The 57,209-nt window shown below is 55.4% G+C and carries 54 protein-coding genes and 1 riboswitch (1 of these 55 running past the window's edge); of the genes, 29 read left to right on the top strand and 25 right to left on the bottom strand.

Going from position 1 to position 57,209, the window contains the following annotated elements; genetic code table 11:
• On the top strand, positions 1–778 hold the 3' portion of the coding sequence (locus ACVKSX_RS22570) for a glycine C-acetyltransferase (RefSeq protein ID WP_010672085.1). 419 nt of this gene lie to the left of the window's left edge; 778 of the gene's 1,197 nt are visible here — the last part of the coding sequence; the start codon falls outside the window, past its left edge; it ends in the stop codon at positions 776–778.
• Between the two features lie 10 nt (positions 779–788).
• Positions 789–1,817, top strand: coding sequence for an L-threonine 3-dehydrogenase (gene tdh, locus ACVKSX_RS22565; RefSeq protein WP_010258251.1), 1,029 nt, complete (start codon positions 789–791; stop codon positions 1,815–1,817).
• Positions 1,818–1,845: 28 nt separating this feature from the next.
• Here the strand turns inward: tdh and ACVKSX_RS22560 are convergent, their stop codons facing one another.
• The 4 genes from ACVKSX_RS22560 to envC form a co-directional block, all read right to left on the bottom strand.
• Positions 1,846–2,757 (bottom strand): hypothetical protein, encoded by a 912-nt coding sequence (locus ACVKSX_RS22560; RefSeq protein WP_033759220.1) that lies wholly within the window; start codon positions 2,755–2,757, stop codon positions 1,846–1,848.
• Entirely contained in the window at positions 2,750–3,979 is a 1,230-nt protein-coding gene (locus ACVKSX_RS22555; RefSeq protein ID WP_010672083.1) for a glycosyltransferase, read from the bottom strand. The genes ACVKSX_RS22560 and ACVKSX_RS22555 overlap by 8 nt, the downstream gene beginning before the upstream one ends.
• A 104-nt stretch (positions 3,980–4,083) precedes the next feature.
• Positions 4,084–4,986, bottom strand: a complete 903-nt coding sequence (locus ACVKSX_RS22550) for a divergent polysaccharide deacetylase family protein (protein ID WP_045139508.1) — start codon at positions 4,984–4,986, stop codon at positions 4,084–4,086.
• A gap of 3 nt (positions 4,987–4,989) precedes the next feature.
• Positions 4,990–6,291, bottom strand: coding sequence for a murein hydrolase activator EnvC (gene envC / locus ACVKSX_RS22545; protein ID WP_029519509.1), 1,302 nt, complete (start codon positions 6,289–6,291; stop codon positions 4,990–4,992).
• Between the two features lie 252 nt (positions 6,292–6,543).
• Here envC and ACVKSX_RS22540 point away from each other — a divergent pair, with 252 nt between their 5' ends.
• The 5 genes from ACVKSX_RS22540 (at position 6,544) to cysE (ending at position 9,664) form a co-directional block, all read left to right on the top strand.
• Positions 6,544–6,975: a rhodanese-like domain-containing protein gene (locus ACVKSX_RS22540; RefSeq protein ID WP_010258234.1), complete on the top strand. Its 432-nt coding sequence runs from the start codon at positions 6,544–6,546 to the stop codon at positions 6,973–6,975.
• Positions 6,976–6,994: 19 nt separating this feature from the next.
• Complete coding sequence (grxC, locus tag ACVKSX_RS22535) at positions 6,995–7,249, top strand: glutaredoxin 3 (RefSeq protein WP_010258231.1); 255 nt, start codon at positions 6,995–6,997, stop codon at positions 7,247–7,249.
• A 38-nt stretch (positions 7,250–7,287) separates the two neighbouring features.
• Entirely contained in the window at positions 7,288–7,758 is a 471-nt protein-coding gene (gene secB, locus ACVKSX_RS22530) for a protein-export chaperone SecB (RefSeq protein ID WP_010258229.1), read from the top strand.
• Complete coding sequence (gene gpsA / locus ACVKSX_RS22525) at positions 7,758–8,774, top strand: NAD(P)H-dependent glycerol-3-phosphate dehydrogenase (protein ID WP_187493094.1); 1,017 nt, start codon at positions 7,758–7,760, stop codon at positions 8,772–8,774. Before secB ends, gpsA begins: the two co-directional genes overlap by 1 nt.
• Positions 8,775–8,842: 68 nt before the next feature.
• A complete protein-coding gene (cysE, locus tag ACVKSX_RS22520; RefSeq protein WP_010258225.1) occupies positions 8,843–9,664 on the top strand; it encodes a serine O-acetyltransferase in 822 nt (273 codons plus the stop codon).
• Here the strand turns inward: cysE and trmL are convergent.
• Genes trmL through cpxR form a run of 3 tightly spaced genes read right to left on the bottom strand, consistent with a single transcriptional unit; the run spans position 9,661 to position 12,244 of the window.
• A complete protein-coding gene (gene trmL / locus ACVKSX_RS22515) occupies positions 9,661–10,134 on the bottom strand; it encodes a tRNA (uridine(34)/cytosine(34)/5-carboxymethylaminomethyluridine(34)-2'-O)-methyltransferase TrmL (RefSeq protein WP_010258223.1) in 474 nt (157 codons plus the stop codon). The genes cysE and trmL overlap by 4 nt on opposite strands.
• Positions 10,135–10,169: 35 nt before the next feature.
• On the bottom strand, positions 10,170–11,549 hold the full coding sequence (gene cpxA, locus ACVKSX_RS22510; RefSeq protein ID WP_010258221.1) for an envelope stress sensor histidine kinase CpxA: 1,380 nt from the start codon (positions 11,547–11,549) through the stop codon (positions 10,170–10,172).
• Positions 11,546–12,244, bottom strand: a complete 699-nt coding sequence (gene cpxR / locus ACVKSX_RS22505) for an envelope stress response regulator transcription factor CpxR (protein ID WP_009088062.1) — start codon at positions 12,242–12,244, stop codon at positions 11,546–11,548. The genes cpxA and cpxR overlap by 4 nt, the downstream gene beginning before the upstream one ends.
• Positions 12,245–12,392: 148 nt before the next feature.
• Between cpxR and cpxP the strand changes: the two genes are divergently transcribed.
• The 6 genes from cpxP (at position 12,393) to ACVKSX_RS22475 (ending at position 17,894) form a co-directional block, all read left to right on the top strand.
• Positions 12,393–12,902: a cell-envelope stress modulator CpxP gene (cpxP, locus tag ACVKSX_RS22500; RefSeq protein ID WP_010258214.1), complete on the top strand. Its 510-nt coding sequence runs from the start codon at positions 12,393–12,395 to the stop codon at positions 12,900–12,902.
• A gap of 455 nt (positions 12,903–13,357) precedes the next feature.
• Positions 13,358–13,513 (top strand): con-10 family general stress protein, encoded by a 156-nt coding sequence (locus tag ACVKSX_RS22495; RefSeq protein WP_010258211.1) that lies wholly within the window; start codon positions 13,358–13,360, stop codon positions 13,511–13,513.
• Between the two features lie 239 nt (positions 13,514–13,752).
• A complete protein-coding gene (gene fieF / locus ACVKSX_RS22490) occupies positions 13,753–14,655 on the top strand; it encodes a CDF family cation-efflux transporter FieF (protein ID WP_010672078.1) in 903 nt (300 codons plus the stop codon).
• Positions 14,656–14,862: 207 nt separating this feature from the next.
• Entirely contained in the window at positions 14,863–15,825 is a 963-nt protein-coding gene (gene pfkA / locus ACVKSX_RS22485; RefSeq protein ID WP_003851263.1) for a 6-phosphofructokinase, read from the top strand.
• A gap of 143 nt (positions 15,826–15,968) precedes the next feature.
• The gene (locus tag ACVKSX_RS22480; RefSeq protein WP_010258203.1) at positions 15,969–16,958 is read left to right on the top strand and encodes a sulfate ABC transporter substrate-binding protein; all 990 of its coding nucleotides are present in this window, start codon (positions 15,969–15,971) and stop codon (positions 16,956–16,958) included.
• A gap of 162 nt (positions 16,959–17,120) precedes the next feature.
• Positions 17,121–17,894 carry a CDP-diacylglycerol diphosphatase gene (locus tag ACVKSX_RS22475; protein WP_061901934.1) on the top strand — a complete coding sequence of 258 codons (774 nt, stop codon included), beginning with the start codon at positions 17,121–17,123 and terminating at the stop codon, positions 17,892–17,894.
• 27 nt (positions 17,895–17,921) lie between these two features.
• Here ACVKSX_RS22475 and tpiA read toward each other — a convergent pair whose 3' ends face one another.
• Positions 17,922–18,689, bottom strand: a complete 768-nt coding sequence (gene tpiA, locus ACVKSX_RS22470) for a triose-phosphate isomerase (protein WP_010258199.1) — start codon at positions 18,687–18,689, stop codon at positions 17,922–17,924.
• Between the two features lie 120 nt (positions 18,690–18,809).
• A complete protein-coding gene (locus tag ACVKSX_RS22465; RefSeq protein WP_354439584.1) occupies positions 18,810–19,400 on the bottom strand; it encodes a DUF1454 family protein in 591 nt (196 codons plus the stop codon).
• Positions 19,401–19,498: 98 nt separating this feature from the next.
• On the opposite strand from ACVKSX_RS22465, the gene ACVKSX_RS22460 reads away from it, so the two are divergent.
• A complete protein-coding gene (locus ACVKSX_RS22460) occupies positions 19,499–19,933 on the top strand; it encodes a DUF805 domain-containing protein (RefSeq protein ID WP_010258192.1) in 435 nt (144 codons plus the stop codon).
• On the opposite strand, the gene fpr is transcribed toward ACVKSX_RS22460, so the two are convergent.
• On the bottom strand, positions 19,924–20,670 hold the full coding sequence (gene fpr, locus ACVKSX_RS22455; protein WP_010258190.1) for a ferredoxin--NADP(+) reductase: 747 nt from the start codon (positions 20,668–20,670) through the stop codon (positions 19,924–19,926). The genes ACVKSX_RS22460 and fpr overlap by 10 nt on opposite strands.
• A 273-nt stretch (positions 20,671–20,943) precedes the next feature.
• Between fpr and emrD the strand changes: the two genes are divergently transcribed.
• Positions 20,944–22,137 (top strand): multidrug efflux MFS transporter EmrD, encoded by a 1,194-nt coding sequence (gene emrD / locus ACVKSX_RS22450; protein ID WP_022624918.1) that lies wholly within the window; start codon positions 20,944–20,946, stop codon positions 22,135–22,137.
• Here emrD and glpX read toward each other — a convergent pair.
• The 3 genes from glpX to ACVKSX_RS22435 all read right to left on the bottom strand — a co-directional run bounded on the left by glpX (position 22,127) and on the right by ACVKSX_RS22435 (position 25,630).
• Positions 22,127–23,137: a class II fructose-bisphosphatase gene (gene glpX, locus ACVKSX_RS22445; protein ID WP_022624919.1), complete on the bottom strand. Its 1,011-nt coding sequence runs from the start codon at positions 23,135–23,137 to the stop codon at positions 22,127–22,129. The genes emrD and glpX overlap by 11 nt on opposite strands.
• A 96-nt stretch (positions 23,138–23,233) precedes the next feature.
• A complete protein-coding gene (glpK, locus tag ACVKSX_RS22440; protein ID WP_010672072.1) occupies positions 23,234–24,745 on the bottom strand; it encodes a glycerol kinase GlpK in 1,512 nt (503 codons plus the stop codon).
• Between the two features lie 30 nt (positions 24,746–24,775).
• The gene (locus ACVKSX_RS22435; protein ID WP_010258182.1) at positions 24,776–25,630 is read right to left on the bottom strand and encodes an MIP/aquaporin family protein; all 855 of its coding nucleotides are present in this window, start codon (positions 25,628–25,630) and stop codon (positions 24,776–24,778) included.
• Positions 25,631–26,035: 405 nt separating this feature from the next.
• Here ACVKSX_RS22435 and zapB point away from each other — a divergent pair, with 405 nt between their 5' ends.
• Positions 26,036–26,275 carry a cell division protein ZapB gene (zapB, locus tag ACVKSX_RS22430; protein WP_354439580.1) on the top strand — a complete coding sequence of 80 codons (240 nt, stop codon included), beginning with the start codon at positions 26,036–26,038 and terminating at the stop codon, positions 26,273–26,275.
• A 53-nt stretch (positions 26,276–26,328) separates the two neighbouring features.
• On the opposite strand, the gene rraA is transcribed toward zapB, so the two are convergent.
• The 6 genes from rraA to priA form a co-directional block, all read right to left on the bottom strand.
• Positions 26,329–26,814, bottom strand: coding sequence for a ribonuclease E activity regulator RraA (gene rraA / locus ACVKSX_RS22425; RefSeq protein WP_009088032.1), 486 nt, complete (start codon positions 26,812–26,814; stop codon positions 26,329–26,331).
• Between the two features lie 158 nt (positions 26,815–26,972).
• Positions 26,973–28,310 carry an HslU--HslV peptidase ATPase subunit gene (gene hslU, locus ACVKSX_RS22420; RefSeq protein WP_010258177.1) on the bottom strand — a complete coding sequence of 446 codons (1,338 nt, stop codon included), beginning with the start codon at positions 28,308–28,310 and terminating at the stop codon, positions 26,973–26,975.
• 10 nt (positions 28,311–28,320) lie between these two features.
• Positions 28,321–28,851 (bottom strand): ATP-dependent protease subunit HslV, encoded by a 531-nt coding sequence (gene hslV, locus ACVKSX_RS22415; RefSeq protein WP_010258174.1) that lies wholly within the window; start codon positions 28,849–28,851, stop codon positions 28,321–28,323.
• A gap of 88 nt (positions 28,852–28,939) precedes the next feature.
• The gene (gene ftsN / locus ACVKSX_RS22410; protein ID WP_033759196.1) at positions 28,940–29,938 is read right to left on the bottom strand and encodes a cell division protein FtsN; all 999 of its coding nucleotides are present in this window, start codon (positions 29,936–29,938) and stop codon (positions 28,940–28,942) included.
• 152 nt (positions 29,939–30,090) lie between these two features.
• Positions 30,091–31,128 (bottom strand): DNA-binding transcriptional regulator CytR, encoded by a 1,038-nt coding sequence (gene cytR / locus ACVKSX_RS22405; RefSeq protein WP_010672069.1) that lies wholly within the window; start codon positions 31,126–31,128, stop codon positions 30,091–30,093.
• Between the two features lie 164 nt (positions 31,129–31,292).
• A complete protein-coding gene (priA, locus tag ACVKSX_RS22400) occupies positions 31,293–33,488 on the bottom strand; it encodes a primosomal protein N' (protein ID WP_250328053.1) in 2,196 nt (731 codons plus the stop codon).
• A 225-nt stretch (positions 33,489–33,713) separates the two neighbouring features.
• Here priA and rpmE point away from each other — a divergent pair, with 225 nt between their 5' ends.
• Positions 33,714–33,929, top strand: a complete 216-nt coding sequence (gene rpmE, locus ACVKSX_RS22395) for a 50S ribosomal protein L31 (RefSeq protein WP_003851227.1) — start codon at positions 33,714–33,716, stop codon at positions 33,927–33,929.
• 79 nt (positions 33,930–34,008) lie between these two features.
• Here rpmE and metJ read toward each other — a convergent pair whose 3' ends face one another.
• A complete protein-coding gene (gene metJ / locus ACVKSX_RS22390; RefSeq protein WP_009088019.1) occupies positions 34,009–34,326 on the bottom strand; it encodes a met regulon transcriptional regulator MetJ in 318 nt (105 codons plus the stop codon).
• Positions 34,327–34,599: 273 nt separating this feature from the next.
• On the opposite strand from metJ, the gene metB reads away from it, so the two are divergent.
• The 3 genes from metB to metF all read left to right on the top strand — a co-directional run bounded on the left by metB (position 34,600) and on the right by metF (position 39,300).
• Positions 34,600–35,760 carry a cystathionine gamma-synthase gene (gene metB, locus ACVKSX_RS22385; protein ID WP_022624922.1) on the top strand — a complete coding sequence of 387 codons (1,161 nt, stop codon included), beginning with the start codon at positions 34,600–34,602 and terminating at the stop codon, positions 35,758–35,760.
• A gap of 2 nt (positions 35,761–35,762) precedes the next feature.
• Positions 35,763–38,198 carry a bifunctional aspartate kinase/homoserine dehydrogenase II gene (locus ACVKSX_RS22380; protein WP_354439575.1) on the top strand — a complete coding sequence of 812 codons (2,436 nt, stop codon included), beginning with the start codon at positions 35,763–35,765 and terminating at the stop codon, positions 38,196–38,198.
• Between the two features lie 202 nt (positions 38,199–38,400).
• Positions 38,401–39,300, top strand: coding sequence for a methylenetetrahydrofolate reductase (gene metF / locus ACVKSX_RS22375; protein ID WP_010258148.1), 900 nt, complete (start codon positions 38,401–38,403; stop codon positions 39,298–39,300).
• A 97-nt stretch (positions 39,301–39,397) separates the two neighbouring features.
• Here the strand turns inward: metF and ppc are convergent, their stop codons facing one another.
• A complete protein-coding gene (ppc, locus tag ACVKSX_RS22370) occupies positions 39,398–42,049 on the bottom strand; it encodes a phosphoenolpyruvate carboxylase (protein WP_022624923.1) in 2,652 nt (883 codons plus the stop codon).
• A gap of 353 nt (positions 42,050–42,402) precedes the next feature.
• Complete coding sequence (argE, locus tag ACVKSX_RS22365) at positions 42,403–43,551, bottom strand: acetylornithine deacetylase (RefSeq protein WP_031292638.1); 1,149 nt, start codon at positions 43,549–43,551, stop codon at positions 42,403–42,405.
• Between the two features lie 167 nt (positions 43,552–43,718).
• Between argE and argC the strand changes: the two genes are divergently transcribed.
• The 4 genes from argC to argH all read left to right on the top strand — a co-directional run bounded on the left by argC (position 43,719) and on the right by argH (position 48,220).
• On the top strand, positions 43,719–44,723 hold the full coding sequence (gene argC, locus ACVKSX_RS22360; protein ID WP_163799730.1) for an N-acetyl-gamma-glutamyl-phosphate reductase: 1,005 nt from the start codon (positions 43,719–43,721) through the stop codon (positions 44,721–44,723).
• Between the two features lie 14 nt (positions 44,724–44,737).
• Positions 44,738–45,514 carry an acetylglutamate kinase gene (argB, locus tag ACVKSX_RS22355; RefSeq protein ID WP_010258140.1) on the top strand — a complete coding sequence of 259 codons (777 nt, stop codon included), beginning with the start codon at positions 44,738–44,740 and terminating at the stop codon, positions 45,512–45,514.
• 24 nt (positions 45,515–45,538) lie between these two features.
• On the top strand, positions 45,539–46,756 hold the full coding sequence (locus ACVKSX_RS22350; RefSeq protein WP_022624925.1) for an argininosuccinate synthase: 1,218 nt from the start codon (positions 45,539–45,541) through the stop codon (positions 46,754–46,756).
• A gap of 90 nt (positions 46,757–46,846) precedes the next feature.
• Positions 46,847–48,220, top strand: coding sequence for an argininosuccinate lyase (gene argH / locus ACVKSX_RS22345; protein WP_010672061.1), 1,374 nt, complete (start codon positions 46,847–46,849; stop codon positions 48,218–48,220).
• Between the two features lie 118 nt (positions 48,221–48,338).
• On the opposite strand, the gene ACVKSX_RS22340 is transcribed toward argH, so the two are convergent.
• Entirely contained in the window at positions 48,339–49,073 is a 735-nt protein-coding gene (locus tag ACVKSX_RS22340) for a glutathione peroxidase (protein WP_010258134.1), read from the bottom strand.
• A 124-nt stretch (positions 49,074–49,197) separates the two neighbouring features.
• On the opposite strand from ACVKSX_RS22340, the gene oxyR reads away from it, so the two are divergent.
• Complete coding sequence (gene oxyR, locus ACVKSX_RS22335; protein WP_010258132.1) at positions 49,198–50,115, top strand: DNA-binding transcriptional regulator OxyR; 918 nt, start codon at positions 49,198–49,200, stop codon at positions 50,113–50,115.
• Here the strand turns inward: oxyR and sthA are convergent.
• Positions 50,098–51,498, bottom strand: a complete 1,401-nt coding sequence (sthA, locus tag ACVKSX_RS22330; protein ID WP_010258130.1) for a Si-specific NAD(P)(+) transhydrogenase — start codon at positions 51,496–51,498, stop codon at positions 50,098–50,100. The genes oxyR and sthA overlap by 18 nt on opposite strands.
• A gap of 192 nt (positions 51,499–51,690) precedes the next feature.
• On the opposite strand from sthA, the gene fabR reads away from it, so the two are divergent.
• Together fabR and ACVKSX_RS22320 are read left to right on the top strand one after the other, a co-directional pair.
• Entirely contained in the window at positions 51,691–52,338 is a 648-nt protein-coding gene (gene fabR, locus ACVKSX_RS22325; protein WP_354439572.1) for an HTH-type transcriptional repressor FabR, read from the top strand.
• A gap of 14 nt (positions 52,339–52,352) precedes the next feature.
• Positions 52,353–52,706 (top strand): YijD family membrane protein, encoded by a 354-nt coding sequence (locus tag ACVKSX_RS22320; RefSeq protein ID WP_010258126.1) that lies wholly within the window; start codon positions 52,353–52,355, stop codon positions 52,704–52,706.
• Between the two features lie 38 nt (positions 52,707–52,744).
• Here ACVKSX_RS22320 and trmA read toward each other — a convergent pair whose 3' ends face one another.
• Complete coding sequence (trmA, locus tag ACVKSX_RS22315) at positions 52,745–53,848, bottom strand: tRNA (uridine(54)-C5)-methyltransferase TrmA (protein WP_010258124.1); 1,104 nt, start codon at positions 53,846–53,848, stop codon at positions 52,745–52,747.
• A 110-nt stretch (positions 53,849–53,958) separates the two neighbouring features.
• Positions 53,959–54,141: riboswitch (cobalamin riboswitch) on the top strand.
• Between the two features lie 69 nt (positions 54,142–54,210).
• Here trmA and btuB point away from each other — a divergent pair.
• Both btuB and murI read left to right on the top strand, forming a co-directional pair.
• Entirely contained in the window at positions 54,211–56,088 is a 1,878-nt protein-coding gene (gene btuB / locus ACVKSX_RS22310) for a TonB-dependent vitamin B12 receptor BtuB (protein WP_089415168.1), read from the top strand.
• Positions 56,033–56,884: a glutamate racemase gene (gene murI / locus ACVKSX_RS22305; protein ID WP_187507331.1), complete on the top strand. Its 852-nt coding sequence runs from the start codon at positions 56,033–56,035 to the stop codon at positions 56,882–56,884. Before btuB ends, murI begins: the two co-directional genes overlap by 56 nt.
• Positions 56,885–57,209: the final 325 nt, after the last annotated feature.

The following is a 57,209-nucleotide window of genomic DNA, read 5'->3' as shown; positions in this document are numbered from 1 at the left end:
CGATGGCGTCCGGCTGTGCAAAGCGCAGCGTTACCGCTATGCCAATAACGATATGGCGCAGCTGCGCGCCTGCTTGCAGGAAGCGCGCGATAAAGGCGCGCGTCATATTCTGATCGCCACCGATGGGGTCTTCTCAATGGATGGGGTGATTGCGAATCTGCCCGCTATCTGCGATCTGGCCGACGAGTTCTCTGCGCTGGTGATGGTGGATGATTCCCATGCGGTGGGCTTTGTCGGGAACGCCGGACGCGGAACCCATGAATATTGCGATGTGATGGGCCGGGTCGACATCATTACCGGCACGCTGGGTAAAGCGCTGGGTGGCGCCTCCGGTGGCTACACCGCCGCAAAAGCAGAAGTGGTGGAGTGGCTGCGCCAGCGTTCCCGTCCCTATCTGTTCTCTAACTCGCTGGCCCCGGCCATTGTTGCCGCCTCGCTGCGGGTGCTGGATCTGCTCAGTGAAGGCGACGGGCTGCGTCAGCGTCTGTGGGACAACGCCCGTTACTTCCGGGAGCAGATGACGGCGGCGGGCTTTACGCTGGCGGGAGCCGATCACGCCATTATCCCGGTGATGCTGGGTGAAGCCAGCGTCGCCCAGGAGTTCGCCCGCCTGCTGCAACAGGAAGGCATCTACGTTACAGGCTTCTTCTATCCGGTGGTGCCAAAAGGTCAGGCACGCATTCGCACCCAAATCTCTGCGGCGCATACCCAGCAACAGCTGGAACGTGCGGTGGCGGCCTTTACCCGTATCGGCAAACAACTGGGCGTTATCGCCTGAGGAGTCCGTCATGAAAGCACTCGCCAAACTGAAGAAGGAAACGGGCATCTGGATGGTGACCGATGCGCCAGTTCCGGAGCCGGGCCACAACGATTTGCTGATTAAGATTCGCAAAACCGCTATCTGCGGTACCGATGTCCATATTTACAACTGGGATGACTGGTCGCGCAAAACCATTCCGGTACCGATGATTGTCGGTCATGAATATGTGGGGGAAGTGGTTGCGATAGGACAGGAAGTGAAAGGCTTTACGATTGGCGATCGGGTCTCGGGCGAAGGGCACATCACCTGCGGACATTGCCGTAATTGCCGTGCCGGGCGAACGCATTTATGCCGTAACACAATGGGTGTAGGCGTTAACCGCCAGGGCTGCTTTGCGGAGTATCTGGTTATCCCGGCCTTCAATGCGTTCAAAATTCCCGACAACATTTCCGATGAGCTGGCGGCAATCTTTGATCCGTTCGGCAACGCCGTGCATACCGCGCTATCGTTCGATCTGGTGGGTGAGGATGTGCTGATCTCCGGCGCGGGTCCTATCGGCATCATGGCCGCCGCGGTCTGTCGCCATGTCGGCGCACGTAACGTGGTGATCACAGACATCAATGAGTATCGTCTGTCACTGGCGCGCAAAATGGGCGTCACGCGCGCGGTCAATGTGGCGAATGAGGATCTGCGAGACGTGATGCACTCGCTGGGCATGACGGAGGGATTCGATGTCGGACTGGAGATGTCTGGTGCACCGCCTGCCTTCCGTTCATTGCTGGAGGTAATGAACCACGGAGGGCGGATTGCACTGCTGGGCATCCCGCCGGGTGAAATGGCGATCGACTGGAACCAGGTGATCTTCAAAGGGCTTTTTATCAAGGGCATTTATGGCCGGGAGATGTTTGAAACCTGGTATAAAATGGCGGCGCTGATCCAGTCCGGGCTTGATTTAACGCCGGTTATTACCCATCGCTATGGAATCGACGATTTCCAGCAGGGCTTTGATGAGATGCGTTCAGGACGCTCGGGAAAAGTGATACTGAGCTGGGATTAAAACAACGGCCGCCAGGGCGGCCGCATGATTAGCTTTGTTTTTTCTCTTCATCGGTCAGGTAGCGCACTTTGCGCGTGTAGTCCTGACCTTTAAAGTTCAGCGGCTGTTGCGGATCGGCGAGGTATTTTTGCCATTCCGACAGCGGAAAGCCGCCATGTGCACCTACCACTTCAGGCGGGATCACCGCCGACTGACCGCCAATTTTCTTTGAGACCGGCCAGTTAGCCCATTCGCCCAGATTGACGGTTTTAATATCCAGCATGTCCAGCAACACCGCGAGCGGCAGCTGGTCAGTAGGCGGCTGGCTGTCGTTCATTAAATTCCAGGTATCATTAAACAGCGTCAGCCACAGCGGCGAAATGCGCTGCCAGACTTCACGGGTGGCAGCCAGGTAAGCCCCATTCACGTGATCCACCAGCCAGGGCCGGATACTGTGCGGGTAGTAGGCGGGGATCGCCTCTTCCGGCGCATCAGCCAGCTTGGCAATCATTTTCCCCTGACGAAAACTGGAATAGAGATGGCCGGGCTTCATCATGATCTCCGGCATCTTAAGCAGATTGAGGTCGGAATCGATCATCAGAATGCCGTCGCCTTTTGCCTGTAAGGGCGCCTGCAATTTAATCAAACGACTGCGATAGATCTGCTTGTAGCGATAGCTCTCTTCCCGATGCGGGACATCCAGCGTCGCCACGCGGGTTTTTACTGGCAGGCTGCCAAAGGCGTGAGCCGGCTGATCGCTGACAATTACGATCTCTTCAGCCTCTGTCGCAAAGCGCGCCGCAAAATCGGCACTGAGCAGGGCTTCTTCAATATAGTCCGCGCCGGTGCAGGGAATCACGACCGAGGTTACCGGTACAGTGCCCTGAACCTCTTTCTGCGAATAAGGCAGGTTATGGCTCGCTCTGATATGGCGATAACGGGGATTTAAAAAATTAAGCATGAGGTTTCTTTTTCACGACGCTTTGCAAAATATTCTCGACGCCGCTGATATAAGTTTCAATAGCGTACTGTTCACGTACGCGTTTCGCTGCCGCATTGATCAGGCGTTGACGTAAATCCGCATCCTGCCACAGTGCGGTCAGATGCTGGGTCAGTTGCACCACGTTGCCATAATCAAATAGCAGCCCGGTTTCGTCATGACTGATCAATTCGGCAGTGCCGACCACGCGGGATCCCACTACGGCGGTATTCACCAGCATCGCCTCCAGCACCACCCTTGGTAAGCCCTCACTGCGTGAGGCAAGAATAAACGCATCAAAGGCAGTGAGGTAATCCAGCGCGTTGTTCTGAAAGCCCGTAAAGACCACATGCTGCTGGATGTTCTCTGCGGTAGCGAGTTGCAGCAGATGCTGAAGTTCCGGACCCGCTCCAACAACCACCATCTTCCAGTCGGCATCGGGATTAGCGCGTTTAAAACGGCCCAGTGCCTGCAGAATATGGTGATTAGATTTACGCAATATCAGCGAGCCGATCGTGCCGAACACAAAGGTCGAAGGGGAGAGTTTAAAGCGCTGGCGTACTTCAAGGCGGTCGGGCAGAGGCTGGTGGATGTCGATAGCATTATTGACGGTAAAACAGCGTTCCGCATCAACACCGTGGCTGCGCAGGGTGTTATTCACGCCCTGCGACACGGCAATGATCGCCTGGCAATCCTGATTAACCATGCTGACCAGCCGCGGTTCCAGAACCGGATCGATACGGCAGTGTTGCACTACCGCAACATCCAGGCTGCGCGCCGCCAGATAACCTTCCACATTGGTGCTGGGCTGGTTATTCATATAGAGCGTGTCAAACTTCCCCAGCTGCAGCAGTGAGTTGATTTTGCTGGCATTGGGCATAATGCGCCAGTGTGTATCAATCTGATCGATGGCGCGCTTCTTGAGCTTTTTATTAAAAAACAGCAGTGCACGCGCGGCTTCTTTAACAAACTTTGCCCAGCGTGGCTGCCTGATTTGCGGAATAAAAAAGACCGGGATAGCCAGCGCATTCAGCGTGGCCTCAATGGTTTCGTCGTTGCCACGGCTGTAGTTGTGATAGAAGCAGCAGGTGATATCAAACTTTTGACGATCAATACGCTTCAACAGCTCCAGCATACTGTTGGTGCCGCCGCCCCACTCTCTGCCGTTATCCAGCAGCAGGATTTTTTGTTTAATAATCGTCATCCCTATCACTGTTCCCGCACAGCACGTTATCGCCCGACCCAGGATTATAGTAATTTCTGCGTATAAATGAACGCTAAGCTGAACACTTAGCATTCATAGCAAATTCAGAACAGATTTTTTAGCGTGTTAAACAGCGGGCTGTTATTCACGCTTTCCGCTATTACCGCTAAGGCTCGGGTGGCAGGAACCGGCGCCAGCGGCTGTTTCGGTTTACACAGGTCTGCAGGCTGGAAGCGCGGTGTCACCGGTTTTGCCGGCGCCACAGGCGGCCGTGAGCCGCTGTGCAGTGATTCGTTCAGCAGCTGACTGGGACGAACCAGCGTAACGTCGGCTGGCAATGTGGGTAACATCTGCTGCAGCACCCGCACTGTGTTAGGGTGGGGATGACCAATGGCAATGGCGTAACCGTCGCGCTGCGCCAGTTTCACCGCCCGACTGAACTGCTGGCGGATGGCATTAATATCCTGGCTGTCATCCAGAAATACCCGGCGTTTTAATACCCTGACCTGGGTGCCCTGTGCGGCAGGAACAGCCTGACTGTTAGCGATGGTCATGCTATCCAGAAAGTAGAGATTGTAGTGGTTCAGCGCCTGCATCACTTTCTGCATGCCGGGCAGGCTGGAGGTCATCCTGCTGCCCATATGGTTGTTCAGACCTACGGCATAAGGCACGTTGTTAACCGCATTGCGCATGATGCGGGTAACTTCTTCGCTGCTCATCTCCGGCGTTAAGGTATCTTTTTCCAGTGGCTGTTTGCTCAGCGGCGCCATGGGCAGATGGATCAACACTTCGTGACCACTCTGGTGCGCTTTGGTGGCCATTTCACGGGCATGTGGCGCGTTGGGCAAAACCGCCACTGAAATGGCCTGCGGCATCTGCAGGACCTTGTTCTCTTCGGCAGGGCGATAGCCTACGTCATCGATGACAATGGCCAGTTTGCCCGCCTGCGCAGCGTAGCTGAACAGCAGGGCGCTCAACAGAACGGGGATTTTTCGAAGTTGCAGCAAAACCTATTTTCCTAACCACGGGAGTGGATTGACGGCCTGTCCCTGACGTCGGATTTCAAAATAGAGCGACGGAGTACCGCGGCCACCACTGGTGCCCACCAGTGCGATAGGCTGTCCTGCCTTCACCTGCGTACCCACGCTCACCAGCGCACTTTGGTTGTAGCCATACAGGCTCATATCGCCTTTACCATGTTCCAGCACGACCACCAGGCCGTAGCCCTGTAACCAGTCGGCCATCAGCACGCGGCCATCGGCGATAGCTTTCACCTCGGTACCTTCGCGCGCATCAATCACCAGTCCTTTCCAGCGCAGTTCACCCTGCAGCTGTTCACCAAAGCGATGTTCAATGCGTCCGCGTACCGGCCACAAGGCCTGCCCGCCGGCGCGACCAAGTCCACCGGTGCGCGCCACCAGTTCGCGTTCGCTCTGGGTCGGCTGATAGCTGGAGCCTTTGGCTTTCGCCTGCGCCTGACGCTGACGCACTTTTTCCGCCTCACGCGCTTCACGGGCGGCGCGCTCGCGCGCCTCGCGTTCCGCACGGGCGATCTTATCCTGCAGACGGCTTTCGTTCTGACGCATCTCGACCAGATCGGCCTGATCTTTTTCCAGCGCGCTTTCCAGTGTCGTCAGGGTTTTTTTCCGCGCTTCGCTCGCCTGTTGCAGCTTCTGCTGCTGGCCCTGCTGCTGCGCTAATAAGCCTTTCTGCTGCTGTTGCTTCTGCTCCAGCGTGGCGCGTTGCTGAGCTAAGTCCTGACGCGTCTGTTGCAGCGATTCGATACTTTTCTGGCGCGCCGCATTCAGATAGCCGAAATAGGCCAGAATACGCTCGCTGCGCTGACTCTCTTCACCGCCCATCAACAGCTGTACACCGTTGTGCTTACCCTGACGAAACGCCGCATCAAGCTGCTCTGAAAGCAGGTTTTCCTGTTGGGTTTGCTGTTTTTCAAGGCGGGCGATGGAGGTGGCAAGCTGTTTGATTTCATCATTCAGGGCGTTGAGGCTATTGCGGGTGTCACGCAACTGACGGCTCGCCTGAGCGATGATTTTTTCCTGGCTCTGCAACTGATCCAGTAATTTGCTGCGCTGCAACTTTTGCGCTTTAACGCTTTTCTCTTTTTCAGCGATGTTTTGCTGAATAGATTGCAGCTGAGATTTGCTGTCTTCTGCACTAACGGCGGCGGCAGGCAATAACAGTGCCCCCGCACAAAGCAGGCTAAGGGAGAGGCTGGACAAGTGTGTGAACAACGGCAGGTTATCGCCGTTGGGACGGGTCCTTGTGTGCGAAACGGTTGTTTTTCCCTTCATAGGCCAATGATTATTCCACGATGAACCGCCGCTTACCAGTGCTCCCCACTGGCATTTGCTTTTCCAGTTATGTCCACTTTCACAATGACATGGATTAAGCCTTACGCCATTTTTGCTATTCAGCCACTTTTTTTGGAAAATGAAGCACAAATCGATACTCTGGCCGCATAGCATCTGTACATGCGAAGTGGCGCAGGTATACTCAGAACCCTTGTTTTAGCTTATTAGCCCGGTCTGGAGTCGTTACCCCTCATGCAAGAAATTATGCAGTTTGCAAGCAATCACCCCATCCTGAGTCTGGCATGGGTCGTTTTACTCGTTCTGGTGATTGTGACTACCGTTAAAGGAATGTTCTCTAAGGTAAAAACGATCAGTCGCGGTGAAGCAACCCGCCTGATTAATAAAGAGGACGCGGTAGTTGTAGACGTGCGTTCGCGCGACGATTTCCGCAGAGGCCATATTTCAGGTGCGCTGAATGTCGCAGCCGCTGAGATTAAAAAAGGCAACATCGACGAACTGGCAAAGCATAAAGCGCAGCCCATAATTGTGGTGTGTGCAACCGGACAAAGCGCGGGTGATTCTGCTGCGCATCTCAGCGCGGCCGGCTTTGAGCGGGTTTCAGTGCTGAAAGATGGTATCAGTGGCTGGAGCGGCGAAAATCTGCCGTTAGTTCGCGGCAAATAATCTTACAGAGGTGCTGATCATGGCAAATGTTGAAGTGTATACCAAGGCGACCTGTCCTTACTGCCATCGGGCGAAGGCGCTGTTAACGCAAAAAGGCGTATCGTTTCAGGAGATCCCCATTGATGGAGACATGGCGAAACGCGAAGAGATGATCAAGCGTAGCGGCCGCACCACCGTGCCTCAGATTTTTATTGATGCGCAGCACATTGGTGGCTGCGACGACTTATTCGCACTCGATAATCGCGAAGGTTTAGATCCCTTACTGCAGGCGTAATTTTACGCCGGACAATCTCATACATAGGATTTGGTCACATGTCAGAACATAACACCAACGAAATGCAATTCCAGATTCAGCGCGTATTCACCAAAGACATCTCTTTTGAAGCGCCAAATGCACCACAGGTTTTCCAGAAAGAGTGGGAACCGGACGTTAAACTGGATCTGGACACTGCATCTTCTCAGCTGGCTGACGAAGTTTACGAAGTGGTACTTCGTGTGACTGTAACCGCCACCGTGGGCGAAGAAACCGCTTTCCTGTGTGAAGTTCAGCAGGCCGGTATTTTCACCATCAGCGGTATCGAAGGAACGCAGATGGCACATTGCCTGGGCGCATACTGCCCGAACATCCTGTTCCCGTACGCACGCGAATGCATTACCAGCCTGGTATCACGTGGTACCTTCCCGCAGCTGAACCTGGCACCGGTTAACTTTGATGCGCTGTTCATGAACTACCTGCAGCAGCAGCAAGGTGAAGAAGGTGCTGAACCACATCAGGATGCCTGATGACAACTCACGCTTCGATTAGCGTCATCGGTGCCGGTTCATACGGCACCGCTTTGGCGATTACGCTGGCCCGCAACGGCCATCCGGTGCTGTTGTGGGGACATAACCCGGCGCATCTGGCGCAGCTTCAGAGTGACCGTTGCAACACCGCTTTCCTGCCTGATGTCCCGTTCCCCGACCATCTTTCTCTTGAACCTGATCTGACTAAAGCTATTGCTGCCAGCCGCGATTTATTGATCGTGGTGCCGAGTCATGTGTTTGGCGAGGTGCTGCAGCAGATCAAGCCTCATCTGCGATCCGACTCGCGTATTGTCTGGGCGACCAAAGGGCTGGAAAAAGAGACCGGACGCCTGCTGCAGGATGTGGCGCGGGAAATTGTCGGCGATGCTATTCCGCTGGCCGTGATCTCCGGACCGACCTTTGCGAAAGAGCTGGCAGCCGGATTACCGACGGCTATCGCGCTGGCCGCAACTGATGCGCAGTTTGCTGAGGATCTGCAGCAGAAGCTGCACTGCGGTAAGAGCTTCCGCGTTTATAACAACCCTGACTTCATCGGCGTACAGCTGGGCGGCGCGGTAAAAAACGTGATTGCTATCGGTGCCGGGATCTCTGACGGGATTGGTTTTGGCGCGAATGCGCGTACCGCACTGATCACCCGTGGTCTGGCTGAAATGAGCCGGCTGGGCGCCGCGCTGGGTGCCGATCCCACCACCTTTATGGGGATGGCGGGTCTGGGCGATCTGGTGCTGACCTGTACCGATAATCAGTCGCGTAACCGTCGTTTTGGCATGATGCTGGGCCAGGGCGAGGATGTAGATAGCGCGCAACGCATTATCGGACAAGTTGTAGAAGGCTACAGAAACACCAAAGAAGTCAAAGCATTGGCTGCCCGTTTTGGTGTGGAAATGCCGATCACCGAGCAGATTTATCAGGTGCTGTATTGCGAAAAACCGGCGAGAGATGCAGCATTGAGTCTGCTGGGACGAACAAGGAAGGACGAAAACAGCACTGGCTAACGCAGGACGCGTAGCATCATCACCTGCAGCGCCCATTCAGGCGCTTTTTTTATCGGGAGAAAACAGCAATGTCGTCTGATGAGTTAGAACTGGTCTGGAATAATATCAAAGCAGAAGCGCGCGCCCTGGCTGATTGTGAGCCGATGCTGGCCAGCTTCTTCCACGCGACATTGCTCAAGCATGAAAATCTCGGTAGTGCACTGAGTTATATGCTGGCCAACAAGCTGGCTAACCCGATTATGCCCGCCATCGCCATTCGTGAAATCGTTGAAGAAGCCTACCGTGAAGATCCGTCGATGATTATGTCAGCGGCGTACGATATTCAGGCGGTGCGCCAGCGTGACCCGGCAGTCGATAAATACTCCACGCCGCTGCTCTACCTCAAAGGTTTTCACGCCTTACAGGCCTACCGCATTGGCCACTGGCTGTGGAATGAAGGCCGGCGCGCGCTGGCGGTTTATCTGCAGAATGAAATCTCCGTCTCCTTTGCCGTCGATATTCATCCCGCCGCCAACATCGGCCACGGCATCATGCTCGACCATGCCACAGGCATTGTGATTGGTGAAACCGCTGTGGTTGAGAATGATGTCTCGATCCTGCAATCGGTTACGCTGGGCGGAACCGGCAAAACCAGCGGTGATCGTCACCCGAAAATCCGTGAAGGGGTGATGATTGGTGCCGGTGCGAAAGTCCTGGGCAATATTGAAGTTGGCAAGGGAGCCAAAATCGGTGCCGGTTCCGTGGTATTACAGCCCGTGCCGCCGCACACCACTGCAGCAGGCGTACCCGCGCGAATCGTTGGTAAGCCAGGCAGTGAAAAGCCGTCGATGGATATGGATCAGCACTTTAATGGCAGCCTGGCGGGTTTTCAGTTTGGCGACGGCATCTAGTCTTTAATCAGCGCGCCCGCATAATCAAGCTGGCGCCACGCTTCATAGACCACCACCGAGACGGCGTTCGACAAATTCATACTGCGGCTTTCCGCTTTCATCGGGATACGGATTTTCTGCTGAGCCGGTAACGCCGCTAAGATCTCAGCCGGAAGTCCACGGCTCTCCGGGCCAAACAGCAGATAATCGCCAGCCTGATACGCTACGGCACTGTGTGCGGGCGTACCTTTGGTCGTCAGCGCAAACAGACGCTCAGGCGACTCTGAGGCGATAAACGCCTGATAGTCGGCGTGGAATTTAATGGCAGTAAATTCGTGGTAATCCAGCCCGGCGCGGCGTAAACGCTTGTCATCCCAGGCAAAACCAAGCGGCTGAATCAGATGAAGCTGAAAGCCAGTATTGGCACACAGGCGGATGATATTGCCGGTATTCGGCGGAATTTCTGGTTCAAACAAGACAATGTTAAGCATAAGGCCCCCGATGACAGGGGCCGAAGCATAACAAATTATTGACGAGCGGAGGAGTAGAGCGGCAACCAGAGGGTCAGACGCAGGCCGCCCAATGGGCTGTCATCCGCTTTAACCCAGCCGCGATGTTGCTGCACTGCCGTTTCAACAATCGCCAGGCCAAGACCGGTGCCGCCTGATTCGCGATCGCGTGCTTCATCGGTACGGTAGAAAGGCCGGAAAATCTGTTCACGATCTTCCGGACTCACGCCTGGACCATCGTCATCAACGTGTACCGTGATGCCGGAAATATCGACGGAGAAGCTGACGCTGATATGGGTGTGGGAATAGCGCAGCGCATTGCGTACGATATTTTCCAGCGCACTCTCCAGCGCATGGGGGTTACCATAAAGCGGCCACGGGCCAGGCGGATAGGGGATATCCATCTTCTTGCCCATCTGCTCCGCTTCGAAACGGGCATCTTCCAGCACCCCATTCCACAACTGATTCGCCTTCATCGCTTCGCTGACCAGCGCATTTTTATGCTGGGTGCGCGACAGCACCAGCAGATCGTTAATCATGCCATCAAGACGCTGTGCTTCCATTTCAATGCGGCCCAGCTCTTTGCCTTCACCCTGGCGTCGACGCAGCAGCGCGGTAGCCAGTTGCAGACGGGTGAGCGGGGTACGAAGCTCATGGCTGATATCTGATAACAGACGTTGCTGACCGGTCATCATCCGCTCCAGCGCACTGACCATCTGGTTAAAGCTGGAACCCGCCGCCAGAAACTCCTGTGGGCCCGATTCCAGTTCCGGATGCTGACGCAGGTTTCCGCTTGCGACTTCGTCGGCAGCATATTTCAGCTTACGTGCCGGACGTGCCAGGCTCCAGGCCAGCCAGAGCAGCAGCGGGGAGCTGATGAGCATGGTGACGATAAGCAGTAACAGGGGACGGTCAAACAGCAGATTCACGAAATCGAGCTGGGAACTGTTGGCGGGACGAATCATGTAAAGCTGGTAGTTATCTTCGCCATCCCGAACGGCGAAAGGCCCTACCAGCTCAACACGACCATATTTCTTCTTCTGCGGATGATCGGCATTGTCAGACTGGCCGATAAAATTGCGGATAACCTGCATTTCGTTATGTTGCGCGCCGATCACCCGACCTTCACTGGTCACTAACAGCAGCCGCTGACCCGGGGGTGCCCACTTCTCCACTGCCCGAAACAGACGACGCCACCACATCAGATCGTTAGGGGGATCCTGTGACAGCTCTGCTTCGACGTGTTGCTCAATCATGATGCCCTGCCGCTGTTCACTCTCCAGCAGCGAGGTCATCTGTCGTGAATCGAGCTTGGGCACCATTAGCACCAGCATCAACACCAGCGCCAGCGTCAACCAGAAGATGGCGAAGATACGGGTGGTCAGACTTCCAATCATGATGCCGAAACCATCAGATAGCCGCGGCCACGTAAAGTTTTGAACCAGGGATGGCCGTCACGGCGTTCAGGCAGCTTGCGACGCAGATTGGAGATATGCATATCAATAGCGCGGTCAAAAGGCGTCAGGCGTTTGCCCAGCACTTCCTGACTCAGGTGCTCACGCGACACCACCTGGCCCAGATGCTGCGCCAGCAGATAGAGCAGGGTGAACTCCGTGCCGGTCAAATCCAGCGTCACATCATCAAAACTGGCCTCCTGACGGCCAGGATTGAGACGCAGGCAGTCCACTTCCAGCGTGGGCGAGCTATTGTCGTGTTGCTGCTGCTGTTCACTCCAGTTTGAGCGCCGCAGAATAGCGCGGATACGCGCCACCAGTTCACGATCGTTAAACGGCTTAGGCAGATAGTCATCTGCGCCCAGTTCGAGGCCCAGTACGCGATCCAGCTCGCTGCCGCGCGCCGTTAGCATGATGACGGGGGTTTGATGTTGCTGACGCAGTTCTTTCAGGGTGTCGATACCGTTTTTCTTCGGCATCATGACATCCAGTAAAAGCAGATCAATTGAGTTATCGAGCAGGTTCAGCGCTTGTTCACCATCGCTGGCTACCACCACTTCAAACCCTTCCATTTCTAACAGTTCTTTTAAAAGCGAAGTTAATTCGCGATCGTCATCTACCAACAGGATTTTATTCATTTTTGTAGCCCTCCGCAGGCAAAATACCGTGTTCCTGGCGCACCTATCCATCGCTTTACGTAGTTTTACACCCCCTGACGGATGTTTGCAGCTGTCGCCGTACACTGGCTCTCGTTGAATCGCAAAACGGAACGAACTGGAGTACACGATGCGCAAATTAACCGCCGTCGTCCTTGCCTCAGCGATGGCTCTGAGTGTCGCCAGCGCAGGTGCTAAAGATGCGACGACGATTGACGAGATGCATCATGGCGGATTGCCGACAGGCAGTATGACGCAAAATCCGCAAAGCCACATGTTCGATGGCATCGAGCTGACTGAAGAGCAACGTCAGCAGATGCGAGACCTGATGCAACAGGCCCGACATGAGCGCCCGGTCGTCCATATTGACGATATCGCAGCACTACATGAGTTAGTGACTGCAGACCAGTTTAACGAAGCGGCCATCCGCGAGAAGGCGGAAGTGATCGCCAGAGTTCAGGTTGAACAGCAGGTCGAGATGGCGCGCGTACAGAATCAAATGTTCCAGCTGCTAACGCCAGCCCAGCAGTCGGCGTTACAGCAGAATTACCAGCGGCGACTTAATGAGCTGCGACAGTTTTCGAATTTGCAGTCAGCGTCATCGCTGCAGGCAGTGAGTAGTACCAGCAGTAACCAGTAACATAGTATCCCTGTTTTCCTTGCCATAGACACATCCCTGTCTTCCCCCGCCATGATGGTGGGGGTTTTTTTTATCTTTTTTTCACTTTTTTTATTTTGACTGGAATCATCACCCCGCAATAAAACCCCTGTTTGATTAGCGCTTGTTGAGCTTTTATGAGTAAGTCTCACCGATTCCTTACTATTCAGGTCATGACTTAAATTTAAGCGTACCGGTAAGGGTTTGACCGCCTGTTAAATATTATAACTCACTGAAAGTGAATGAATTACAGGCAGGTATAGAAAGCTTTAATTATATTTTTCAATGAGATAAATCCCCCGCGTTACGCTTGCCGGTTCAGGCGCACCCTCTACACTTAATCCTGTCACTGCAGGGAAGTTAAGTGTCTTTGCGAAGTCTCAGGGAGCAGCAACCACATTATGTAGTCCTGAATGAATCTATTAACGGAGTAAGTTATGGCAGAGCATCGTGGTGGTTCAGGTAATTTCGCAGATAATCCGCAAAAAGCGTCTGAAGCCGGTAAGAAAGGCGGCCAGAGTAGCGGCGGCGGAAATTTCAAAAACGATCGTGAAAAAGCATCAGAAGCCGGGAAAAAAGGCGGCAAAAAGTAGTCGCCGCCCCTTTCTCAGCCCAGACCTGGGCCTGAATGTGGCCTGGTACTGATGTGTATGACACTTTGCCCCGTCCTCCCACAGAGGCCGGGGCTTGTTTTTTTGTACCTGTCGCGCCTTCCCAAAAAAGCCTGATCCGTTGATCGACCCGCTAAGCAGTGCCCGTCTCACGATGTTAAACTTGAGCCATTCATTCATTTTGGTGCGCATCATCACTGATGCCGCACAGGGAACCTGGCATGCAACCCTCTTATGGCCGACTGGTAAAGCGTGCTGCGCTCGGCGCGACCATTCTTGCGTCTGTGCTGTTGCTCGTGAAAATTTTTGCCTGGTGGTACACCGGTTCGGTGAGTTTACTGGCTTCTCTGGTGGATTCACTGGTGGATATCGCCGCCTCGCTGACCAATCTGCTGGTGGTGCGTTATGCACTGCAGCCTGCTGACGAAGATCATACTTTCGGACACGGCAAAGCGGAGTCGCTGGCAGCGCTGGCGCAAAGTATGTTTATTTCCGGGTCGGCGCTGTTTCTGTTTCTGACCGGCCTGCAGCATCTGGCGACGCCCAATGAGTTGCGGGCGCCCGGCGTCGGTATTGTAGTGACCGTGGTGGCGCTGAGCTCAACGCTGGTGCTGGTGGCCTTTCAGCGCTGGGTGGTTCGTAAAACCCGCAGCCAGGCGATCAGGGCTGACATGCTGCACTATCAGTCCGACGTCATCATGAATGGCGCTATTTTGATTGCGCTGGTGCTGAGCAGCTATGGCTTTGCCCGGGCGGATGCCCTGTTTGCGCTGGGCATTGGTATTTTTATTCTCTACAGCGCACTGCGTATGGGCTACGAGGCGGTTCAGTCATTGCTGGATCGTGCGTTACCGGAAGAGGAACGGCAGCAAATCCTGACGCTTGCGACAAACTGGCCGCAGGTGCAGGGCGTTCACGATCTGCGAACCCGTCAGTCCGGGCCGACCAAATTTATTCAGCTGCATCTGGAACTGGAAGATCAGCTGCCACTGGTGCAGGCGCATCGGGTAGCCGATCAGGTTGAGAAGGCGTTACGCAAAGAATTTCCCGGGTCAGACGTAATTATCCATCAGGATCCCTGTTCTGTGGTACCGTTCGAGAGAGAGGATTCTTTAGGTTTTTAACTTAAATGAATCAAATCGATACGGCAGGGATGACGTAACGCTAACATTGCTGCAAAAAATAGTGAAAAGTTGTCTGACCTGAATCAATTCAGCAGCAAGCCTTTGATATACTATCTGCCATCACGTGTCGCGCGAGTCGTAAAATGAGCTTCAGCAGCGATCGACAGGCAGGATTAACCCTTAGTTTTGAACAATCCAGAGGTTGTCATGATCAAAAAAATTGGTGTATTAACCAGCGGCGGTGACGCCCCAGGCATGAACGCAGCTATTCGTGGCGTGGTGCGTTCCGCGCTGAGTGAAGGACTGGAAGTTTTTGGGATCTATGACGGTTACCTGGGATTGTACGAAGATCGCATGATCAATCTTGATCGCTACAGCGTTTCCGACATGATTAACCGCGGCGGCACTTTCCTGGGCTCAGCACGCTTCCCTGAATTCCGTAATGAAGATGTGCGTCAGGTTGCCATTGAGAACATGAAAAAGCGCGGCATTGATGCGCTGGTTGTTATTGGTGGTGACGGTTCCTACATGGGGGCTAAGCGCCTGACTGAAATGGGCTTCCCGTGCATTGGTCTGCCAGGCACCATCGATAACGACGTTGCCGGAACGGATTACACTATCGGTTATTTCACTGCACTGGAAACCGTGGTTGAAGCGATTGACCGCCTGCGTGATACCTCTTCATCGCATCAGCGTATTTCGATTGTGGAAGTGATGGGTCGCTACTGTGGCGATCTGACACTGGCGGCCGCCATTGCGGGTGGCTGTGAGTTCATCGTACTGCCTGAGTTCCCGTATACTCGTGAAGAGCTGGTAGCGGAAATCAAAGCGGGCATCGCCAAAGGTAAAAAGCACGCTATCGTGGCGATTACCGAGCACATCTGCGATATCGACGATCTGGCGCGTTTCATCGAAACAGAAACCAAGCGTGAAACCCGTTCTACCGTTCTGGGCCACATTCAGCGTGGCGGTGCACCTTGTGCGTATGACCGTATTCTGGCCTCACGCATGGGTGCCTACTCCATTGAACTGCTGATGCAGGGTTACGGCGGCCGTTGCGTCGGTATTCAGAACGAGAAGATGGTGCATCACGACATCGTCGACGCCATTGAAAATATGAAGCGTCCGTTCAAACGCGACTGGCTCGACACCGCGAAAAAACTCTATTAATTCCTCTTCGGGGTGTGCGACCTGGCGCGCCCCGGCACCCCGCCTCTATATTCCCCATGGTTATAACAGCTTATTTTTAATTCTTTTAGCTCTGTATTGGTTTATGTCACGCTTAGCCCATAACGACATTGGGAGAGTGCGTAATGAACAAGTGGAGTATCGGCGTTACCCTGTTGCTGGCCTCAACCAGCGTTCTGGCGAAAGACATTCAGCTGTTAAACGTTTCCTACGATCCAACGCGTGAGCTGTACGAACAGTACAACAAAGCGTTCAGTGCGCACTACAAACAGGAAACCGGCGATAATGTCGTGGTCCGTCAGTCGCATGGCGGTTCCGGTAAGCAGGCGACCTCCGTGATTAACGGCATTCGGGCGGATGTGGTCACACTGGCGTTGCAATCGGATGTTGATGCCATTGCAGAACGCGGTCGTATTGATAAAAACTGGATTCAGCGTCTGCCGGACAACTCTGCGCCCTACACCTCGACCATTGTCTTCCTGGTTCGTAAAGATAATCCTAAAGGCATCCATGACTGGAGCGACCTGACGAAGCCAGGCGTATCTGTTATTACCCCTAACCCGAAAACGTCCGGCGGCGCACGCTGGAACTATCTGGCGGCCTGGGGCTGGGCGCTGGATCATAACAACGGCGATCAGGCTAAAGCGCTGGCTTACGTCAGAGCGCTGTTTAAAAACGTTGAAGTGCAGGATTCCGGCGCACGCGGCGCAACCAACACCTTCGTTGAGCGCGGGATTGGTGATGTGCTGATCGCCTGGGAAAATGAAGCCTATCTGGCGGTTAACAAGCTGGGCAAAGACAAGTTCGAGATTGTCACTCCGAGCGAATCGATTCTGGCGGAACCGACCGTGTCGGTGGTCGATAAAGTGGTAGATGAAAAGGGGACGCGTAAAGTCGCCGACGCTTATCTGAAATACCTCTACTCGCCAGAAGGCCAGACTATCGCTGCACAGAACTACTACCGTCCGCGTGATGCTGAAGTCGCGAAGAAATTCGCCAGCACCTTTGCGCCAGTGAAGCTGTTTACCATTCAGGACAAGTTTGGTGGCTGGACACAGGCTCAGAAAGCCCACTTCGCCGATGGCGGCAGCTATGACCAGGTCATGAAACCGTAATGCGCTGCGGTCAGCGCATCCCTGCGCTGACCGCTTATCCTCCACAACCACGCCTTTTCTCCTTCTCCGCCCAGCCGCTGGGTTATCTGCCAGAATTCCCCGTGACATTTTTTTCTCGCCAGGCGAGGATGCAGGCTGCTAAGCCATTCAGGAAGCGTTGTTATGCCGACACATCGTCGTGCAACCCGCCTGGTTGCGGTTCTGCTGGTACTGGTCATTTCGGGGATGCTGGCTGCCGCACTGCATTTCAAAAAGAACAGTGATGCGTTGTGGCAGATCGTCAGCGAGAAATGTCTGCCTCACCAGCAGAGTGGTGGAGAACCTGCGCCCTGTCAGCGCGTCGATCAGCGGCATCGCTATGCCATGCTGAAAGATATGCACGGGCCGTTGCAGTATCTGCTGATCCCGCTCGACAGGATCACCGGCATCGAAAGCCCGCGGTTACTGCAATCCGCTACGCCCAACTACTTTGCCCTTGCATGGAATGAGCGGACTCTGCTTGCGCAGCGACGCGGCTCACCTATTGACGATCGGGTCCTGTCACTGGCTATCAATTCACAGTATGGCCGCACGCAGAATCAGCTCCATATTCATATCTCCTGCCTGCGACCCGATGTGCGTCAGCAGCTTGATCAGCTGACGCCGCAGCTTAGCGGGCGGTGGCAGAGCATCACGCTGCGTAAGCACCGCTACTGGCTGCGTGCATTGACCCCGGACGAGCTGACCCGGCAGAGTGCGTTTATCCGACTGGCCGATGAGCGGCCACAGGCACGCAGCGAGATGGGGAAATATGGGCTGGCACTGGCTGAATTAAGTGATGGACGACTGGTGCTGATGGCGATAGAGCGAAACTGGCTGCTGCTGAACAGCGGTTCGGCGGAGGAGGTACAGGATCACGCCTGTCAGCTGATAGCGCCCATAAAAAAGGCGGCTTAAGCCGCCTTTAATCGGTACGTTTACTGCTTAGGCGCTTTTTGCAGCCGCTGCAGCTTTAACGATCACAGCGAAAGCGTCCGCTTTCAGTGAGGCACCGCCAACCAGCGCGCCATCGATGTCAGGCTGGGTGAAAAGCTCAGCCGCATTTTTATCGTTAACTGAGCCGCCGTACTGAATGATGACCTGTTCTGCGATAGCCGCATCTTTCTTCGCGATATGGTCACGAATGAATTTGTGAACGGCCTGAGCCTGAGCAGGGGTGGCAGATTTGCCGGTACCGATGGCCCAGACTGGCTCATACGCGATGACCGCATCTTTAAACGCTTCGGCGCCCTGAGTTTCCAGAACGGCATCCAGCTGACGAGCGCAGACTTCTTCGGTTTTACCCGCTTCGTTTTCCGCTTCGGTTTCACCAATGCACAGCACCGGTACCAGGCCCACTGACTTCAGCACCGCGTATTTCTTCGCGATGAATTCGTCGCTCTCTTTGTGGTAAGTGCGGCGCTCTGAGTGACCGATAATGATATATTTCGCGCCGATATCTTTCAGCATCTCTGCGGAAACTTCACCGGTAAACGCACCAGACAGGTTAACGTCTACGTTCTGCGCACCCAGTGCGATGTGGCTACCGGAGATGGCGTGTTTTGCCTGCTCGAGATAGAGAGCTGGCGGTGCAATGGCGACGCCACAACCCTCAACGCCAGACAGTTCCTTGCGCAGACCGGCGATCAGTTCAGCTGTGATCTGCTTGCTGCCATTCAACTTCCAGTTACCCATAACCAGTGGATGTCGCATTCTATCCTCCGCATAAAGCGATACATGAAAAATCGCTGCCAGCTGGCAGCGTTGTCTGCCAGACAGTATAGAGATCAAATGTAGCGATGGCTTTGCTTTTCGTCATTTTCGGCCTCATCATCAGGGGCTGGCGAGCGCCAGTTTGACCGGCTCAATGGCGAAGGTCAGCCCCTTGTCGCCGTTGTCAGCCACCACAAAACGCAACGCGCCCTCGACCTGCGCAAAGTAGGGTAAATCCTTACCTTGCTTCAGCAAACCCTCCAGCTTTTTACGTCCCTCATCGGCGCTCAGTCCCGGTACAAAGAAGCGCAACATGGCGGTCATGTAGGCCAGCGCTTTTTGCTGTGAGGCGTTCTGATCCGGGCCTGGCAACGGTAGCCAGGTAATCTGCAGCGTCTTAATTTTGCCGGTACCGGGCTCCAGCGCGGTAGACGCATAGAGGGTCTCGTTGATTTTGCTGGCGGCGCGCGTCAGGGTGCTTTTGTCGCCCCGATTATCAATGGCGCGATATTCCGGCAGCATCAGCGCCCCGTTGGCCTGATTATACTTTTCGCGGAACTGGCCGATAGTCATATCAAAGGTGGGGGCGCCCGCCAGCAGATAGGGGGCGGTGGGCAACGCCTCGGCCCGATCCTGCGGTGGCGGATCGGCGGCAAAGACCGGAACCGTCAGCGCAAACGATAACAGCAGTGCGCCAGGCAAATTCTTCATTTTGTCGATCCTAACCCGTAAACTCAGGCGCAAATTAAAACGGTTTTTATCCGCGAGGTCAAAACCGCAGCGGTTCTCTTCTCTCTGGATGATAATGCATGACGTTACAACAATGGTGTTTTTCCTGGCGCGGCCGTCTGGGACGACGTGATTTCTGGATCTGGCAGGCGGTCTGGTTGCTGACAACAACCCTGTTATTCGCGTTAGCGGCTAACGACTGGCTTGATACTCAGATGGCGGCCTTTGGCGTGGTCTGCCTGCTGTGGCCCGCCAGCGCGGTTATCGTTAAACGGTTGCACGATCGTAATCGCCGCGGCTACTGGGGATTTCTGGTGATTGTTGCCTGGCTGCTGGTGGCAGGGAACTGGAGCATGCTGGACGGCATACTGCCCTGGCTGTTGGGTCGCGCCATTCCGTTTGTGTTACTGGCTGGCCTGCTGCTCGATCTCGGTCTCTTTCGCGGTACCCCCGGCGCTAACCGGTTTGGTACCGCGACTCAGCCGGTGAGATACCGGCAAACGGCTCACCAGTAATGTTCGCTGGTGATATGGCCCGGCTTACGCTTCAGGTGCTTGCGCATCTCGCGCGTCTCTTTCAGTAATTGCTGGGTGTCACGCACCATCTGCGGGTTGCCGCACAGCATCACATGGCTGCTGTCGGCATCCAGGCTTAACCCGGTGGCGCGCTCCAGCTCACCGTTTTCGATCAACGCCGGGACCCGGCCAGTCAGCGAACCGGCGATCTCTTCGCGACTCACCACCGTCTGGATGTGCAGCTTGCCTTGATAATGTTGTTGCAGCTGCTGCATCAGCGGCAAAAAGCTCAGGTCGGCCGCATAGCGGGCAGCATGGACCAGCACGATGTTTTCAAAGCGATCCAGCCCTTCGCCCTGCTGTAGCATCGACAGGTAGGGGCCAATAGCGGTGCCGGTTGCCAGCATCCATAAGGTTTTGCATTCAGGGACCTCATCCAGCACAAAGAATCCTGCCGCTTCTTTGGTGACCATCACCTGATCGCCAGGCCGAAGTGCCTGCAGATGCGGACTCAGTTTGCCCTCTGGCACGGTGACCAGGTAAAACTCCAGCAGATCATCTTTCGGCGCATTGACGTAAGAGTAAGCGCGCTGTACCCGCTCACCGTCGATTTCCAATGCCAGCTTGGCAAATTGCCCGGCGATAAAGGGATCGATGGGCGCTTTTACCCGGAGACTGAACAGCGCATCCGTCCAGTTTTTCACTTCCTTTACTTCAGCATTGACCCACTCAGCCATAATCACTCCCTGGTTGTTGATTATTCAGGCAGGTCACTATTTTCGCGGCTGCCCGGTGAGATTGCCAGCCTGCGCCGGGGCAAAGGCTCTAATCGACAAACTGTTACTTTGTCTTTACAGGCTGGCCCATAAACTTGACAGGCGCAAGCCGGGACCTTTTCGCTTACCTCTCGCTTTGTCATCTAATCCTGATATTTTGCCCGCCATAACAAGATGACTGGCGGGTGAACCGCTGTTTTAACCTCCTTTCACAGAAAGAAATTTTGCATAATCATGATGACTAAACTCGAAAATCGCCCGCTGCTGGTGATGCTCATTGTGCTGGTGGCAGTAGGGCAGATGGCACAGACTATCTACGTCCCGGCGATGTCGGTGATGGCGGATGCTCTGAATGTGCGGGATGGCGCGCTGCAGCGTGTGATGGCGGCCTATCTGATGACCTATGGCGGATCCCAGCTGATCTATGGCCCGCTGTCAGACAGCATCGGTCGTCGTCCGGTGATTCTGGCGGGCATGATGATCTTTATGATCGGCGCAATCACGGCACTGATGGCGACGTCGCTCGATATGCTGGTGTTCGGCAGCGCTGTTCAGGGACTGGGCACCGGCGTAGCTGGCGTGATGGCCCGCACCATGCCGCGCGATCTCTACGAGGGGCACGCACTGCGGCGCGCTAACAGCCTGCTTAATATGGGCATTCTGGTCAGCCCGCTGCTGGCGCCAGTAATTGGTGCACTGCTGACTCAGCTCTTTGGCTGGCACGCCTGCTTTGCCTTTCTGCTGCTGCTCTGTCTGGCGGTAACCGTCTCAATGGCACGCTGGCTACCGGAGACCCGACCGCAGAGCGCGGAAGTGACACCTTTCTTTAAACGCTACGCCCGCCTGCTCAGCGACGCGAATTTCGTTCGCTACATTGTGCTGCTGATTGGCGCGCTGGCCGGGATTGCGGTATTTGAGTCGAGCTGTGGCGTTCTGCTGGGCGGCGTGCTCGGCCTGCACAGCCTGACCGTCAGCATCCTGTTCATCCTGCCGATTCCGGCAGCGTTTTTTGGTGCCTGGTTTGCCGGTCGCGAGCAGGGTTCATGGCACAGTCTGATGTGGTGGGGCGTAAATAGCTGCCTGCTGGCGGGCATCCTGATGTGGATCCCGGCATGGTTCGGCGTGATGAATATCTGGACGCTGCTGGTCCCGGCTGCGCTGTTCTTCTTTGGGGCTGGCATGCTGTTCCCGCTGGCGACTTCAGGCGCGATGGAGCCTTATGCCTGGCTGGCGGGTAGCGCGGGCGCGCTGATTGGCGGGATGCAGAATCTGGGATCGGGCCTGGTGGCGTGGCTGTCAGCCATGATGCCGCAGCGCGATCAGTTCAGCCTTGGCATGCTGATGTTCTTCACGGCGCTGGTGATGCTGCTCTGCTGGTTGCCGCTCTCACGTCAGCCGGAGCGCGGCAACCAGCCGGTTACAGGATAAAGGGATGGAGCGCCGGATCTTTACGGTCGAGATAGTGAATCGACTGAATACGGCGGATGGTGCGTGATTTACCGCGAATCAGCAGGGTCTCGCTGGTAGCGATATTGCCCTGACGCGTAATGCCTTTCAGTAGTTCGCCACTGGTAATGCCGGTGGCGGCAAACACCACGTTGTCATTGCGTGCCATCTCATTCAGCGTCAGCTTTTTGCCCGCTTCAATCCCCATCTCTGCGCAGCGCTGCAGCTCCTGCTCACCCAGCAGACGGTTTTCAGCGCTGTCGCCTTTCACGTGGTGACGCGCCAGTAACCGGCCCTGCATATCCCCATCCAGCGCGCGGATCACCGCCGCAGAGACCACGCCTTCCGGTGCGCCGCCGATGCCATACATCACATCCACTTCGCTGTCCGGCATGCAGGTCAGAATGGAGGCGGCGACATCGCCATCCGGGAAGGTAAACACCCGCACGCCCAGTTGCTGCAACTGACTGATCACTGCGTCATGACGTGGCTTTGCCAGAATCGATACGGTTAGCTGTGATAGCGGCTTATTCATCGCGATGGCGATGTTACGCAGGTTAGTTTCCAGCGGCAGGTCAAGATCGATCTCTCCACGCGCTGCGGGGCCAACAATCAGTTTTTCCATGTACATGTCGGGTGCGTGCAGAAAGCTGCCCTTATCGCCTACGGCCATCACCGCCAGCGCGTTAGCCTGGCCAAGCGCCGTCATGCGGGTGCCTTCAATCGGATCGACCGCAATGTCGACCGCATCGCCGCGGCCGGTACCGACTTTTTCACCGATATAGAGCATCGGAGCTTCGTCGATTTCGCCTTCACCGATCACAATCTGACCGTCGATTTCAATGGAGTTCAGGACATGACGCATGGCATGGACAGCCGCGCCGTCAGCCGCATTTTTGTCGCCGCGTCCTAACCAGTGATAGCCTGCCAGGGCGGCAGCTTCGGTTACGCGGGAAAATTCAATGGCAAGTTCTCGTTTCATGGCATCTACCTGACAAAAAACAGGCGGGCAGTGTAACACAGCGAGGCAGTGGAGCGGGGAAAAGGCCCGCGACAGCAAGGGTCGCGGGCATTGATATTACTCTTGTTCTTCCCACGCCTGGGCGCGGGCTACGGCTTTTTTCCAGCCAGCATAACGGAAGTTACGCTCGGTGGTTTCCAGGCTTGGACGGAATTCACGCTCAATAACCGCTTTAGAGCGGACTTCATCCAGATCCTGCCAGAAGCCGACGGCCAGACCTGCCAGATAAGCAGAACCCAGCGCGGTGACTTCACGCACTTCCGGACGCTCAACACGAGTGCCGAGGATGTCAGACTGAAACTGCATCAGGAAGTTGTTGGAAACCGCGCCACCATCGACACGCAGCGCCTGCAGGCGGGTGTTGGCATCGTTCTGCATCGCTTCCAGCACGTCGCGCGTCTGATAAGCGATAGACTCCAGCGTCGCACGGATGATGTGGTTAGCATTAGCACCACGGGTCAGGCCGAAGATAGCACCACGGGCATACGGGTCCCAGTAAGGAGCGCCCAGGCCGGTGAAAGCAGGCACCATGTAAACGCCGTTGGTGTCTTTCACTTTCATCGCAAAGTATTCAGAGTCAGCAGCTTCACTGATCAGCTTCATCTCATCGCGCAGCCACTGAATAGAGGCGCCACCGATAAATACAGCCCCTTCCAGTGCATAGTTCACTTCACCGCGCGGGCCACAGGCGATAGTGGTCAGCAGACCGTGCGTTGAGGTTACCGCTTCAGTACCGGTGTTCATCAGCATAAAGCAGCCGGTGCCGTAGGTGTTTTTCGCCATGCCAGGCTGAACACAGAGCTGGCCATACAGCGCAGCCTGCTGGTCACCGGCAATACCAGCGATTGGAATACGTGTACCGCCTTTACCGCCGATGTTGGTCTGACCATAGACTTCAGAAGAGGACTTCACTTCTGGCAGCATTTCACGCGGAATATCCAGGATATCCAGCATACGCTGATCCCACTCCAGCTTATGGATGTTAAACATCATGGTACGGGAGGCGTTGGTATAGTCGGTGATATGCACGCGGCCCTGGGTCATTTTCCAGACCAGCCAGGTATCAACGGTACCAAACAGCAGCTCGCCACGTTTTGCACGCTCACGAGAGCCTTCAACGTGATCCAGGATCCACTTCACTTTGGTTCCGGAGAAGTAAGGGTTAATCACCAGACCGGTGGTGTGCTGGATATACTCTTCCAGACCCTCTTTCTTCAGTTTGTGACAATAGTCGGCGGTGCGGGGATCCTGCCAGACGATGGCGTTGTAGATCGGCTTACCGGTCTCTTTTTCCCAGACGATAGCGGTTTCGCGCTGGTTGGTGATACCGATTGCCGCAATCTCATCAGAGCGGATGTCGGCATGGGCCAGCACTTCAACCAGCGTTGAGCTTTGTGAAGCCCAGATATCCATTGGATCATGTTCAACCCAGCCCGCTTTCGGGTAGATCTGGGTGAATTCGCGCTGTGATACCGCGACGATATTAGAGTCGTGGTCGAGAACGACGGCGCGGGAGCTGGTTGTGCCCTGATCGAGCGCGACAATATATTTTTTATCTGTGGTAGTCATAAATTCTGTCCTGATGATAAAAGGTGAAACTTACGCTTTACGCTGCTGAGCGCGTGCAACCGGTTTGTCTGCTGGAACGCTTGCAGGTTCCTGGGCGGTACCTGGCAGGTAGCGACCAATCAGTGTGCGATAACCTACTGCACCCAGGCAGGCACCGACCAGCGGGCCAAAAATCGGCACGAGGAAGTAAGGGATGTCACGACCACCGGTAAAGGCAACGTTACCCCAGCCTGCCAGCCATGCGAAGATCTTCGGTCCGAAATCACGAGCCGGGTTAAGGGCGAAGCCGGTCAGAGGACCCATGGAGCCACCGATAACCGCAACCAGCAGGCCAATCAGCAGTGGAGCCAGTGGGCCACGTGGAATGCCGTTGCCGTCATCCGTCAGACCCATAATGACCGCCATTAATACTGCAGTGATGACCATCTCAACCAGGAAGGCCTGGCCGACACCGATATGTGGATTAGGGTAGGTTGAGAAGATGCCTGCCAGGTCGAGACTTTCAACCGTGCCGCGCACCATCTGGTGGCTCTGCTCATAATCAAAAAACAGGCTGTAGTAGAGACCGTATACCAGCGCCGCGGCACAAAAGGCACCGGCAATCTGCGATACGATATAAGGCAGAACTTTACGTCCTTCAAAATTAGCAAACAGGCAGAGTGCAACGGTGATTGCCGGGTTCAGGTGCGCGCCCGAAATGCCTGCGGTAAGGTAGGCGGCCATGGAAACGCCAAGACCCCAGATGATGCAGATTTCCCACTGACCGAAGGCGGCACCGGCGAGTTTCAGTGCAGCCACACAGCCTGCGCCAAAGAAAATAATCAAGCCTGTCCCCAGAAATTCGGCAATACACTGACCTTTGAGCGTGTTAGTTGTCTGACTCATAATAGTGGTTCCTGAAGCGAGGTTAAATTTTATCAGTTTTTGTTCTCATTCCATGAGGCACCCAGCTTTAATGTAGGGCTGGTGTGAATTTATCGTTAACGAACATAAACGAGAAATAGCGAAATCGTTTTTTGTGTACTGCGTCATAAAAATGCGCGTTTTCGCGTATTCTGGCTTTCCTTAGCCAATATTCGCGCCTGATGACGGGGATAACGCACCCGTACCAGAAAGCCGTCACAGTAAGCGCAGCGTAAATTCAGGGATTGGCTGAAAAGTGTTACAGACTACGCCCGCAGCGGCCGCGTTGCTGGACTTGCGGGGTGAGGCTACATACAATCGGGACAACGTTGCTGGCTTAAGCTGGCATCATCAACGCCTTGCAGGAATTTAGGAGAGGTCAGAAAGATGTCATTTGAAGTGTTTGAGAAACTGGAAGCGAAAGTACAGCAGGCGATTGATACCATCACCCTGTTGCAGATGGAAATCGAAGAGCTGAAAGAGCAGAACAACTCACTGCGTAACGATGCGCAACAAGTCGTGGGCAACCACGATGCGCTGATGCGTGAAAATCAGCACCTGAAAGAAGAGCAACACGTGTGGCAGGAACGTCTGCGTGCATTGCTGGGAAAAATGGAAGAGGTTTGAAGCCTCAGCTGATGTGAAAAACGGGTGCTCAGGCACCCGTTTTCATGTCTGGCCTATTCGAGGTCCAGCGCATCCTCTGACAGAATGATACCGGTGTTGTCTGCATAGAGATGGTCGCCGGAGAAGAAGGTGACGCCGCCGAAATTAACGCGCACATCGCTTTCGCCAATCCCTTCACCCGCAGCGCCTGCCGGAATCGCGGCAATCGCCTGAATGCCAATCTCCAGCTCTTCCAGCTCATCAACCTGGCGTACCGAACCGTAAATCACCAGACCTTCCCACTCGTTGGTTGCCGCCAGACGTGCCAGCTGCGCATCCACCAGTGCACGGCGCACTGAGCCGCCGCCATCAATCACCAGTACCCGACCCCGGCCATTCTCTTCCAGCAGATCGTAAAGTAAGCCGTTGTCTTCAAAGCATTTCACTGTGGTAATCTGACCACCGAATGAAGTGCGCCCACCAAAATTTGAAAAAAGCGGTTCAACAACATTCACTTCTTCATGGTAGATATCGCAGAGTTCAGATGTATCGTATTTCATAAGGGTTTCGTCTGTTTGCCACAGGAAGGGTAAGTATATCGCTATATGCAGATTGTTGGCAAAATCATCAGTATGAAAAAAGCATCGTTCGATCAAGAACATGCATAAAAAAGCCCAGCCGGGTGGGCTGGGCTTCTGAAAAGCGCTGAATCAGTGGATCAGAGAATGAAGCGGCTAAGGTCTTCGTCAGCCACCAGTTCATCCAGATGTTTACCGACATAGTCAGCATCGATGGTAACGGATTCACCATGACGATCGCTGGCGTCATACGAAATATCTTCCATCAGACGCTCCAGCACAGTATGCAGACGGCGCGCACCGATGTTTTCGGTGGTTTCGTTGACCTGCCATGCGGCTTCAGCGATCCGGCGAATACCCTCTTCGGTGAACTCAATGTTCACGCCCTCGGTATTCATCAGCGCTTTGTACTGCACGGTAATCGAGGCATTCGGCTCGGTCAGGATGCGCTGGAAATCGTTCACGGTCAGCGCCTGCAGCTCAACACGGATGGGCAGACGACCCTGCAGTTCCGGGATCAGATCGGATGGGCTGGCAACCTGGAACGCGCCTGAGGCGATAAACAGAATGTGGTCTGTTTTCACCATACCATGCTTGGTGGAGACGGTGCAGCCTTCCACCAGCGGCAGCAGGTCGCGCTGAACGCCTTCGCGTGAGACATCCGGGCCGCCGGCATTCTGGCCGCCGCGCTTACAGATTTTGTCGATCTCATCGATAAACACGATACCGTGCTGCTCAACGGCATCAATCGCGTCCTGCTTAAGCTCTTCCGGGTTAACCAGTTTGGCCGCTTCTTCTTCGATCAGCAGCTTCATCGCTTCTTTGATCTTCAGCTTGCGGGCTTTCTGCTTCTGGCCGCCGAGATTCTGGAACATTGACTGCAGCTGGCTGGTCATCTCTTCCATGCCTGGAGGGGCCATGATTTCGACGCCAGGGCTGCTGGCGGCCAGGTCGATCTCAATCTCTTTATCGTCCAGCTGGCCTTCGCGCAGCTTCTTGCGGAACGACTGGCGTGCTGCAGAGGGTTCAGCGCTCTGCTCTGACTGGCCCCAGTTGTTTTTTGCTGGTGGAATCAGCACATCAAGAATGCGCTCTTCCGCCATCTCTTCGGCACGATATTTGTTCTTTTCAATCGCCTGACTGCGCACCATCTTAATGGCCGAATCGGTCAGGTCACGAATGATAGAGTCCACTTCCTTACCGACATAACCGACTTCGGTAAATTTGGTCGCCTCTACTTTGATAAACGGCGCATTGGCCAGCTTAGCCAGACGACGCGCGATCTCGGTTTTACCGACACCGGTCGGACCGATCATCAGGATATTTTTAGGGGTCACTTCATGGCGCAGCTCTTCGTCGAGCTGCATGCGGCGCCAGCGGTTACGCAGTGCAATAGCCACGGCGCGCTTAGCGCTCTCCTGGCCGATGATAAAGCGGTTCAGTTCGCTGACGATTTCGCGAGGAGTCATCTCAGACATATTTATACCCTTACGACTTAGACGTTAATTCTTCGAAATTAACGTTGTGGTTAGTGTAGATGCAGATATCACCCGCGATATTCAGCGACTTTTCGACGATGTCGCGCGCGCCCATCTCGGTATTTTCCAGCAGCGCACGTGCCGCGGCCTGGGCGAAAGGCCCACCGGAGCCGATGGCGATCAGATCGTTTTCAGGCTGGATGACGTCACCGTTACCGCTGATGATCAGTGAAGCTGATTCATCTGCGACGGCCAGTAAGGCTTCAAGGCGACGCAGCATACGGTCAGTACGCCAGTCTTTAGCCAGTTCCACCGCAGCTTTCACCAGATGGCCCTGATGCATTTCCAGTTTACGTTCGAAAAGTTCAAACAGGGTGAAGGCGTCTGCGGTGCCGCCAGCAAATCCGGCAATCACTTTATCGTTGTATAAACGACGCACTTTTTTAACGTTGCCTTTCATCACGGTATTGCCGAGCGTAGCCTGGCCATCACCGCCAATCACTACCTGGCCGTTGCGTCGTACACTTACTATTGTTGTCACGGGCAGACCCCTTGTTGCAGTCGGAAAAGGACTCCGCGCACCGGGCGCGGAGTATCATGCAACAGATATGGGGCGGGTTTGACGGGTTTCAACCCCCGACGGAGAGCGGAATACAGCTGGAGTGTCCGGAACTGCGCAGGCGCTTCAGGGTGCTGTCAGCGGAGGCGCGGTCTTTATAAGGACCGATAACCACACGATTCCAGCCGCCACCGGTGGTAATACGGCTTTCAAATCCTTCAAAGGCTAAGCCAGCGCGCACCGATTCAGCCTGGTCAGTGCCTTTAAACGAACCACACTGCACCATCCAGCGCTGCGAAGAGGCTTTCTCCGCCGGTTTCGCCTTCGCGGTCTCCTGCGGTTTTGGCTGCACTTCCGGTTCACGCGTAACAGGTGCAGGCTGCGTCTGGCGCTGTACGTTTTGCTGCTGCTGCTGCTGCTGCTGACGTTGCTGTTGTTGTAATTGCTGCTGTTGCTGGCGCTGTTGTTGTTGCTGCAACTGCTGCTGGCGTTGCTGTTGCTGCTGAGCCTGCAACTGCTGACGTTGCTGCTGAACCTGTTGCTGCTGCTGTTGTTGCTGAACCTGCTGCTGCTGACGTTGCAGTTGTTGCAACTGCTGCTGATGCTGCAGTGTCTGCTGACGTTGCGCCGGCGTCTGTTCGTTCCACGGCACTTCGTTGAGCTGCGTCGGCTGCTGACGCATATCCGCCTGCATCTGCTCCAGCAACTGGCGCTGCTCGTCGGTCAGCTGTGTCTGCGACTTCACTTCGCCACCCGAAGAGGGTTCGATAGGTGTCGGCACAGTGACCTGACGGTTCTCCAGCTCTTTAATATATTTCCAGCGCTCTTCTGGCTTCGGCGGCAGGCCATTGCCGTTGGCTTTATGATCCGTAATGACCGGCACGTCCTCTTTTTTGTGATGCGCCAGGAACCATAAACCACCGGCAAAGGTCACCAACACTGCGACCGCCAGTACAATCATCAATTTAGATGTTCCCGAACCGCCTTTGCTCTTCTTGCCACGGCTGGGGCTTTTTTTGCGACGCGTCCCTGTTGAACGCCCGCGGCCTACGTAATCTTTTTGTGCCACTCTCGTTCTTATACCCTTCAAAAATAGTGCCAGATGGGCGAAATGATGATTTTTACGCGCCCGGCAAGGAGTCCGCCATGTTACTTAAGGGTCGGAACTTTGACCAGCAGTGTTCGCCTTAAGAATCTACTGAAAAAATCAGACAAATACGCTTATTTTTCACGCTTTTTTGCTCGCGCCGTGCTGCCACGAATGGTTAAACCGGCATCCAGCAGCCGCGATCCGCTGATGACCCGTTTGCCATTTAACTCATCCAGTAGCAGAAGCATCGCTTCCCGGCCTATCTGGTAACGTGGCTGCGTGACCGTGGTCAGCGGCGGCTCGCAGTAACGTGATAGCTCAATGTCATCGAATCCGACCACAGAGAGATCCTCCGGTATCCGCAGTCCGCAGCGCCGGGCCTGATTCATCGCCCCAAGTGCCATAATATCGCTGTGGCAGAAGAGCGCGCGCGGCGGTTGCGGCAGGGTCATCAGCTGATTCATGGCGGCAACGCCCGCTTCAAATGTGAAGTCACCGCGCACAATATAGGTGGGATCGACCGTCAGCCCGCTGCGACGCATCGCCTGGACATACCCCTGCAAACGATACTGGCAGAGCGGCATCTCTTCCGGCCCGGCGATACAGGCGATATGTGTGTGACCCAACTGCAGTAAATGATTTACCGCTTCAAATGCGGCGGTCAGGTTATCGATGTGGACAGTGGGCAGTGACATTTCCGGCGCAAACTCATTCGCCATTACCATAGGCGGCAAGTTGCGTTGCTCATCAATGCTGGCATCAAAAGGCAACTTTGAGCCGAGCAGCACCATGCCATCGATCTGTCGCGTCACCATCAGGTTGAGAAAAGTTCTCTCCTGCTGATTCTGATGCGCGCAGTCACCAATCAGCACCAGATAGCCCTCTTCGGCTGCCGTAACTTCAACGCCTCGGATGATTTCACTAAAGAAGGGATCGCAGATGTCAGGGACAATGACCAGGATGGTACGCGTCTCATTACGACGGGCGTTGCGCGTGGGGCCATGTGCCGCGTAGCCGACGGCGGCAACCGCCTGCTCGACTTTCTGGCGGGTGGCCGCAGAAACCTTCTCCGGATTCATCAGCGCACGCGATACGGTGGCGGTTGAGACGCCCGCATGTTCCGCAACATCTTTCATCGTGGCGGCGGGCGGTTGTTGATTCTGCTCCAACACATGCTCCTGACGCGTTATGGCGCGTTCAATTCTGTTTCTGCCTGACCTGAAGGCAAACCGGGCAACATTGTTAACGATTGCCCGGCTGGTTGTTACTTAATTTGCATAAAAATTGTGACTTATGCGACATTTTTCGATCTGGCTCGCAGTGTCAGCTTAAATCAGCTCTCGGTAGGGTCGATATCCAGCGTCCATTTCACTTTGCGCGCCGCGGGCAGTGTTGAAACCAGCGGCAACGAACTGCTCAGCAACTGTTGCAGACGCTGCCGGGAGGGATGCTGCAGCAGCAGTTGCCAGCGCCAGCGTCCACTGCGTTTTGGCTGCAGTGCAGGCAACGGACCCATAAACCACATCGCCTTATCGTTCAGCGGGCTTGCCTCCAGCAAATTACGGAGTTGTTGCAGGAATTCCGCTGCCTGCTGGTTATCCATATCTTCAGCGCGGAACAGCGCATGGCGGCTCCAGGGCGGCAGATGGACTGCCTGTCGCTCCAGCAATGCCTGCTGGGCGAACGCCGAATAGCCCTGGTGCAACAGCGTCTGCAGCAGCGGATGTTCCGGATGGTGAGTCTGCAGCAACACCTCGCCCTGTTTGCCGGCACGGCCAGCACGACCGGCGACCTGGGTGTAGAGCTGAGCAAAGCGTTCCGCCGCACGAAAATCGGCTGAGAACAGCGCACCATCGACATCCAGCAGCGACACCAGCGTAACATCGGGGAAGTGGTGGCCTTTGGCCAGCATCTGGGTGCCGACAAGGATTCGTGCACCGCCGCGATGAACGTCAGCCAGATGCTGCTCCAGCGCACCTTTGCGGCTGGTGGTATCACGATCGATTCGCGACACCGGCACGCCAGGGAAAAGTGTGCCGAGCTGCTGCTCCAGTTGCTCAGTCCCGACGCCTACCGGTAGCAAATGGGTTGAACCACACTGCGGGCATTGATTAGGCAGCGGACGCTGGCTGTCGCAATGGTGGCAGCGTAGCTGGCGATGGTGCTGATGCAGCGTGTAGTAGCGGTCACAGCGGGTACACTCAGCAATCCAGCCGCAATCATGACAGAGCAGGGCGGGCGAAAAGCCGCGGCGGTTAAGAAACAGCAGCACCTGATTATCGGCCTGCAGATGCTGGCGCATTTTACCAATCAGGCCTGGTGCCAGACCGCCGATCAGCTGCACGCCTTTTAAGTCGATAAGCTGTTGCAGTGCCGGTCTGGCATTGCCGGCACGTTTTGTCAGGTCGAGCTGGCGATACTTGCCGCTGCGGACATTGTGCAGCGTCTCCAGAGCGGGCGTCGCCGATCCCATAACAATCGGGATATCCTCTTCATGTGCGCGGAAGACGGCCAGATCGCGCGCCTGATAGCGCCAGCCTTCCTGCTGTTTATAGGAGCTGTCATGCTCTTCATCGATAATAATTACGCCAGGACGGGCCAGCGGCGTAAACAGCGCCGATCGGGTGCCAATCACAATCGCCGTTTCGCCGCGCCGCGCACGTAACCAGACCGCCAGCCGCTCACTGTCATTTAATGCGGAGTGCAGCACATCAATGGGCGCATCAAAACGTTCGCGAAAACGGGCGATAGTTTGCGGGGTCAGGCCAATCTCCGGTACCAGCACCAGCGCCTGTTTACCGCGTGCCAGCACATTTTCCAGCACGCTGAGGTAAACCTCGGTTTTGCCTGAACCCGTGATGCCCGCCAGCAGCCAGGCTGCATAATGTTCATCATCTGCCCGAATCGCACCCACGGCCATCGCCTGATCGGTATTCAGCCGCAGACGTTCGCCTTTTACGGCATAAGTGGTACGCCAGTCGTGCATCTGCGGCTGATGCTCATGCAGTTCGCATAACCCTTTGGCGCGCAGCGCCTGCAGCGTCGCATCCGTGAGGTCATGTTCACTGACCTGATGACGATAGAGCGGTTGCTGCCGCAGTGCAGCCAGCGCCTGCTGCTGTTTCGGTGCCCGCTTTAAACTCTCCGGCGCAGTCGCCCGACCCTGCTCGGTGATTTCCCAGCGCCATAAGGGATTGTCCTGCGCCGCTTTGCCCTGACGCAGCAGTACCGGAATAGCGTGACTCAGTACCTCTCCCTGCGGCGAATGATAATAGCTGGCGGCCCAGTTAAGGATGCGCCACAGCGAGGGCGGATAGAGGGATTCACTATCCAGTACCTCGATCACGCGCTTGAGTTGTGCTTCCGGCAGATCGCTGCTGTCACGAAAGGCGACCACAATCCCGATCATCCTGCGATTGCCAAAGGGCACACTCACGCGACCACCAATGACCGGCTGCGCGCCCTGTGGCGGCAGATAATCAAACAGGCGGGGCAAGGGGACGGGCAGGGCGACCTGGACTACGGGCATAACTCTCTCTTTCCGGCTCAATGATCGGGGAAGCTAGTGTACACGCTGACCCTGATGGCGGGTATCTCAGCAGATATTTGCAGCAATCGAAACTTACCTGTATAATATGCCGCCTTCGGTGAGAAATATCTGGCCGGAGTACACCCTATAATGTTCAATCGCGTGTGGTGCTGTGCAGGTTAAAGCCTGGCACGGAGAGCGACACGGCCTTCAATGAGGTTTCCCATGAAACAAGGTATTCACCCGAAATACGAAGCAGTTACTATCAAATGTACCTGCGGCAACGAGATCCACACCCGTTCAACACTGACTCACGAACTGAACCTGGACGTTTGTGGCAAATGCCACCCGTTCTATACCGGTAAGCAGCGTGAAGTGGCAACTGGTGGCCGTGTTGACCGCTTTAACAAGCGTTTCAGCGTGCCAGGCGCTAAAAAATAAGATTAAAAGGCACCTGAACCTGCGGGTTCGGCGGCAAGAAAAAACCCAGCTTCGGCTGGGTTTTTTTATGGCTGAAAGATCAATACTCCCAGGTATCCGGATCGACACCCATCTGGCGCATGATTGCTTTTGCTTCTTCCGGAATTTCATCACTACGCTCTTTGCGCAGGTCGACGTCATCCGGCAGCGGTTGGCCCGTAAAGGCATGTAAAAAGGCTTCGCAAAGCAGCTCGCTGTTGGTGGCGTGACGCAGGTTGTTCACCTGACGACGGGTACGCTCATCCGTTAAAATCTTCAGCACGCTCAATGGGATAGATACTGTGATCTTCTTGACCTGCTCGCTCTTCTTACCGTGCTCAGCGTACGGGCTGATATATTCGCCGTTCCATTCAGCCATGGGTTACCTTAATTAATAAACGTTAAATGTTAGGAAATCAGCGGATTATGCCTGATTTTTTCCTGCCTGACCCCTGATATGGCGGGTTTTCTTCGCTCACTGCCTCTGTCTCACAGAGGGGAACGCCAGGCGATGACGCATAATTTTAGCGGTTATTGCGGTTTTGCTCAATCTATACGCAAAGACATTTAGATGTCCAGATGTATTGACGTCTAATTAGAGGGTGATATCCTGTGGCCTACATTTTATTCACTCTTCAGGAACAATTCGCTCATGACGCGTAAACCGGCAACCATCGCAGTGCGCAGCGGTTTGAATGATGACGAGCAATATGGCTGCGTTGTCCCGCCAATCCACCTCTCTACGACCTATAACTTCCTGGATTTCAATGAGCCTCGTGCGCATGACTACTCCCGTCGTGGCAACCCCACTCGTGATGTCGTACAGCGTACGCTGGCAGAACTGGAAGGGGGAGCAGGCGCGGTATTAACCAATACCGGGATGTCGGCGATTCACCTGGTCACGACGGTGTTTCTGAAGCCTGGCGATCTGCTGGTCGCGCCACATGACTGTTATGGCGGCAGCTATCGGCTGTTTGACAGCCTGAGCAAGCGCGGCGCCTATCGGGTGAAATTTGTCGATCAGGGTGATCCGGTAGCGCTGCAGGCCGCTCTGGATGAAAACCCAAAACTGGTGCTGATTGAAAGCCCCAGCAATCCGCTGCTGCGCGTGGTAGATATCAGCGCGATTTGCGCCGCTGCGCGTGCTGCGGGTGCCATCAGCGTGGTGGACAACACCTTTATGAGTCCGGCGCTGCAGAATCCTCTGGCGCTGGGTGCGGACCTGGTGATCCACTCCTGTACCAAATACCTTAATGGTCACTCCGATGTCGTGGCGGGCGCGGTCATCGCCAAAGATCCGCAACTCGCTACCGACCTGGCCTGGTGGGCAAATAACATTGGTGTGACCGGTGCAGCGTTTGACAGTTATCTGCTGCTGCGCGGGATTCGTACGCTTTCACCGCGGATTGCAGCCGCACAACGCAACGCACTCGCGATTGTAGAGTATCTGAAGCAGCAGAAACTGGTGAAAAAGTTGTATCATCCTTCGCTGCCGGAAAACGCCGGACACGAACATGCCGTACGTCAGCAGCGCGGCTTTGGCGCGATGCTGAGTTTCGAGGTCGACGGTGATGAGGCGCTGCTGCGTCGCTTCCTGAAAGCACTGCAGCTATTTACGCTGGCGGAATCGCTGGGCGGAGTAGAGAGTCTGATCTCCCATACCGCCACCATGACGCACGCGGGGATGTCGGCAGAAGCACGCGCGGCAGCGGGCATTTCCGATACGCTGCTGCGGGTTTCTGTCGGTATTGAAGATCACGAAGATTTAATTGCCGATCTGGATAATGCATTCCGGGTCGCAGCCGAGGGTTAAGCATGACGATTTCAGCAGGCGCGGGAACGCCGAACATCAGGCAGTTGCATAAGTTTGGCGGCAGCAGCCTGGCCGATGCGCGCTGCTATCAGCGCGTTGCCGGTATTATGGCGGACTACAGCCAGCCGGGCGACCTGATGGTGGTCTCTGCGGCAGGCTCAACCACCAACCAGCTGATTAGCTGGCTGAAGCTGAGCCAGAGCGATCGGCTCTCTGCGCATCAGGTGCAACAGGCCTTACGGCGCTACCAGAGCGAACTGATCAGTGCGCTGCTGCCTGCTGAGGTCGCAGAACCTTTAATCACCGCGTTTATCCGTGATCTGGAAAAGCTGGCCGCACTGCTGGATGCGCCGATCACCGATGCGGTCTATGCCGAAGTGGTCGGTCACGGTGAAGTCTGGTCGGCACGCCTGATGTCAGCGGTACTGAGCCAGCGTGACCTTCAGGCCTGCTGGCTGGATGCGCGTGAGTTTCTGCGCGCTGAACGTGCCGCACAACCGCAGGTAGATGAAGGGAAGTCCTGGCCACTGCTACAGACTTTACTGGCGCAGCATCCGCATAAGCGCATCGTGGTGACCGGATTTATCAGCCGCAACGACGCCGGTGAAACCGTCCTGCTTGGCCGCAACGGCTCCGACTATTCTGCCACGCAGATTGGCGCACTGGCGGGTGTCGGACGGGTGACCATCTGGAGCGATGTGGCGGGTGTCTACAGTGCCGATCCCCGCAAAGTCTCTGATGCCTGCCTGCTGCCGCTGTTAAGGCTGGATGAAGCCAGCGAACTGGCGCGCCTGGCTGCACCGGTTCTCCACACCCGGACTCTGCAGCCGGTTTCAGGCAGCGATATCGACCTGCAACTGCGCTGCAGTTATCAGCCGGAGCAGGGCTCAACCCGCATTGAGCGCGTGCTGGCCTCCGGGACGGGCGCGCGTATCGTCACCAGCCATGATGATGTTTGCCTGATTGAGATTCAGCTGCCAGAGCAGCATGACTTCGCCATCCTGCACAAAGAGATCGACCTGTTGCTGAAGCGCGCGCAGCTGCGTCCGCTGGCGTTTGGCGTTCATCCCGATCGTCAACTGCTGCAGCTCTGTTACACCGCTGAAGTAGTTAACAGCGCCTTTACGCTGCTTCAGGATGCCGGTTTACCGGGCCATCTGCAGCTGCGCGACGGCCTGGCGCTGGTGGCGCTGGTTGGCGCAGGCGTTACCCGCAATCCGCTGCATACCCATCGCTTCTGGCAGCAGTTAAAGGATCAGCCAATTGAGTTCATCTGGCAGTCAGAAGAGCACATCAGCGTGGTCGCAGTGCTGCGCGTCGGCCCGACTCAGCATCTGATTCAGGGATTGCATCAGTCGCTGTTCCGGGCAGAAAAGCGTATCGGTCTGATGCTGTTTGGCAAAGGCAATATTGGTTCACGCTGGCTGGAGCTGTTTGCCCGCGATCAGGAAACGCTGTCAGCGCGAACCGGCTTTGAATTTGTGCTGGCGGGCGTCGCGGACAGCCGTCGCAGCCTGCTGAGCTATGACGGGCTGGAAGCCAGCCGGGCACTCGCCTTCTTTGATGATGAAGCGGTAGAGCGCGATGAAGAGTCGCTGTTCCTGTGGATGCGTGCTCACCCGTTTGATGACCTGGTGGTGCTGGATGTCACTGCCAGCACACCGCTGGCGCAGCAGTATCTCGACTTCGCCAGTCACGGTTTTCACGTTATCAGCGCCAATAAAGTCGCGGGAGCGTCTGACAGTCAGACCTGGCGCCAGATCCGCGATGCCTTTACCAAAACCGGACGTCACTGGCTCTATAACGCCACCGTTGGCGCAGGTTTGCCGATCAACTATACGGTGCGCGATCTGCGCGACAGCGGCGATAACATCCTGGCGATCAGCGGGATCTTCTCCGGCACGCTGTCGTGGCTGTTCCTGCAGTTTGATGGCACGGTGCCCTTTACCGAGCTGGTGGATCAGGCCTGGCAGCAGGGTTTAACCGAGCCCGACCCGCGCGCCGATCTCTCGGGTCAGGATGTGATGCGCAAGCTGGTTATCCTGGCGCGTGAGGCAGGCTACAACATCGAGCCGGATCAGGTGCGGGTGGAATCGCTGGTGCCCAGTAACTGTCAGCAGGGATCTGTCGACCACTTCTTTGAAAATGGCGAAGAGCTGAATGAGCAGATGCTGCAACGGCTCGAAGCCGCGCAGGAGATGGACCTGGTGCTGCGTTACGTTGCCCGGTTTGATGCCAACGGCAAGGCGCGCGTAGGTGTTGAAGCGGTGCGTCCGGAACATCCGCTGGCCTCACTGCTGCCGTGCGACAACGTCTTTGCGATTGAGAGCCGCTGGTACCGCGATAATCCGCTGGTGATCCGCGGACCGGGCGCAGGCCGGGATGTCACCGCAGGCGCTATCCAGTCAGATATTAATCGCCTCGCACAACTGCTGTAACTCCTCCTCCTCAGGCGCTTCGGCGCCTGTTTTCAATGCGTTATCGCTCCCCTGTTGAATCGCCTTCATGTTGATTGAAAATTGATCACGACTGTTGACCATTTTTAAGTTGACGGCACAGTCAGATTACGTCATTTTGAACATCTGGACGTCTAAACGTGTAGATGTTCGCAGGCCGATTGTTAATCGATGAGGGTGCAGGATGAGTTTCTTTCATGCCAATCAGCGCGAAGCGCTAAACCAGAGCCTGGCTGAGCTGAACGGGCAAATTAATGTTTCATTTGAGTTCTTTCCGCCTCGTACCAGCGACATGGAAGAGACCCTGTGGACCTCTATCGATCGCCTGAGCAGTCTGAAACCGAAATTCGTTTCTGTGACCTACGGTGCGAACTCAGGTGAACGTGATCGCACCCATAGCATTATCAAAGGCATTAAAGATCGCACCGGTCTGGAAGCTGCTCCCCATCTGACCTGTGTCGATGCCACGCGCGATGAACTGCGTACCATCGCTCAGGATTACTGGAACAACGGCATCCGTCACATTGTGGCGCTGCGCGGCGATCTGCCCCCAGGCAGCGGTAAGCCAGAAATGTACGGCAGCGATCTGGTTTCGCTGCTGAAAGAGGTGGGTGATTTTGATATTTCGGTTGCGGCCTATCCGGAAGTCCATCCCGAAGCGAAAAGCGCCCAGGCCGATCTGATTAACCTGAAGCGAAAAATCGATGCAGGTGCCAACCGGGCTATTACCCAGTTTTTCTTCGACGTTGAAAGTTATCTGCGTTTCCGCGATCGCTGTGTCGCGACCGGCATTGACGTGGAAATTGTGCCGGGCATTCTGCCGGTCTCTAACTTTAAACAGCTGCAACGCTTTGCCACGCTGACCAATGTGCGCGTGCCGGGCTGGATGAGCGCGATGTTTGCCGGTCTGGATGATGATCCGGAAACGCGGAAAATGGTGGGAGCCAATATCGCGATGGATATGGTGAAAATCCTGTCACGCGAAGGGGTGAAGGATTTCCATTTCTACACGCTGAACCGTGCCGAAATGAGTTACGCCATTTGTCACACCCTGGGCGTGCGTCCTGCTGCTGCTGCGGCTTAACCGCTCTGCTTCAGCCAATAAAAAAAGTCGGGAGAGTCCCGACTTTTTTTGTTTTTACTGCAGGGCGGCGCTGGCGATCGTCAGCACCTCACCACCATTAACCGGTATTGCGCATGCCTGCCGCGACACCAGCAATGGTCACCATCAGCGCCTGCTCAACGCGGGCATCCGGTTCATCGCCATTCGCTTCCCGCGCGCGCGAACGATGCAGCAGTTCGGCCTGGAGTACGTTGAGCGGATCGGTATAGACGTTACGCAGTGCAATTGACTCGGCAATCCACGGCTGATCGGCCATCAGGTGTGAGTCATTGGCAATGGTCAGTACCGCTTTGATATCCGCATCAAGCTGATCGCGCAGCTGTTTGCCCAGCGGCCAGAGTGATTTCTCGACCAGACGCTGATCGTAATATTCCGCCAGCCACAGGTCCGCTTTTGAGAATACCATCTCCAGCATACCCAGACGGGTAGAGAAGAATGGCCAGTCGCGGCACATCGCTTCCAGCTGATCCTGATGACCGGCGGCCATCGCCTGTTGCAGGGCCGCACCGGCACCCAGCCACGCAGGCAGCATCAGACGGTTCTGCGTCCAGGCGAAAATCCATGGAATCGCACGCAGCGACTCTACGCCGCCGGTAGGTCGGCGCTTGGCGGGACGTGAGCCCAGCGGTAATTTACCCAGCTCCTGCTCTGGTGTCGCTGAGCGGAAATAGGGCACGAAGTCAGCATTTTCACGCACATAACCGCGATACATCGCACAGGAGTCGGCGGAGAGCTGATCCATAATGTCGCGCCATTCGCGTTTTGGCTCCGGCGGCGGCATCAGGTTCGCTTCCAGAATTGCGCCGGTGTAGAGCGACAGGCTGGCGATGGTGACGGCGGGTAAACCATATTTAAAGCGGATCATCTCGCCCTGTTCGGTCACGCGCAGACCGCCGCGCAGGCTGCCTGGTGGTTGCGACAGCAGCGCTGCATGGGCGGGTGCGCCACCACGGCCAATGCTGCCGCCGCGTCCGTGGAACAGTGTCAGTGAAATCCCGGCCTTCTCACAGGTTTTAATCAGGGCATCCTGTGCCTGATATTGCGCCCAGCTGGCGGCCATCACACCGGCGTCTTTCGCCGAGTCAGAATAGCCAATCATCACCATCTGTTTGCCCTGAATTAAGCCGCGATACCAGTCGATGCTCAGCAGCTGGCTCATTACGTCATTGGCATTATTCAGGTCATCAAGCGTTTCAAACAGCGGTGCAACCGGCATGGCATAGCCGATGCCTGCTTCTTTCAGCAGCAGATGCACGGCCAGCACGTCAGAAGGGGTTTTCGCCATGGAAATAACATAGGCGGCGATAGAACCCTGTGGCGCTTCAGCCGCGACGCGACAGGTCTCCAGCACTTCACGCGTTTCATCGCTGGGCTCCCAGCTGCGAGGCAGCAGCGGACGCTTGGAGTTCAGTTCACGGATCAGGAAGGCCTGCTTGTCCGCTTCGGACCAGCTTTCATAATCGCCGAGGCCCAGATAGCGGGTCACTTCAGCAATCGCTTCGGTGTGACGGGTACTCTCCTGACGCAGATCGATACGCACCAGCGGCACGCCGAAACATTTCACGCGGCGCAGCGTATCAAGCAACTGACCGTTGGCGATAATGCCCATGCCGCACTTTTGCAGTGACTGATAGATGGTAAACAGCGGATCCCACAGCTGATCGTTGGAGACCAGCAGATCGGCCGGGCGCGGCAGACGTTCACCTTTCAGGCGGCGTTCCAGGAATGACTGGGTAGTCATTAACTGGCTGCGCAGGCGTTTCAGGATCATACGATAAGGTTCAAGTGCTTCCGGATCGCCGCTGAGTTCCCGGATCTCTTCAGTGCACTCTGACATCGACAACTCAGAGATCAGTACGCCGATATCGCGCAGGAACAGGTCAGTGGCTTTCCAGCGACTCAGCTGCATAACGTGGCGGGTAATCGCCGCCGTAACGTTAGGGTTACCGTCGCGGTCGCCACCCATCCATGAGGTGAACTGAACCGGCACGAAATCGACCGGCAGCTTAATGCCGAACGCCTCTTCTACCTGCTCGTTCAGCTCACGCAGGAAAGCGGGTACGCCTTCCCACAGGCTGTTTTCCACCACGGCAAAGCCCCATTTGGCTTCGTCGATAGGGGTCGGACGATATTTGCGGATCTCATCGGTGTGCCACGCCTGTGCCACCAGCTGACGCAGACGGCGCATAATCTGGTTGCGTTCGTAGTCGGAGACGTCGCTGTGATCGAGCTGTTTCAGGCAGCTGTTAACTTCGACCAGCTTGTGAATCAGCGTACGGCGGGTGATTTCAGTCGGGTGAGCCGTCAGCACCAGTTCCAGCGACAGCGACTCAATGGCCGCAAGGATGTCGCTTTCGCTGATATCTTTCTGCTGCTTCAGGGTATCAAAGGTCTTTTTCAGCAGTTCGGGATGGTTCTCACCCTCGCCACTTTGCGAGATGGTCTGATACTGCTCAGCCACGTTGGTGAGGTTCAGAAACTGGCTAAAAGCGCGTGCAACCGGCAGAAGCTCCTCGTTGGAGAGGTTCTGCAGCGTATTGAGCAGTTCTTTACGATGAGTGTCATTTCCTGCACGGGATGACTTGGAGAGCTTACGGATGGTTTCCACCTGGTCGAGGATGTTCTCTCCCAGTGCATCCTTAATCGTATCCCCGAGCAGTTTGCCGAGCATACTGACATTACTTCGCATTGCGGAATATTGTTCGTTCATTGGACCCTGACACCCTTATCGTCTTGAAAAACTTCTACACCCGACCTTTCAGGCAGCAGAAAAATCAGCAACGCCATGTTCCCCCTAATCTACAGGGAACCGGCTCCGTTGCCGCCTGTCCACATTCTGAAACGCTCTGGATAATCACCCGGTGGGCATAACATCGTCTTTTATCTAGCCACGTAATGTTGCGTTCGTCAAATGCGTTAAAGTGCGCTGAAGGTGTGGCTAAATAACGGAAATTCGTAGAATTTATCGGGAACAAAGCGGGATAAGTTATTCTTATTGCTAAATCCCGCAGAATGAAGGGGCATTTTACTGTTAATGCAGTGAAATGCCCCATTTGCTGTTAATCAGTGGCAAAAATGCTGCACAACCTGACTGATAAGCGCCCTTGTCGGCTTAATAAATGCAGTATCAATAAATTCGTCTGGCTGATGTGCCTGCTCAATCGACCCCGGGCCCAGTACCAGCGTTGGGCAGAGCTGCTGAATAAAAGGCGCTTCGGTGCAGTAGTTCACCACCTCAGTGGGTATACCCAGCAATTTCTCGACCACACTGACCAGTTCATGATCTGCCGGACATTCGTAGCCAGGAATCGGCGGATGCAACTCGGCAACCGTGACACGGCCCGGCCAGCGCGCACTGACCGGTGCCAGCGCCTCGTTCAGTAGCCCATCGAGATCGTTCAGCGACAGGCCCGGCAGCGGACGGATATCCATATGCAGTTCACAGCAGGCGCAGATACGGTTAGCGGCGTCACCGCCATGAATATGGCCGAAGTTCATGGTGGGATAGGGGATGGCAAAGCCGTCATGGTGATAACGCTCCTGCAGCGTATTGCGCAGTTGCATCAGATGGGTGATCGACTCATGCATCAGTTCAATGGCGTTAACGCCTCGTGCGGGATCGCTGGAGTGGCCCGATTTTCCCTCGATACGGATCACATTCGACAGGTGACCTTTGTGCGCACGCACCGGTTTAAGTGAGGTTGGTTCACCGATGATGGCGCAGTCGGGACGCAGCTGCGTCGACTCAGAAAAATATTTGGCGCCAGCCATGGTGGTCTCTTCATCGGCCGTAGCGAGGATATAGAGCGGCTTGCTCAGCGTGCTGACATCCACATCGCGCAGCGTATCGAGAATAAAGGCGAAGAAGCCTTTCATGTCTGCCGTGCCCAGGCCATAGAGCTTATTGTCGTGCTCGGTCAGGGTAAAGGGATCGCGTGTCCAGCGGCCATCGTCAAAAGGAACGGTATCGGTATGACCTGCTAGCAGCAGGCCGCCCGCACCGCTTCCGGTACGCGCCAGCATATTAAATTTATTGCGGGTGCCGGGCACCGGCTGCACTTCAACGCTGAAGCCGAGGTCGCGGAACCAGCCGGCCAGCAAATTGATTAAAGTTTCATTACTCTGATCCAGTGCGGCATCGGTTGCGCTGATCGACGGTGTGGCGATTAACTGGCGGTACAGTTCAATAAAAGGCGGTAATTTTGTCTTCACTGTTGGCGGTCCTTGGGTTAGGATGTATCCATATTCATGCAGTAATAGTGAATAAAAATACATTAACGTCCTCTGCAAGGGAACCTTAAATCACTGCAGATGACAGGGCGGGTAACGGGGCAAGGCCGCGACCCGGAACGTGCGACTGTAAAAAGGGTTACAGCCTGATGTTGAATACGCTGATCGTTGGTGCCAGTGGTTATGCTGGTACAGAGCTTGCCACCTTCCTGAATCGCCATCCACATATCAACATAACCGCTTTGGCGGTTTCGGCGCAAAGCCCTGATGCCGGCAAGCGCCTCTCCGATCTCCATCCGCAGCTGAAAGGTGTGGTGGATTTGCCGCTGCAGCCGCTGAGCAGCGCGGCCGAGTGGGCAGACAAGGTGGATGTGGTGTTCCTGGCGACGGCCCACGAAGTCAGCCACGATCTGGCGCCGGAATTTCTCAAGGCTGGCTGTGTGGTGTTCGACCTGTCGGGTGCGTTCCGCGTGAATGACGCTGATTTTTATACCCGCTTTTATGGCTTCACCCATCAGCATGGCGACTGGCTGGACAAAGCCGTTTACGGCCTTGCCGAATATCAGCATGAGAAAATCCAGCAGGCGCAGCTGGTGGCTGTGCCAGGTTGCTATCCGACCGCTGCGCAGCTGGCGCTGAAGCCCCTGGTGGATGCCGGACTGTTAAACGAGGCGCAGTGGCCGGTAATCAACGCCACCAGCGGCGTGAGCGGTGCCGGACGTAAAGCCAATGTCGGCACCAGCTTCTGCGAAGTGAGCCTGCAGCCTTACGGCCTGTTCAATCATCGTCATCACCCGGAAATCGTCGCGCACCTTGGTACGCCGGTGATCTTCACTCCGCATCTGGGTAACTTCCCGCGCGGTATCCTGGCGACGATTACCTGCCGTCTGAAAGCAGGTGTCAGCCGTGAAGATATCGCCGCCGTTTTTCATCGCGCCTATGACAACAAGCCACTGGTGCGGTTCTACGAGCAGGGCGTACCGGCGCTGAAAGCCGTTGTGGGTCTGCCTTACTGCGATATCGGTTTTGAAGTGCAGGGCGAGCATCTGATTGTCGTGGCAGCCGAAGATAATCTGCTGAAAGGCGCGGCATCGCAGGCGGTACAGTGCCTGAACATCCGGTTCGGCTTCCCTGAAACGCAGTCACTGATTTAACGGACAAATATACCATGACCAATCCATTGATTATCAAGCTGGGCGGTGTGTTGTTAGACAGCGAAGAAGCGCTGGCCCGCCTGTTTGAAGCGCTGCTGACCTACCGCAGCGCCCATCAGCGTCCGCTGATTATTGTCCACGGCGGCGGTTGCCTGGTGGATGAACTGATGAAAAAGTTGGCGCTGCCGGTGAAGAAGAAAAATGGCCTGCGTGTCACGCCAGCCGATCAGATCGACATTATTACCGGTGCGCTGGCGGGAACCGCGAATAAAACGCTGCTGGCCTGGGCAAAAAAATCGGGCATCAACGCGGTAGGCCTCTGCCTGGGCGATGCGGGCATCGTGAATGTCACACCGTTTGATGAAGAACTCGGCCACGTTGGCCACGCAATGCCGGGCGATCCGGCCTTGCTGAACACCCTGCTGGCGGCCGGCTATATGCCGGTGGTGAGCTCAATTGGTATAACTGACAGCGGCGACCTGATGAACGTCAACGCTGACCAGGCGGCGACCGCACTGGCCTCGACGCTGGGCGCTGATCTGGTCCTGTTGTCAGACGTCAGTGGTATTCTCGACGGCAAAGGTCAGCGCATCGAAGAGATGACCGCCGACAAAGCTGAGCAGCTGATTACCCAGGGCATTATTACTGACGGCATGATTGTGAAAGTGCACGCTGCGCTTGATGCAGCGCGTACCCTGGGCCGCCCGGTGGATATTGCCAGCTGGCGTCACGCTGAGCGGCTGCCTGACCTGTTTAACGGCGTGTCGATTGGCACCCGGATTCTCGCTTAACGACTCTGATTCAAGGATTACGAAATGCAAACGCAAAACATCAAAAAAATCGTTCTGGCTTACTCCGGTGGTCTTGATACTTCGGCCATCATTCCATGGCTGAAAGAGAACTACGGCGGCTGTGAAGTCGTCGCTTTTGTCGCAGATATCGGTCAGGAGCGCGGCGATCTGGAAGGTGTAGAGAAGAAAGCCCTGCAGTCCGGCGCATCTGAATGCCACGTGGTTGACCTGCGTGAAGAGTTCATCAGCGACTATGTCTATCCGGTGCTGCAGACTGGCGCCCTCTATGAAGGCACTTATCTGCTGGGCACTTCAATGGCGCGTCCTATCATCGCTAAAGCACAGGTTGAGCTGGCGCTGAAAGTGGGTGCGGATGCGCTGTGTCACGGCGCTACCGGTAAAGGGAATGACCAGGTGCGTTTCGAAACCACCTACACCGCGCTGGCACCGCAGCTGAAAGTGGTGGCTCCGTGGCGTGAATGGAACCTGCGTTCACGTGAAGCGCTGCTGGACTACCTGAAAGAGCGCAACATTCCGACCACCGCGTCACTGGAGAAAATCTACAGCCGCGACGAGAATGCCTGGCACATCTCCACCGAAGGTGGCGTGCTGGAAAGCCCGGCCAATGCACCGAATAAAGATTGCTGGGTCTGGACTGTCGATCCGCTGGAAGCGCCTGACCAGCCTGAAGAAGTGACCGTAACCGTGGAAAAAGGTCGGGTCGTGGCGGTTAACGGTGAAAAACTGAGTCCGTTCCAGTGCCTGGAAAAACTTAACGTGCTGGGCGCAAAACATGGCGTCGGCCGTATCGATATCGTTGAAAACCGTCTGGTAGGGATTAAATCGCGCGGCTGCTACGAAACCCCTGGCGGCACCATCATGGTCAATGCGCTGCGTGCGGTTGAGCAGCTGGTGCTGGATCGCGATAGCTTCAAATGGCGTGAGCAGCTCGGCCACGAGATGTCCTATGTGGTTTATGACGGCCGCTGGTTCGCCCCGCTGCGTAAGTCGATTCAGGCCGCTGCCGAATCGCTGGCGGAAGAGGTTAACGGTGAAGTGGTACTGCAGCTCTACAAAGGCCAGGCGACAGCCACCCAGAAGCGTTCCGCGAACAGCCTCTACTCGGAAGAGTTCGCCACCTTTGGTGAAGATGAAGTGTACGATCACCGTCATGCGGGCGGCTTTATCCGTCTGTTCTCACTCTCTTCGCGTATCCGCGCCCTGAACGAGCAGAAGAAGTAATTTTCAGGCGAGGTGCGCCTCGCCTCACAGTTTCATTTCAGGGGCGGCATTTATGCCGCCCCTTGTTTAACGATTCAGAGGAGTTTTCACATGGCACTTTGGGGTGGACGGTTTACTCAGGCAGCAGATCAACGTTTTAAACAGTTCAATGACTCGCTGCGCTTCGATTACCGCCTGGCAGAGCAGGACATCATTGGCTCTGTTGCCTGGTCCAAAGCGCTGGTGACGGTAAATGTCCTGACTCAGGATGAGCAGCAGCAGCTGGAAGCGGCCCTGAATACGTTACTGGATGAAGTCCGTGAGGATCCTGAGCAGATTCTGCAGAGCGACGCCGAAGATATTCACAGCTGGGTTGAAGGCCAGCTGATCGACAAGGTGGGCGCGCTGGGCAAAAAACTGCACACCGGACGTAGCCGTAACGATCAGGTCGCGACCGATCTCAAGCTGTGGTGCAAGGTGCAGATTGAGGCGCTGCTGGGTGCCACCCGTGATCTCCAGCAGGCGCTGGTGGTCACCGCCGAAGCCAATCAGGATGCGGTGATGCCGGGCTACACGCATCTGCAGCGTGCGCAGCCGGTGACGTTTGCGCACTGGTGCCTGGCCTACGTTGAAATGCTGGCGCGTGACGAGAGCCGTCTGCAGGATACGCTGAAGCGGCTCGATGTCAGCCCGCTGGGCTGTGGCGCACTGGCCGGTACCGCGTATGAGATCGATCGTCAGCAGCTGGCAGGCTGGCTGGGCTTTGCTTCTGCCACGCGCAACAGTCTGGATACCGTATCAGACCGCGATCACGTGCTGGAGCTGCTTTCTGACGCTGCCATCGGCATGGTGCATCTGTCGCGCTTCGCCGAAGATATGATCTTCTTCAACACGGGTGAAGCGGGCTTTATCGAACTGTCAGATAAAGTGACCTCCGGCTCATCGCTGATGCCGCAGAAGAAAAACCCGGATGCGCTGGAGCTGATTCGCGGCAAGTGTGGCCGGGTGCAGGGCGCGCTGACCGGCATGATGATGACGCTGAAAGGTCTGCCGCTGGCCTACAACAAAGATATGCAGGAAGACAAAGAGGGGCTGTTTGACGCGCTCGACACCTGGCTCGACTGTCTGCATATGTCAGTTCTGGTGCTGGATGGCCTGCAGGTTAAACGCCCGCGCTGCCAGGAAGCGGCTGAACAGGGTTACGCAAACTCCACTGAGCTGGCTGACTATCTGGTCGCCAAAGGCGTGCCGTTCCGTGAAGCACACCATATCGTCGGGGAAGTAGTGGTTGCCGCCATCGGGCAGGGTGTGGCGCTGGAAGCGCTGTCGCTGGCACAGCTGCAGCAGTTCAGTGCGGTGATTGGCGAGGATGTCTATCCCATTCTGGCGCTGCAATCCTGTCTGGATAAGCGTAATGCGCAGGGCGGCGTCTCGCCACAGCAGGTTGCGCGTGCCATCGGTGACGCAAAGCAGCGTCTGGCGTAATTAACAGGTAAAAAAAAGCGGGCACATTAAATGCCCGCCAACCTCTAGCTTCAGAATTACTCATTTTTATAGGCACATCATCAAAGCGCCTGCTCTCCCGGCCGACGCTCAGATTCTCTTACGCTGACAGCAGATATTGCTGCAGATCCTCACTGCCGCCAATGTGACGACCTCCCATGAAGATCTGCGGTACCGTCGCCCGGCCTGAAACGGCGCGCAGACTCACGGTTGTTGCATCCTGTCCCAGCACGATCTCTTCGTACTGAATACCATGATCCATCAGCATCTGTTTTGCCTGGGTGCAGAAGGTGCAGCCAGGTTTAGTGAAGATTGAGACCGACTCCTGAGCTTTACACTCGGGCGCCAGATAGCGCAGCATGGTGTCGGCATCAGAGACCTCAAATGGGTCGCCTGGCTTGTTTGGCTCAACAAACATTTTCTCTACCACGCCGTTACGCACCAGCATCGAGTAGCGCCATGAACGTGGGCCAAAGCCGAGATCGGCTTTCTCAACCAGCATCTCCATGCCGCGGGTAAACTCGCCGTTGCCATCAGGAATAAAGGTAATGTTGTCTGCGCGCTGTTCTGCTTTCCAGGCGTTCATCACAAACGTGTCATTCACCGAGACGCACAGAATGCTGTCCACACCCTGCTGGGCAAACAGACCCGCTAATTCGTTGTAACGCGGCAGATGGCTGGAGGAGCAGGTCGGTGTGAATGCGCCCGGCAGTGAAAAAACGATGACCGTTTTGTCTTTAAACAGCGCTTCAGTGGTGACATCGACCCAGCGATCGCCCTGACGTGTGTGAAAAGTCGCTGACGGAATAGCTTTACCTTCCTGACTTGCAAACATTTTTTTCTCCTGACATACCGCGTTCCATTTGATGTGCGCATTATTCCCAACCACCCTTGATAGGGCCAATCGTTCATTGCTATTCTATCTATCGCCACGGTCTATCGTGGCTTGGAGGGTAATAATGAATATTCGTGATCTTGAATATCTGGTTTCGCTTGCTGAACACCGTCATTTCCGCCGTGCTGCGGATGCGTGTCATGTCAGTCAGCCGACGTTAAGCGGGCAGATCCGTAAGCTGGAAGATGAGCTGGGTGTGATGCTGCTGGAGCGCACCAGCCGTAAAGTGCTGTTCACCCAGGCAGGTTTGCTGCTGGTGGATCAGGCGCGTACGGTGCTGCGTGAAGTGAAAGTGCTGAAAGAGATGGCCAGTCAGCAAGGGGAAGCGATGTCAGGTCCGCTGCATATCGGCCTCATCCCGACTACCGCGCCCTACTTATTGCCACAGATTATCCCGACGCTGCACCAGACATTCCCGAAACTGGAGATGTATCTGCACGAAGCGCAGACGCAGCAGCTGCTGGCACAGCTCGATAGCGGCAAGCTGGACTGCGCGATTATCGCGCTGGTCAAAGAGAGCCAGGCCTTTATCGAAGTGCCGTTGTTTGATGAGCCGATGAAGCTGGCAGTCTATGCCGATCATCCATGGTGCGATCGCGACCGGGTACCTATGTCCGATCTGGCAGGCGAGAAATTGCTTATGCTGGAAGATGGGCACTGTCTGCGTGACCAGGCGATGGGGTTCTGCTTTGAGGCGGGCGCCGATGAAGATACCCATTTCCGTGCGACCAGTCTTGAAACGCTGCGCAATATGGTGGCGGCAGGCAGCGGGATTACGCTGTTACCGGCGCTGGCAGTCCCACCGGAGCGTATCCGCGACGGCGTCTGCTATCTCACCTGCTACAAACCGGTGCCACAGCGTACAATTGCGCTGGTCTATCGACCGGGTTCACCACTGCGCAGCCGTTATGAACAGCTGGCAGAGGCGATTAAAACCCACATGCAGCACTATTTCGACGCTGCGTTAAAACAGGCGGTTTAAGCCGTTTAACGCCGCAACGCGATAGGCTTCGGCCATGGTCGGATAGTTAAAGGTGGTATTCACGAAGTACTCAATCGTGTTGCCACCGTTTTTCTGCTCCATGATCGCCTGACCGATGTGAATAATCTCGGCGGCACGTTCACCAAAGCAGTGAATTCCCAGAATCTCTTTGGTTTCCCGATGGAACAGAATCTTCAGGCTGCCAACGTTCATGCCAACGATCTGCGCTCGCGCCAGATGTTTGAACTGCGCGCGGCCTACTTCGTAAGGCACCTTCATTGCCGTCAGCTGCTGCTCGGTTTTACCCACGGAGCTGATTTCCGGAATGGTGTAAATCCCGGTTGGGATATCTTCAATCAGGTGCGCTGACGCTTCCCCTTTGATAATCGCCTGAGCGGCAATACGGCCCTGATCGTAGGCGGCTGAGGCCAGGCTTGGATAGCCAATCACGTCTCCGACGGCATAAATGTGTGGCTGAGCCGTCTGATACATGCTGTTCACTTTCAGCAGGCCACGACCATCCGCTTCCAGGCCCACATTTTCCAGCGACAGCGAATCGGTGTTGCCGGTACGGCCGTTGGCGTAAAGCAGACAGTCGGCTTTTACTTTCTTACCCGACTTCAGATGCATGATGACGCCATCTTCCACCCCTTCGATCTTCTCAAACTCTTCGTTGTGACGAATCACCACGCCGCTGTTCCAGAAGTGGTAAGAGAGAGAGTCAGACATCTCCTGATCAAGAAACGCCAGCAGGCGATCGCGGGTGTTAATCAGGTCAACTTTGACATTCAGTCCACGGAAAATCGACGCATATTCACAGCCAATCACGCCCGCGCCATAAATAATAACGTGGCCCGGTTCGTGGTGCAGATTGAGAATAGAGTCGGAGTCATAAACGCGTGGATGAGTAAAGTCGACATTGTCAGGATGGTAAGGTCGTGAACCACAGGCGATAACAAACTTCTCTGCCGTCAGCGTCTCACGCGTGCCATCCGGTTGCTCAATCTCAATGGTGTTGGCATCAACAAAATGCGCATCGCCCTGATAAAGTTCACAACGGTTACGCTCGTAGAAGCCCTGACGCATGGCTGTCTGCTGGCTGATCACGTTTTCAGTGTGATTGAGAATGTCGGCAAAAGAGGAGCGAAGCAGTCGGGTATGATCGCTGTAGAGCGGATTTTGGTTGAATTCAATAATGCGACTGACGGCGTGGCGAAGGGCTTTAGAAGGGATGGTGCCCCAGTGCGTACAACCGCCGCCGATGTTGTGGTAGCGTTCGATCACGGCGATGCGCGCTCCCTGTTTTACCAGCCCCATCGCCGCCCCTTCACCGCCGGGCCCTGAGCCAATCACAATGGCATCGTAATCGTAAGACTTTTGCATACCGATACGTCCTATTATTTATACATTTTTACAACGAGATTCTAACATCTCGTCGCGCACTTCTGAATTCTATCAGCGATTTTCATCACATTTTGACAAAGAGTGAGGTTCACAGGCGGTGACAAAGATTGCCAATCTGTACGCTGAAAATTTTGATATAGTGCCTGCTTAACACCGCTAAAGGCAGAGAGAATGGGCGTCAGAGCGCAACAAAAAGAACGTACACGACGTACACTGATTGAAGCCGCCTTCAGTCAGCTCAGCGCCGAGCGCAGTTTTGCCAGTCTGAGTTTGCGGGAGGTTGCCCGTGAAGCAGGGATTGCACCTACCTCCTTTTATCGTCATTTCAAGGATGTTGATGAGCTTGGCCTGACGATGGTAGATGAAAGCGGGCTGATGTTGCGACAGCTGATGCGCCAGGCGCGCCAGCGTATTGCCAAAGGCGGCAGCATCATTAAAACGTCGGTGTCGACCTTTATGGAGTTTATCGGCAACAATCCCAACGCTTTCCGCCTGTTACTGCGTGAACGTTCCGGCACCTCTGCCGCTTTTCGTGCCGCCGTGGCGCGTGAAATTCAGCACTTTATCGCTGAACTGGCCGATTATCTTGAGGTCGAAAATCGCATGCCGCGCAGTTTTACCGAAGCGCAGGCTGAAGCGATGGTGACCATTGTTTTCAGCGCCGGTGCAGAAGCACTGGATGTTGATGCTGAGCAGCGACGTAAGCTTGAGGATCGGCTGGTGTTACAGCTGCGTATGATCGCCAAAGGCGCTTATTACTGGTACCGCCGGGAGCAAGAGCGACTGGCGGCCACCCTGGAAAAACCCGAAGAGAAATGAGTAAGGATCAGTCCATGACCCACCCAGGTACTCGCGATAAAAGCACACTGGTACTGGCTTTTATTACCGGCTTAGCAATTAACGGCTCGTTTTCTGTGCTGTTCAGCGCCTTTGTTCCATTTTCGATTTTTCCGCTGATTGCGCTGGGTCTGGCGGCCTGGTGTCTGCATCAGCGTTACCTCAACACCAATATGCCGGACGGTATGCCAGGACTGGCAGCGGCGTTTTTCCTGCTGGGGATTCTGGTTTATAGCGCGCTGGTGCGGGCAGAATACCCGGATATTGGCTCCAACTTCGTTCCCACCGTTCTGATGGTAGCGCTGGTGTTCTGGATTGCGACGCGTTTTAAGCGCAAGCGTAATCAGTAGTGATAAAAAAACGGGAACCTCAGGGTTCCCGTTTTTGTTTACGCTTTACGTGTCAGCAGGACACCGCATTCCATATGGTGGGTATAGGGGAACTGATCAAACAGCGCCAGCCGCGTCACATCGTGCGTTTCCGACAGCGTCTGCAGATTGTCGCTGAGGGTCTGCGGATTGCAGGAGATATAAAGGATGCGCGGATACGCCTGCACCATTTTCACCGTCTCTTCATCCAGTCCGCTGCGCGGCGGATCGACAAAAATCGTCTCGCATTCGTAGCTGGTCAGGTCAATTCCTTCCAGACGATTAAAGCTGCGCACGCCATTCATCGCCTGGGTAAACTCTTCCGCCGCCATACGAATGATCTGCACGTTATCAATCTGGTTCACGGCAATATTGTATTGTGCTGACGCAACAGAGGGCTTGGCGATCTCAGTCGCCAGAACGCGGCGGAAATTGCGTGCCAGCGCCAGCGAGAAGTTGCCATTACCGCAGTAGAGTTCCAGCAGGTCGCCCTGTGAATCCTGCGTCACATCCAGCGCCCACTCCAGCATCTGAATATTCATCGCTGCATTAGGCTGGGTAAAACTGTTTTCGACCTGACGATAGATAATCTCGCGACCCGCTACCGGCAGACACTCATCAACATAGTCGCGATCCAGGCAGATTTTGGTCTTGGTGGCGCGACCAATCAGCTGCACATCCAGCCCTTCCGCGCGAAGCTGGTCACGCAGCGCCGCGGCTGCCTGCTGCCACTCATCATCCAGTTTGCGGTGATAGAGCAGCGAAATCACAATCTGATTGCTCAGGGTCGAAAGATAGTCGATCTGGAACAGTTTATGACGCAGGGTACGGTTATCACGGATCGCGGCGATCATCTTTGGCATCAGCTGATTGATCAGCTGGCTGGCCGCCGGGAACTGATCAACACGGATCCGCTCGCGTGTCTGCTGATCAAAGATGATGTGATAGATATCATCGCCGTCGTGCCACAGGCGGAATTCGGCGCGCATCCGATAGTGGCTGACCGGTGAACGGAACACCTCCACGTCGGGCGCAGCAAACGGTGTCATCATCGTCTCTAAACGACTGACTTTTTCCGCCAGCTGTGCGTCATAGTCTTCAATGGGGAGATGTTCGGGTGTCATGAGCAATCCTGATTAATAGCTTACCAGCGGGCGATTGTAGGCATTCACTTGCTGATGTCCAGTCCTGCGGCGAGAAGATGTTTGGCAGTCTGGACTTCCGTATCTCCACTCCGTAGACTGCAGACGCCGGCCTCAAGCCCGAGTTAATAGGGAATCCAGTGTGAATCTGGAGCTGACGCGCAGCGGTAAGGAATGTCGTGATGAGTGCAATTGCAGACACTGTCCTGTGGGATGGGAAGTCATCATCACTTATGGTTCCCAGCCCGAAGACCTGCCGGTGTAACGTCGCTACTCGTACAATCATCGCGTGCTATTGATTGTCGGCCTGCGGCATCCTGCTTCGTCTTATGGATGCGATAAAAATGACAAAAAAAACTGCTTCGCTGTTCGCTCTGAGCGCAACGGCGATTTCTCTCTGGGCGCAATACGGTTTTGCTCAGGGGAATGATGATACGCAAATAGTCACCGCCAACCGTTTTGCTGAACCTGTTTCAGGTGTGCTGGCACCCACCACCGTCGTCACACGTGATGAGATTGATCGCTGGCAGGCCAAAAGCCTGACGGATGTGATGCGCCGCCTGCCGGGTGTCGATGTCGCGCAAAGTGGCGGGTTAGGGCAGCAGAGTTCGCTGTTTATTCGGGGCACCGAATCGAGACATGTACTGATCCTGATTGATGGTATCCGGCTTAATCAGGCGGGCATCACCGGTTCGTCTGACCTCAGCCAGATCCCGCTGTCACTGGTGCAGCGCATCGAATATATTCGCGGTGCGCGTTCTGCAGTCTACGGTTCCGATGCGATTGGCGGCGTGGTGAATATCATTACGGGCCGATCGCAACCCGGCACCACGCTGACGGCGGGCGTCGGGTCCAACGGCTATCAATCCTACGACGGCTCAACCCAGCAGATGCTGGGCGATGCGACAAAGCTCACCCTGGCAGGCAACTACACCTATACCAAAGGGTATGACGTGGTGGCGGGTTATCCCAATGACTATGGCCCGGCGCAGCACGATCGCGACGGCTTCATGAGCAAAACCCTGTATGGCAACCTTGAGCATCAGTTCAGCGATGAGCTCAGTGGTTTTGTGCGCGGCTACGGGTTTGATAACCGCACCGCCTACGACGGTTCATATACCTACGATAATAATTTCAATATTATTGGGCTGGCGGATACCCGCCAGCTCTACAGCCAGACCTGGGACACCGGGTTACGCTTCAATCGTGACTTCTACTCTACCCAGCTCATCGCCAGTTATGGCCATACCAAAGACATCAACTACGATCCGCGCAATGGTCGCTACGGTGCCGCGTCCACCTTTGATGATGTCACCCAGTACAATCTGCAGTGGGGCAACACCGTGCAGGTGGGGCAGGGGGCGATCAGCGCGGGTGTCGACTGGCAGAAAGAGACGACCGAGCCGGGCACGAACTATTTGTCAGATGGCTATGAGCAGCGTAATACCGGTCTCTACCTGACCGGCCAGCAGCAGTTTGGCAGCGTCACCCTTGAAGGTGCGGTACGCGGTGACGACAACAATCAGTTTGGCTGGCATAACACCTGGCAGACGGCGGCCTCATGGGAGTTTATCTCCGGCTACCGCGCGTTCGCCTCTTATGGCACCGCTTTTAAAGCACCTAATCTGTCGCAGGTTTACAGCCCGTTTTATGGCAATCGCGACCTCGATCCTGAAAAAAGTAAGCAGTGGGAAGGCGGTTTTGAAGGGCTGAGCGGACCGGTGAACTGGCGTGTGTCGGGCTATCGCAACGACATCGATAATCTGATTGATGCTGATCCGGCGACTTTCCGTTACTACAACATTAAGCAGGCCCGCATTAAAGGCGTTGAAGCGACCGCAGGATTCGACACCGGGCCGCTGGCGCATCAGCTCTCTTATGATTATGTCGACGCGCGGGATGGCAGCACCGATCAGCCGCTCGTACGCCGGGCTAAGCAGCAGGTGAAATACCAGCTCGACTGGACGCTGTATGAGTTTGACTGGTCAGTTACCTACCATTATCTGGGTGACCGTTATGATACGGACTTTAACAGCTCTCCCAGCCGTCGCGTGAAGTTAGGTGGCGTCAGCCTGTGGGATCTCGCCGTCTCATATCCTGTCACTTCACAACTCACGGTTCGTGGTAGAATTGCCAACCTGTTCGATAAAGATTACGAGACAGTGTATGGCTATCAGACACCAGGACGAGAGTATTACCTCAGCGGCAGCTACAACTTCTGATTTGCGTCCCACCGTGCTGGTGTTTGATTCCGGCGTCGGTGGGCTTTCTGTCTATGATGAGGTCCGTCAGCTGTTGCCGGATCTTCATTATCTCTACGCCTTCGATAACGCTGGCTTCCCTTATGGTGAGAAAAGCGAGACTTTCATTGTGGATCGGGTGGTCGCTATCGTTGAGGCCATTACCCGCAGCTATCCTCTCTCGTTAGTCATCATCGCCTGTAATACGGCCAGCACCGTTTCATTGCCCGCTTTACGTGAACGTTTTGCCTTTCCGGTTGTGGGGGTGGTTCCGGCGATTAAACCGGCCGCGCGCCTGACGCGAAATGGCGTAGTGGGCTTGCTGGCGACGCGTGCCACGGTGCGCCGTCCTTATACCCATGAGCTGGTGTCGCAGTTTGCCGGTTCCTGCAAGATAGAGATGCTGGGATCAGCGGAGCTGGTTGAACTGGCAGAAGCGAAGCTCCATGGTGCGGAAGTTGCTCTGAATGAGGTGCGCCGTATTGTTCAGCCGTGGCTGCGGATGGCGGAACCACCGGACACGGTCGTTTTAGGCTGTACGCACTTTCCTTTACTGCGCGAAGAGTTGCAGCAGGTGTTACCGGAAGGGACGCGTCTGATTGATTCCGGTGCGGCAATTGCACGACGCACAGCCTGGCTGCTGGAGCATGAAGCACCTGAAGTGCATTCATCGCAGCAGAACGTTGCATTTTGTACGGAGCTGGATGGTGAAGCGGTACAATTATCACCCGTTTTACGGCGTTATGGCTTCCCGTTGCTGGAAAAACTGGCGCTTTAGCGGCTTTTAGCTGAAAAAATCAGCACTCGGAATTTTATTTGAAATTAGCACTTGTCACCCTCCGAGAACTCCCTATAATGCGCCTCCACTGACACGGCACAACGGCTTACGAAGCACCGGGTTGAGTAGGTTCGAAATCATACGAACCAGTGAGTTAAGCGAAAATAAATGCTTGACTGACAATGCGGAAAGCGTAATATACGCAGCCCGCGCCGCAGTAAATCGCGGCATGCTCTTTAACAATTTATCAGACAATCTGTGTGGGCACTCGCAGGATTGATATCAGCGTCTCCGGACGTAAAAAATATCAAGCCTCACGAGTGAA

The sequence above is a fragment of the Pantoea sp. PvP021 genome, from assembly GCF_054056055.1.
Note: the sequence above shows the minus strand (reverse complement) of the source record. Positions and strands in the feature narration are given on the sequence as shown.

What these genes read in the sequence shown, in the direction of transcription:
- tdh (WP_010258251.1), top strand. Translation starts at nt 789, where the DNA reads ATGAAAGCACTCGCCAAACTGAAGAAGGAAACGGGCATCTGGATGGTG.
- ACVKSX_RS22560 (WP_033759220.1), bottom strand. Translation starts at nt 2,757, where the DNA reads ATGCTTAATTTTTTAAATCCCCGTTATCGCCATATCAGAGCGAGCCAT.
- ACVKSX_RS22555 (WP_010672083.1), bottom strand. Translation starts at nt 3,979, where the DNA reads ATGACGATTATTAAACAAAAAATCCTGCTGCTGGATAACGGCAGAGAG.
- envC (WP_029519509.1), bottom strand. Translation starts at nt 6,291, where the DNA reads ATGAAGGGAAAAACAACCGTTTCGCACACAAGGACCCGTCCCAACGGC.
- ACVKSX_RS22540 (WP_010258234.1), top strand. Translation starts at nt 6,544, where the DNA reads ATGCAAGAAATTATGCAGTTTGCAAGCAATCACCCCATCCTGAGTCTG.
- grxC (WP_010258231.1), top strand. Translation starts at nt 6,995, where the DNA reads ATGGCAAATGTTGAAGTGTATACCAAGGCGACCTGTCCTTACTGCCAT.
- secB (WP_010258229.1), top strand. Translation starts at nt 7,288, where the DNA reads ATGTCAGAACATAACACCAACGAAATGCAATTCCAGATTCAGCGCGTA.
- gpsA (WP_187493094.1), top strand. Translation starts at nt 7,758, where the DNA reads ATGACAACTCACGCTTCGATTAGCGTCATCGGTGCCGGTTCATACGGC.
- cysE (WP_010258225.1), top strand. Translation starts at nt 8,843, where the DNA reads ATGTCGTCTGATGAGTTAGAACTGGTCTGGAATAATATCAAAGCAGAA.
- trmL (WP_010258223.1), bottom strand. Translation starts at nt 10,134, where the DNA reads ATGCTTAACATTGTCTTGTTTGAACCAGAAATTCCGCCGAATACCGGC.
- cpxA (WP_010258221.1), bottom strand. Translation starts at nt 11,549, where the DNA reads ATGATTGGAAGTCTGACCACCCGTATCTTCGCCATCTTCTGGTTGACG.
- cpxR (WP_009088062.1), bottom strand. Translation starts at nt 12,244, where the DNA reads ATGAATAAAATCCTGTTGGTAGATGACGATCGCGAATTAACTTCGCTT.
- cpxP (WP_010258214.1), top strand. Translation starts at nt 12,393, where the DNA reads ATGCGCAAATTAACCGCCGTCGTCCTTGCCTCAGCGATGGCTCTGAGT.
- ACVKSX_RS22495 (WP_010258211.1), top strand. Translation starts at nt 13,358, where the DNA reads ATGGCAGAGCATCGTGGTGGTTCAGGTAATTTCGCAGATAATCCGCAA.
- fieF (WP_010672078.1), top strand. Translation starts at nt 13,753, where the DNA reads ATGCAACCCTCTTATGGCCGACTGGTAAAGCGTGCTGCGCTCGGCGCG.
- pfkA (WP_003851263.1), top strand. Translation starts at nt 14,863, where the DNA reads ATGATCAAAAAAATTGGTGTATTAACCAGCGGCGGTGACGCCCCAGGC.
- ACVKSX_RS22480 (WP_010258203.1), top strand. Translation starts at nt 15,969, where the DNA reads ATGAACAAGTGGAGTATCGGCGTTACCCTGTTGCTGGCCTCAACCAGC.
- ACVKSX_RS22475 (WP_061901934.1), top strand. Translation starts at nt 17,121, where the DNA reads ATGCCGACACATCGTCGTGCAACCCGCCTGGTTGCGGTTCTGCTGGTA.
- tpiA (WP_010258199.1), bottom strand. Translation starts at nt 18,689, where the DNA reads ATGCGACATCCACTGGTTATGGGTAACTGGAAGTTGAATGGCAGCAAG.
- ACVKSX_RS22465 (WP_354439584.1), bottom strand. Translation starts at nt 19,400, where the DNA reads ATGAAGAATTTGCCTGGCGCACTGCTGTTATCGTTTGCGCTGACGGTT.
- ACVKSX_RS22460 (WP_010258192.1), top strand. Translation starts at nt 19,499, where the DNA reads ATGACGTTACAACAATGGTGTTTTTCCTGGCGCGGCCGTCTGGGACGA.
- fpr (WP_010258190.1), bottom strand. Translation starts at nt 20,670, where the DNA reads ATGGCTGAGTGGGTCAATGCTGAAGTAAAGGAAGTGAAAAACTGGACG.
- emrD (WP_022624918.1), top strand. Translation starts at nt 20,944, where the DNA reads ATGATGACTAAACTCGAAAATCGCCCGCTGCTGGTGATGCTCATTGTG.
- glpX (WP_022624919.1), bottom strand. Translation starts at nt 23,137, where the DNA reads ATGAAACGAGAACTTGCCATTGAATTTTCCCGCGTAACCGAAGCTGCC.
- glpK (WP_010672072.1), bottom strand. Translation starts at nt 24,745, where the DNA reads ATGACTACCACAGATAAAAAATATATTGTCGCGCTCGATCAGGGCACA.
- ACVKSX_RS22435 (WP_010258182.1), bottom strand. Translation starts at nt 25,630, where the DNA reads ATGAGTCAGACAACTAACACGCTCAAAGGTCAGTGTATTGCCGAATTT.
- zapB (WP_354439580.1), top strand. Translation starts at nt 26,036, where the DNA reads ATGTCATTTGAAGTGTTTGAGAAACTGGAAGCGAAAGTACAGCAGGCG.
- rraA (WP_009088032.1), bottom strand. Translation starts at nt 26,814, where the DNA reads ATGAAATACGATACATCTGAACTCTGCGATATCTACCATGAAGAAGTG.
- hslU (WP_010258177.1), bottom strand. Translation starts at nt 28,310, where the DNA reads ATGTCTGAGATGACTCCTCGCGAAATCGTCAGCGAACTGAACCGCTTT.
- priA (WP_250328053.1), bottom strand. Translation starts at nt 33,488, where the DNA reads ATGCCCGTAGTCCAGGTCGCCCTGCCCGTCCCCTTGCCCCGCCTGTTT.
- rpmE (WP_003851227.1), top strand. Translation starts at nt 33,714, where the DNA reads ATGAAACAAGGTATTCACCCGAAATACGAAGCAGTTACTATCAAATGT.
- metJ (WP_009088019.1), bottom strand. Translation starts at nt 34,326, where the DNA reads ATGGCTGAATGGAACGGCGAATATATCAGCCCGTACGCTGAGCACGGT.
- metB (WP_022624922.1), top strand. Translation starts at nt 34,600, where the DNA reads ATGACGCGTAAACCGGCAACCATCGCAGTGCGCAGCGGTTTGAATGAT.
- ACVKSX_RS22380 (WP_354439575.1), top strand. Translation starts at nt 35,763, where the DNA reads ATGACGATTTCAGCAGGCGCGGGAACGCCGAACATCAGGCAGTTGCAT.
- metF (WP_010258148.1), top strand. Translation starts at nt 38,401, where the DNA reads ATGAGTTTCTTTCATGCCAATCAGCGCGAAGCGCTAAACCAGAGCCTG.
- ppc (WP_022624923.1), bottom strand. Translation starts at nt 42,049, where the DNA reads ATGAACGAACAATATTCCGCAATGCGAAGTAATGTCAGTATGCTCGGC.
- argC (WP_163799730.1), top strand. Translation starts at nt 43,719, where the DNA reads ATGTTGAATACGCTGATCGTTGGTGCCAGTGGTTATGCTGGTACAGAG.
- argB (WP_010258140.1), top strand. Translation starts at nt 44,738, where the DNA reads ATGACCAATCCATTGATTATCAAGCTGGGCGGTGTGTTGTTAGACAGC.
- ACVKSX_RS22350 (WP_022624925.1), top strand. Translation starts at nt 45,539, where the DNA reads ATGCAAACGCAAAACATCAAAAAAATCGTTCTGGCTTACTCCGGTGGT.
- argH (WP_010672061.1), top strand. Translation starts at nt 46,847, where the DNA reads ATGGCACTTTGGGGTGGACGGTTTACTCAGGCAGCAGATCAACGTTTT.
- ACVKSX_RS22340 (WP_010258134.1), bottom strand. Translation starts at nt 49,073, where the DNA reads ATGTTTGCAAGTCAGGAAGGTAAAGCTATTCCGTCAGCGACTTTTCAC.
- oxyR (WP_010258132.1), top strand. Translation starts at nt 49,198, where the DNA reads ATGAATATTCGTGATCTTGAATATCTGGTTTCGCTTGCTGAACACCGT.
- sthA (WP_010258130.1), bottom strand. Translation starts at nt 51,498, where the DNA reads ATGCAAAAGTCTTACGATTACGATGCCATTGTGATTGGCTCAGGGCCC.
- fabR (WP_354439572.1), top strand. Translation starts at nt 51,691, where the DNA reads ATGGGCGTCAGAGCGCAACAAAAAGAACGTACACGACGTACACTGATT.
- ACVKSX_RS22320 (WP_010258126.1), top strand. Translation starts at nt 52,353, where the DNA reads ATGACCCACCCAGGTACTCGCGATAAAAGCACACTGGTACTGGCTTTT.
- trmA (WP_010258124.1), bottom strand. Translation starts at nt 53,848, where the DNA reads ATGACACCCGAACATCTCCCCATTGAAGACTATGACGCACAGCTGGCG.
- btuB (WP_089415168.1), top strand. Translation starts at nt 54,211, where the DNA reads ATGACAAAAAAAACTGCTTCGCTGTTCGCTCTGAGCGCAACGGCGATT.
- murI (WP_187507331.1), top strand. Translation starts at nt 56,033, where the DNA reads ATGGCTATCAGACACCAGGACGAGAGTATTACCTCAGCGGCAGCTACA.